Here is a 57,671-nt window from a genome sequence, read left to right as displayed (position 1 = left end):
AGGTTCACCAGCGCCATCGTATGGAATTGGCTCTGACGCGACACGGCTTCGCGGGCCGACGACACGTCCAGCACCGCCAGCAGCTCACCCTGCGGATCGAACACCGGGCTGGCCGAACAGGTCAGCCCGGTATGGCGACCGCGAAAATGCTCGTCACGGTGAATAGTCAGGGATTGACGCTCCACCAGGCAGGTGCCGATGCCGTTGGTGCCTTCGCAGGCTTCACTCCAGTCGGCGCCCAGCCACAGCCCGGCGCGTTCGAAAATCTTGCGCTCGGACGGCGCGGTGACACAGTTGAGAATCACCCCGCGAGCATCGGTAAGCAGCACCGCGTGACCGGCCCCCGAGAGTTGCTGGTGCAGGCTGTTCATTTCGTTGCCGGCAATGTGCAGCACCTGGCGCAGGCGTTCGCGGCTTTCCAGCAGGCGACCATGCTCAAGCACCGTGGGCGCAATGGTAAGCGCAGGATCGAGGTGGTAGTCCTCAACGCAACGCAGCCAGGAACGGGCGATGGAAGGGTCGCTGCCCGGCCCCTGGAGCGGCTCTTGCCCCCGGGTGACGGTGAGCACCTGTTGCGCATGGCGACTGAAATGATCGTTGTGCATGTTCTTATTATTCTCCCTGCGTGAGAACGCCCAGCATCCACCAGCCATCCGGCCATTGCAATCCCGGTCCGACCCACCGGTCACAGGCTGTACCGTTTATGGCACAAACTGTCACCCCACCTGTATCTCCCCTGTCACAGTCATGCCTTGTAAACAAAACCAAACCCTTGATTTACCGGGCCCGCACACAGTGGCCCGACCTTTGCTCTACGCTTTATAACGCGCTCGCAGCGCTGTACTCCGATAAACATAAAAGCAGGAGATGCCCACCATGCGTTACGCACACCCCGGTACCGAAGGCGCCATCGTTTCGTTCAAGGCCAAATACGGCAACTACATCGGCGGCGAATTCGTTGCGCCGGTCGATGGCAACTACTTCTCCAACACCTCGCCGGTCAACGGCAAACCGATCGCCGACTTCCCGCGCTCCACTGCCAAAGACATCGACAAAGCACTGGACGCCGCCCACGCAGCCGCAGACGCCTGGGGCAAAACCAGCGCCCAGGACCGTTCGCTGGTACTGCTGAAAATCGCCGACCGTATCGAGCAGAACCTCGAACTGCTGGCCATCACCGAAACCTGGGACAACGGCAAGGCCGTGCGTGAAACCCTCAACGCCGATATCCCGCTGGCCGCCGACCATTTCCGCTACTTCGCAGGCTGCATCCGCGCCCAGGAAGGCAGCAGCGCCGAAATCAACGAACTCACGGCCGCCTATCACTTCCACGAACCGCTGGGTGTGGTCGGCCAGATCATCCCGTGGAACTTCCCGCTGCTGATGGCCGCCTGGAAACTCGCCCCGGCCCTGGCCGCCGGTAACTGCGTGGTGCTCAAGCCCGCCGAGCAAACCCCACTGGGCATCAGCGTGCTGATGGAACTGATCGGCGACCTGCTGCCGCCAGGCGTGCTGAACGTGGTGCACGGTTTCGGCAAGGAAGCCGGCGAAGCCCTGGCGACCAGCAAGCGCATCGCCAAGATCGCCTTTACCGGTTCCACCCCGGTGGGCTCGCACATCATGCATGCGGCGGCCGAGAACATCATTCCGTCCACGGTTGAACTGGGCGGCAAGTCGCCGAACATCTTCTTCGCCGACATCATGAAAGCCGAACCTGCATTTATCGAAAAAGCCGCCGAAGGCCTGGTGCTGGCGTTCTTCAACCAGGGCGAAGTGTGCACCTGCCCATCCCGTGCACTGGTGGAAGAGTCGATCTACGACGACTTCATGAAAGTGGTGATGAAAAAGGTCGAGTCGATCAAGCGTGGCGACCCGCTGGACACCGACACCATGGTCGGCGCCCAGGCGTCCGAGCAGCAGTTCGACAAGATCCTGTCTTACCTGGAAATTGCCAAGGGCGAAGGCGCGCAACTGCTGACCGGCGGCAAGGTTGAAAAGCTCACCGGCGATCTGGCCACCGGCTATTACATCCAGCCGACCCTGCTCAAGGGCACCAACGACATGCGTGTGTTCCAGGAAGAAATCTTCGGCCCGGTGGTGAGCATCACCACCTTCAAGGACGAAGCCGAAGCCCTGGCGATTGCCAACGACACCGAGTTCGGCCTGGGGGCCGGCCTGTGGACCCGCGACATCAACCGCGCCTACCGCATGGGCCGGGCGATCAAGGCTGGCCGCGTGTGGACCAACTGCTACCACCTGTACCCGGCGCATGCCGCGTTTGGCGGTTACAAGAAGTCCGGCGTAGGGCGCGAAACCCACAAGATGATGTTGGATCACTACCAGCAGACCAAGAACTTGCTGGTGAGCTACGACATTAATCCGTTGGGCTTTTTCTAACTTAGCCTTGTAGCAAGCAACCCGCTCCCAACTTGAAATGCAATCAAGTGTGGGAGCTGGCTTGCCTGCGATAACGGTGTATCAGCCAAATAACGGGTAGCTGACAGGCTGCTATCGCAGGCAAGCCAGCTCCCACATTTGATATCACAAGCAATTGCTACCTCGTTCGGCACAAAGACGCCGAGTCAAAAACAATAAGAATGGAAGGTACTTCCCATGCCTAGCGAACCCACTGGTTCTTCTGTCGACTTTGAAAAAGTCGGCACCGATTACTTTCAACAACGCGAATTGAAAAAAGGCGCCGCCGGCTGGGTGTTGCTGGTTGGCCTTGGCGTCGCCTACGTGATCTCCGGCGACTATGCCGGCTGGAACTTCGGCCTGGCCCAGGGTGGCTGGGGCGGCATGTTCCTCGCCACCTTGCTGATGGCCACCATGTACCTGTGCATGTGCTTTTCCCTGGCCGAGTTGTCGTCCATGATCCCCACCGCTGGCGGTGGCTACGGTTTTGCCCGCAGCGCCTTTGGCCCCTGGGGCGGCTTCCTCACCGGCACCGCGATCCTGATCGAATACGCCATCGCCCCCGCTGCCATTGCGGTGTTTATCGGTGCTTATTGCGAGTCGCTGTTCGGCATTGGCGGCTGGATGATTTACCTGGCGTTCTACATCATCTTTATCGGCATCCACATCTTTGGTGTCGGCGAAGCTCTGAAGCTGATGTTCGTGATCACCGCCGTCGCCGCAATCGCCCTGGGCGTGTTCCTGGTGTCGATGGTGCCGCACTTCAACATTGCCAACCTGCTGGATATTCCGGTGACCGAAGCCAAGGGCGCCAGCAGCTTCCTGCCGTTCGGCTACGTCGGTGTGTGGGCGGCAATCCCCTATGCAATCTGGTTTTTCCTCGCGGTCGAAGGCGTGCCCCTGGCCGCTGAAGAAACCAAGAACCCCAAGCGCGACCTGCCCCGCGGGCTGATCGGTGCGATTGTGGTGCTGACCAGTTTTGCCCTGTTGATCCTGGTGATCGCGCCGGGCGGTGCGGGCACGTATGCGCTGATCAAATCCGGTAACCCCTTGGTGGAAGCCCTGGCGCTGTCTTACGGCGGCTCGACCTGGATGGGCAGCTTCGTCAACCTGGTCGGCCTGGCTGGCTTGATCGCAAGCTTTTTCTCGATTATCTACGCCTATTCGCGGCAGATCTTTGCTTTGTCCCGCGCCGGCTACCTGCCGCGCAAATTGTCCGAGACCAACAAGAGCAAGGCGCCGGTACTGGCGTTGGTCATCCCCGGCATCATCGGTTTTGGCCTGTCGCTGACCGGCCAGGGTGATCTGTTGATTCTGGTGGCGGTGTTTGGCGCGACGATTTCCTACGTGCTGATGATGGCCGCGCACATCACCCTGCGCATCCGTCGCCCTAAAATGGAGCGCCCATACCGCACGCCGGGTGGCATTTTTACCTCGGGCGTGGCGCTGATACTGGCCTGCGTGGCCGTGGTGGCAGGCTTTTTGGTCGACCCGCGGGTGGTGATTGGCGCGGCGGTCATCTATGGAGTATTAATTGCTTACTTTGCTTTCTACAGCCGGCATCACTTGGTAGCAGGCACGCCGGAAGAAGAATTCGCGGCGATCCAGGCCGCAGAGGCCGCCCTGCACTAAGTGCCGTAAACCTCGACGCGGGCGCCTGCTCGCGTCGCCAAGGAGACACTGTATGGCAAGTTTTTCCCACGCGGTGGGTGCACACACCTACCGCTTCGACAGCCTCAAGGATCTGATGGCCAAAGCCAGCCCGGCGCGCTCCGGCGACTTCCTGGCTGGCGTCGCGGCGCAGAATGACGGCGAACGGGTCGCCGCCCAAATGGCGCTGGCCAATACACCGCTCAAGCACTTCCTCGAAGAAGTGCTGATTCCCTATGAAAGCGACGAAGTCACCCGGCTGATCATCGACACCCACGACAAACAGGCCTTTGCCACGGTGAGCCACCTCACCGTCGGTGGCCTGCGCGACTGGCTGCTCAGTGATGCGGCGGATGAACAATCCCTACGCGCACTGGCGCCGGGGCTGACACCGGAAATGGCGGCGGCCGTGTCCAAGATCATGCGCGTGCAGGACCTGGTGCTGGTGGCGCAAAAGATCCGCGTGGTCACCCAGTTTCGCGGCACCATGGGCTTGCGCGGGCGTTTGTCCACACGCTTGCAGCCCAACCACCCCACCGACGAACCGGCGGGCATTGCCGCGAGCATTCTCGACGGCCTGCTCTACGGCAACGGCGACGCCATGATCGGCATCAACCCGGCCACCGACAGCATCGCCTCGATCTGCGCCATGCTGGAGATGCTCGATGCGATCATCCAGCGCTACGAAATCCCGACCCAGGCCTGCGTGCTCACCCACGTCACCACCTCTATCGAGGCGATCAACCGTGGCGTGCCGCTGGACCTGGTGTTCCAGTCGATCGCCGGCACCGAGGCCGCCAACGCCAGTTTCGGCATCAACCTGAACGTGCTGCAGGAAGGTTACGACGCCGGGTTGAGCCTCAATCGCGGCACCCTGGGCCAGAACCTGATGTACTTCGAAACTGGCCAGGGCAGTGCCCTGTCGGCCAATGCGCACTTTGGCGTCGACCAGCAAACCTGTGAAACCCGTGCCTACGCCGTGGCTCGGCACTTCAAGCCGTTCCTGGTCAATACCGTGGTCGGTTTTATCGGCCCGGAGTACCTGTACAACGGCAAGCAGATCATCCGCGCGGGCCTGGAAGACCACTTCTGCGGCAAGCTGCTCGGCGTGCCCATGGGCTGTGATATCTGCTACACCAACCACGCCGAAGCCGATCAGGACGACATGGACACCCTGCTGACCCTGCTCGGCGTGGCCGGCATCAATTTCATCATGGGTATCCCCGGCTCCGACGACATCATGCTCAACTACCAGACCACCTCGTTCCACGACGCCTTGTACGCCCGGCAAACATTGGGTTTAAAACCGGCGCCGGAGTTTGAACAGTGGCTGGCGAAAATGGGCATCTTCACGCAGGCAGACGGCAAGGTGCATTTTGGCAACAGCCTGCCACCGGCGTTTCGCCACGCTCTGGCGCAATTGGGATGAAGGAGCCGACCGTGCAACCAGAATTGCCTGACAACCCGTGGCTGGAACTGCGCCGCCTGACCCCGGCGCGCATTGCCCTGGGCCGCACCGGCACCAGTATTCCAACCAGCGCCCAGCTGGACTTTCAGTTTGCCCACGCCCAGGCGCGGGATGCGGTGCACCTGCCCTTCGACCATGCCGGGCTCAGCAGCCAATTGGCCGAACGTGGCCGAGACAGCCTGTTGCTGCGCAGCGCCGCCACAGACCGGCATATGTACCTGCAACGCCCGGACCTTGGGCGACGCTTGAGCGATGAGTCGGCCCAAACCCTGCGCGACTACGCGTTGGCGCATCCGGGCGGCGTGGATTTGGCCATCGTGGTGGCCGATGGCCTTTCGGCGCTGGCAGTGCATAAACACACGGCGCCGTTTCTGACGCGCCTGGAAGAACAAACCCACGCCGAAGGCTGGTCCTTGTCACCGGTCATACTGGTGGAGCAAGGCCGCGTGGCGGTGGCCGATGAAATCGGGCAATTGCTCGGCGCCAAAATGGTGGTGATCCTGATCGGTGAACGGCCGGGGCTCAGCTCGCCGGACAGCCTGGGCCTGTATTTCACCTACAACCCCAAGGTCGGCCTCACCGATGCGTATCGCAACTGCATCTCCAATGTCCGGCTCGAAGGCTTGAGCTACGGCATGGCGGCCCATCGCCTGCTGTACTTGATGCGCGAGGCGTGTCGTCGGCAACTGTCGGGGGTCAACCTCAAGGATGAGGCACAGATTCAGACCCTTGAATCCGACGACCCGGACCTGATGAAGGGCAATTTCCTGCTCAGCCCACCGAGTGACCGATAGCGGCACGATTGCGCTTTTTTGCCGCATTAGGCAGCATCAAGTCACGGCCGCTCGCGTGGTCATACCCCATTTGGAAGTTGAGGCCTGGCATGCGGATTACTCAAGCGACCCTGGAACACCTGGACCTGTTGACCCCGTTGTTCGTCAAATACCGCGAGTTCTACGGGGCCCTGCCATTCCCGGATTCATCCCGGGCCTTCCTGGAAAAGCGCCTGCGACGCAAGGAATCGGTGATTTACCTGGCCCTGGCCGACGATGATGACAAGCGGCTGCTGGGGTTTTGCCAGTTGTATCCGAGCTTTTCTTCGTTGTCGCTCAAACGCGTGTGGATCCTCAACGACATCTACGTGGCCGAGGACGCCCGCCGGCAGCTGGTGGCCGACAACCTGATGCGCACGGCGAAGAAGATGGCCAAGGAAACCCACGCCGTACGACTGCGGGTGTCCACCAGCAGCGACAACGAGGTGGCGCAGAAGACCTATGAATCGATTGGGTTTCGCGAAGACACCGAATTCAAAAACTACGTGCTGCCGATCAACGAAGACTGAAAACCAGTCAGCCAGACACCGCAATATCCTTGTGGGAGCTGGCTTGCCTGCGATGGCGGAGTGTCAGCGAGCATTTCTCATACTGACCCACCGCTATCGCAGGCAAGCCAGCTCCCACATTGGATCCGACGACTGGCTTGAAGCCCAACCCCTTCACAATTTCGCGACACTCCCCGCTACAAAAGCCACACGCTTTTCACCTCTCAATCCGTATAATGCCGACCTTTCAGGGTTGTAAGAACCGCGACAATTACTTGTAGCCTTATTGCCTGAGCTTCCGCACAAGCCCGCTGAGCCGGGCCATTCACACAGGTGCCATCCATGGATTTCAACCCGCTTGACCTTATCCTGCATCTCGACGTTTACCTCGATATGCTGGTAACCAACTACGGTCCGTGGATCTACGCCATTCTGTTCCTGGTGATTTTTTGCGAGACCGGCCTGGTGGTCATGCCCTTCCTGCCGGGTGATTCGTTGCTGTTTATCGCCGGCGCCGTAGCGGCCGGTGGCGGTATGGACCCGGTGCTGCTGGCCGGCCTGCTGATGCTGGCGGCGATCCTCGGCGACAGCACCAACTACGTCATAGGGCGCACGGCCGGTGAGCGCTTGTTCAGCAACCCGAACTCGAAGATCTTCCGCCGCGACTACCTGCAAAAGACCCACGATTTCTACGACAAGCACGGTGGCAAGACCGTCACCCTGGCGCGTTTTCTGCCGATCCTGCGCACTTTTGCGCCGTTCGTCGCCGGCGTGGCCAAGATGCCCTACCCGCGCTTTTTCGGGTTCAGTGTGCTCGGCACCATCCTTTGGGTCGGTGGCCTGGTGACCCTGGGCTACTTCTTCGGCAACGTGCCCTTCATCAAGAAAAACCTGTCGCTGCTGGTGGTGTTCATCATCCTGCTGTCCCTGGTGCCGATGATCATTGGCGTGGTGCGCAGCCGCTTTGGCCGCACGTCCTCCGAAGCCAACCCGCACTGATTGCCCGTGTGGTCCCTCAGCGCCTGGCGTCGCCGGCGCCTGCTGGCCAAGCACCCGATTGCCGATGACACCTGGCAACGGGTGCGCCACCACCTGACCTTCCTCGACGGCATCACGCCGGAGCAAGACCAGTGGCTGCGCGAAGCCTGCGTGGTGTTCCTCAGTGAAAAACACCTCACCGCCCTGCCCGGCGTCGACCTGCACCAGGAACAACGCCTGCTGCTCGCCGCCCAGGCGCAATTGCCGTTGATGAACCTGGGCGACCTTGACTGGTATCAGGGCTTCCACGAAATCGTGCTGTACCCCGACGACTTCCTCAGCCCCCAGCGCCATCGCGATGCCAGCGGCGTCGAACACGAGTGGGACGGTGAACACAGCGGCGAAGCCTGGCAACAGGGCCCGGTGATCCTCGCCTGGCCCGGCGTGCTCGCCAGCGGCCAATGGGAAGGCTACAACCTGGTCATCCATGAACTGGCGCACAAGCTCGACATGCTCAACGGCGACGCCAACGGCCTGCCACCGCTGCACCACGACATGCGCGTGCAGGACTGGGCCAGCGTCATGCAAGGCGCCTTCGATGACCTCAATCGCCAGTTGGACGCCAACCCGGACGCCGAGACCGAGATAGACCCCTACGCCGCGGAAAACCCGGCGGAGTTCTTTGCCGTCACCAGCGAGTATTTCTTCAGCGCCCCGGATTTACTGGTCAACAGTTATCCACAGGTGTACGCCCAACTCAGCCGCTTTTATCGCCAGGATCCCCTGGCCCGCCTGACTCAACTGCAAGCCAGCGACCCGCGCTACTCGCCACAGGGCGAATGACCGTACGACGCTTGGCGCATGGCATCGGCGTCAGAATATGCCTATAATCGCCGCCACTTTTAGGCCAATCCGGCCATGTCATATGGCCAACTAACGGGGGCAACGCCCAATGAGCTACAGCAAGATTCCGGCTGGCAAAGACCTGCCGAACGACATCTACGTCGCCATCGAAATTCCGGCCAACCACGCGCCGATCAAATACGAAATCGACAAAGACAGCGACTGCCTGTTCGTTGACCGTTTCATGGCCACCCCGATGTTCTACCCGGCCAACTACGGTTTCATCCCCAACACTCTGGCTGACGACGGTGACCCCCTCGACGTGCTGGTCGTGACCCCTTACCCGGTTACCCCAGGCTCGGTTATCCGCGCCCGTCCAGTCGGCATCCTGAACATGACCGACGACGGCGGCGGCGATGCCAAAGTCATCGCAGTGCCACACGACAAGCTGTCCCAGCTGTACGTGGACGTGAAGGAATACACCGACCTGCCGCCACTGCTGCTGGAACAGATCAAGCACTTCTTCGAGAACTACAAAGACCTCGAAAAAGGCAAATGGGTGAAGATCGACGGTTGGGGCAACGCAGACGCCGCCCGCGCCGAGATCATGAAGTCGGTGGCCGCCTACAAAGGCTGATACCCGCGCCTCATTGCTTCGGTAAATAAAAAAGCCCCGTTAGTTCGGGGCTTTTTTATGAGCAAGATTAAACATCAAGTTCAACGTTTATTTTATGAAGTTTATATAAGCTGCGCACCTGAAAGATCAAGCCACAACTAAGCCAAATCCTACATATGCGATTCAACGCATGGTTTATTTGATTAGTTTTTCCGGCCAGTAAACTCTGCGTTTATGAATACATCAGGTGATCGTTTAAAAGCGCTACTACGGGAAGTTAATCTTTCCGCCTCCGACTTCGCCAAGAACCGCGGCGTCACGCCTCAACACGTGAACAACTGGTTCAAACGCGGCGTTCCCATGGGCCGACTCAACGAGATCGCAGAGTTGCTGTGCGTCTCAAGTCGCTGGTTAAGCGACGGCCGAGGCCCCAAACACCCGCCCGCCAACTACCTGTTGGAAGGCCCCGACACCAGGAAACTACTGCCCACTCGCGAAGACACCGGCAAATACCTCACAGGCCCCGCCTGCCGCCCGGAAACAACCGACGTGGAGATCCCCCTCCACCCCACATTCACCTCAAGCGAACGCATCCGCGTCTCCCGGCACAACCTGCAAACCCTCAACGTCCACCCCGACCGCGCGATAGGCGCCTACATGGTCGACAACAGCATGATCGACATCATCCAACAAGGCGCCACCCTCGCCATCGACCGAGGCCGCACCCAAATCATCGACGGCGAAATCTACGCCGTCGAACACGACGGCATGCTGCGCATCAAATACCTCTACAACCGCCCCGGCGGCGGCCTGCGCCTGCGCAGCCACAACGCCAGCGAACACCCGGACGAATACCTCAACCACGAAGAACGCTTTGAACAAAGCTTCAAGATCGTCGGCTGGGTATTCTGGTGGTCCACCCTCAACAACCGCCGCCCACCGGTGCCGCTGGATGAACACCTGCTGGGCTGGGAAGGCTCTAAATCGGAACCGGAGGTGGGCAACTGAAGTGAATGTGGGTATCATGCGCCGCACATTTGGCAGGGGAATGGCTTAGCGATTTGCCCTGTCAGGCGAAGCGGAGGAGTTCCCGCGGATGCCCCTACTATTCAGCCAGACGCGATGTTGGCTGAGCGATTTGAAGGCTGCTGAGGTTTGTCAAAAACAAGCTGAGGCAGTCAGCGAGAAGCCGGCCACAAGCCGGCTTTTTAATGTCTGTAAGAATGCAGTTCAATTGTCCAACAGCCGCTGGACAATTGAACCGTCAACGAAGGCAGGCAGGTATCCTACCCCCTTTCAATAAGCGTCATTTAGGCTGCAAACACTCCACAGCCCGATCCGCCACCATCTTCGCCATCTCCACCAAATGCATCACCGCCCTCTGCGGCGCAGCCACTGACTCGCCGATCACCTGGGACGTAGCCAGCGCACAATGCAGCAGCTCAGCCACCTGCACCCAGGCATCCTCAAAGCTCAGATCTTCATTGACCGTGAATGGGTTGGTCGTGTGTGACGACAGCGAATCTGAACGAACGTTATCCATAGCAAAACTCCTAGCAGTAAGTGGATACCACCATCATTTCGCGACTAAACGAGCAGAGGTGGCGGCTGTACGCAGGTTAGTCGACCGGCCGCTAGGCACCGGCGCACCCGAAGGTGCCCTGCGCACAGCCACCATAAAGTGCAGGCGAGAAGACACCTGTCTTTGGGGTGGCGCGTGCGCCTAGCGAGGTCCGGGCGACTAAACCCGATCACTGAATCAGCAGTGACGGTCAGCAGCCTAGTCACCCAATTCCGCTGGCGCAAGCGGTTGGGATTCTCTAGGAAACGTCCTGCAAATGAAAGGGATCGGACCTGCTGGCTACTCAAAATCAGGCAATTCACTCCTGTTCTGCACAGCAATCCGGAGGCCTGAAATCGGGCGCCACCAATTGTCCACTTTAAGTTGACAGTAAGACTCCTTTCGCCCGATTTATCCCTCATCAACCACCCATTAATCTGTGCCCATGTTGAACGCAACGCCCAACCAACCTAAACAAAAAAGGATTCAACCATGAGCGCTCCCACCTACAACCGCTTGAACAAAGACGACGCCATCGTTCTGCTGGTCGACCACCAAACCGGCCTGATCTCCCTGGTGCAGGACTTCTCGCCCAACGAGTTCAAGAACAACGTGCTGGCCCTCGCTGACCTGGCCAAGTTCTTCAACCTGCCGACCATCCTCACTACCAGCTTCGAGCAAGGCCCCAACGGCCCGCTGGTGCCGGAGTTGAAGGAGATGTTCCCGGATGCGCCGTATATCGCTCGCCCTGGTCAGATCAACGCTTGGGACAACGAGGATTTCGTCAAGGCGATCAAGGCCACCGGGCGCAAACAGATCATCATTGCCGGCGTGGTAACGGATGTGTGCGTGGCGTTCCCGACCTTGTCGGCACTGGCGGAAGGGTTTGAGGTGTTTGTGGTGACCGATGCTTCCGGCACGTTCAATACCACGGTGCAGCAAGCGGCGTGGAGCCGGATGACGCAGGCCGGTGCGCAATTGATGAACTGGTTCTCGGTGGCGTGTGAGTTGCACCGCGACTGGCGCAACGATATTGAAGGCCTGGGTAATCTGTTGTCCCAGCGGATTCCCAACTATCGTAACTTGATGAACGGGTATGCGGCGCTGACGGCCCAGCAGAAATAAGCAAACCCAGCGTAATGATAAGCCTGCCCTGAAAAGCAGGCTTTTTCCGTTGCTTGACCGCGCCTAGCCCGCCAACTCCCGTTCGATCTGCTCAATACTCGGCAAACTGGTTTGCAATTCTGCGGGCAAAGATTCCACCAATTGATATTCCGCCACGCCGATAGGTCGGTTGTTATCGCGCAGTGCATATTCAGCCACCACCTCATTTTTACCTTTGCACAACAACAGACCAATCGTCGGGCCATCCTGTGGGTGCTTTAGCTCGGCATCCACAGCTGCGAGGTAGAAGCTCAGTTTGCCCAGGTGTTCGGGTTTGAACTTGCCAGCCTTGAGTTCGATCACCACGTAGCAACGCAGCTTCAAATGATAGAACAGCAGGTCGACGAAGAATTCGTCACCGCCCACATTCAGCAGCACTTGCCGGCCTACGAAGGCAAAGCCTGCGCCCAATTCCAATAAGAAGTCGGTGACATGCTTGATCAGGGCGTTTTCGATATCACGTTCTTGCGCGTTCAGGCCCAGGCTGAGGAAGTCAAAGCGGTAAGGGTCCTTGAGGGATTCGCGAGCCAGGTCGGATTGAGCCTTGGGCAGATGACTTTCGAAGTTGCTGACAGCCTTGCCACTGCGTTCCAGCAAGCGGTTTTCAATGTGCATCATCAGCGTGTTGCGCGACCAGCTGTGTTTAACGGCCTGGAGAATGTACCAACGACGTGTTTCGGGGCCCGGAAGCTTATCGAGCAACACTAGGTTGTGACCCCAGGGCAATTGTGCAGCAGCTTGTTGCACAAATTCAGAATCCGGCCACGCCTCGGCAAAAGCACGCATGTACTTCAGATTGCGCGGCGAAAAACCCTTGATGTCTGGAAAGGCCGCCCGCAGATCCTGCGCAAGGCGATCGATCACTTTGCTACCCCAGCCTTGATCGTTCTGACGGGTCAAAATATCGCGGCCGATCTGCCAGTAGAGCAGCACCAGTTCACGATTGACCGCGATTGACGCACGCTGCTGTGCGTTATGGATACGGCCCTTGAGGTCTGTCAGCCAATCACTGTAGCCCTCTGGAGGTGCCGTCAACCCGATGGAGGTCTCGCTCATGCCTTTTTACTCTTGTGTTTTCAGCAGGCTAGTTAGCCCGCTGTGCCGTCACAAGCGCTCATGAGTACTCTCGGACGCGTCCTGCGTACCTTGCAGAAAGGTCCTGCTGGCACTGGCTGTGGCCCTTGACTCTCCCCTATACGGCACCCCCTACCCTGAACGCCCATTTCAGGAGCCTTCAGCATGAGTCAGCGCATCCTGGTCATTCTCGGCCATCCGTCCACCGATAGTTTTTGTTCAGCCATGGCGCAGACCTATATCCACGCAGCGAAAACGGCAGGTCACAAAGTACGCGTCCTGCAGTTGGGCAACCTCAGATTCGACCCGATTCTTCACCACGGTTATACCCAGGCCCAAACACTGGAACCCGACTTGCTCAGCGCCCAAGCTGACATCCTTTGGGCCGAGCACCTCACATGGGTTTTCCCTGTTTGGTGGGGTGGTATCCCGGCATTGATGAAAGGCTTTATCGACCGAGTTTTCCTACCCGGCTTCGCCTTCAAATACCGCGCAGGCAAGGCATTCCCTGACAAGCTACTCAAGGGCCGAAGCGCGCACTTGTTAGTGACCCTGGACACGCCGGCGTGGTATTACCGTTGGGTCTACCGCATGCCGGCCATCCACCAGATGCGTCGCACCACGCTGGCGCTGTGCGGCATCACACCGAGCAAGACGCTGCTGTTTGGCCCCGTGCTGGGCTCTACGTTGACGCAGCGGGCCCGGTGGCTGAAACAGGCCGGCGCATTATTTGAGAAAGGGAATTTTCATGTACATCGGCAAAGCCGCGCAGTTCGCCGGCACGACCATCAAGGCGATTCGTCACTATGAGGCGATTGGATTGATGCCCGAGCCGCAACGCCTTGGTGGCTATCGGGTTTATACGGCGCAGAGCGTAGAGCGACTGACCTTTATCAAATGCGCCCAGCAGCTCGGGTTCAAACTCAAGGAGCTGCAGGAGATTTTGCTGGGGTACGACAGTGACGCCTTTCCCTGGGACAGGGCGGACCAAGCCATCGCCAACAAGAAGCACGCGCTGGCCGCGCAAATCGCCGTGTTGCAACGGATGCAGGCGGGCTTGATTGAGTTTGAAACCCAACTGAAGGACGCCCAAGGGCACTGCTCGTCAATCAGTAGTGTCGCCATTTGAAGTAGCCCTTACGCATGAGGTGCCGCTGACTTTTGCGAGCCCCGTGTAAGGGCAATCTGATTTTCCAAACCGTTCATCCAACCGCTTTTCGCTGCGGCAGACTCCGACGCCTTGCCTTCTGTCGAGACGTCATGGATGACCCACGCTGCCCACATTGCCGCTATCGAACATGAGCTGGATGGCTTCCATCAGAGCCTGGTGGAGTACCGCCAGCAGATGGGCGCCTGGTATTCCCGTGCACTGGATTCGGTCAGCCATGCAGCGGATATGCCGTCGTTGCTGGGCATGGACAGGGTGTTGCGGGTTGGGGATTCGCAGCGTTCGGTGAGCATTACCGATGCAGATTTCTCCACCGTGGCCCGTTGCCCGGTGGGTGGCGTGCTGGAGATCGAGAGCAAATTCGAATCAGCGTATGACGTACCAATTGGCGATATCCCGGTTGAGGTGATCGGCCTGGATGACGGCAGCTCCACGCGGGTGATGCTTGATAAGCACGGCAAGGGCTCGCACTACTGCGCTGCTGGCGGGCGCTATGAGGTGCGGGTTCAGGGCGGCGTTTCGGCGGAGCAAGTGGAGGCCTTGTTTGCCTCCTATGCAGGGCTGACGGCGGACTTGGAACAGTGGCTTCGGTCACAGTGGAAAGACTTCAAACCCCACTGGGAACGCTCTACTGTCAGCGCGATTGGCAGCGGCGTGCTGGCGGGCAGTTGGGCGGCGATCACGGATGTGTGGGACAGCATCAAGCTGGTGCAGGCGATGCTTGAAGATCCGCTGAATTACGTCGAGCAACTGGGTAGCGAGGCGGCCAAGTTGGCGCAGATCGCCACCGATGCGCCCAAGGTCATGGAACAGGCGATGTTGCTCGCCACTGATGAAGCGGCGCTGTACCTGTTACTGCGCATCGCCATGATCTGGCTGGACGCGTTACCGCCCAATGAAGTTGCGCAAGCGGCCGCAGGTTTTATGGTGTCGTTGCTGATTGACCTGGTGATTGGCGCGGTGTTGACCATCGCGTTGCCGGCGGCGGGCGTGGCGTATTTGAGCGTTCGCCTGGTCAAGCATGGCGCACAAATTCTTAAGGCTGCCGTGGGCTTCGTGAAGGGGGTGCTGGCGATTCTCACCAAGTTCATGCAGGCGGTCGACCGTTATAAAGCGGTGGCGGTTCGCGGTGTGGTCGGCTGGGTGAAACAAGGCACAATGCAGATGCGCTGGCGGGCGCGGCAGAACGCGGTGCTGACGCAGAAAGAGCGTGTGGACGATGTGCGTGCCGTGGCTTCGAACCCGAAAGGGGATGCGGCGGCGCCAGCGGATAAAACGGTCACTCACGGCTGCCCGGTGTCGATGGTCACCGGCGAGGAATTGCTCACCCTTACCGACGGCGCGCTGGACGGGGTTTTGCCGTTTGAGTGGACGCGGCTTTATCGCACCAGTGCGGTGGAACTTGATTGTGGGTTGGGGTTTGGCTGGACTCATGGGCTGGCCCACCGGCTTGCGGTGTCGGGCGATTCGGTGGTGTGGACCGACCATGAGAACCGCTCGACTACCCTGCCCTTGCCCACAGTTGCTCGACCGGCGATTACCAATAGCCTGGCCGAAGCGGCGATCTATTTAGGCTCGGCTCCTGATGAACTGGTGCTGGCCCAGGCGTCGCGGTTTTATCACTTTCGCGACGGTGTCTTGGTTTCCATCAGCGATGCGTATGACAACCGCCTGCGCATTTTCCGTGATCGTTCCGGACGGATTGAGCGGCTGGATAACGGCGCTGGCCGTTCATTGCTGCTGCGCTATGAGCGGGATCGCATCGTCGCGGTGGACTACCAGGTTCATCGCGCCAAAGGGCGTGAGCCCTACGTTTGGGAAACCGAGCAGAACATCGTTTCCTACGCCTATGACGAAGCTGGACGACTGGTGTGTGCGACCAATGCCGTCGGTGAAAGCGAGCGTTATCGGTACGACGATCAGCACGTCATTGTCGAGCGGCAGTTAGCCGGTGGGGCGAGTTTCTTTTGGGAGTGGGAGCGTTCTGGCAAGGCGGCGCGTTGCGTGCGGCATTGGGCGAGTTTTTCGCAGATGGACACGCGCTATACCTGGGGCAATGACGGCCACGTCACCGTGCATAACGTCGATGGCAGCCAGGAGGTGTATGTCCACGACGACCGGGCGCGCTTGGTGCAGCGCATCGATCCGGACGGCGCGCAGCATTTCAAATCCTACGATGCCAAAGGCCGGCTGACCGTCGAGCAAGACCCGATGGGCGCGGTGACGGCCTATCAGTACGACGAAGCTGGACGCTTGGTGGCGTTGTTTCCCGGGGATGATGAGCCTACTTCCTACGAACATGACAACGGTTTTGTTCGGGTTATAAGGCGTGGGGAGGCGGTCTGGAAATACGAGCGTAATGAGCAAGGCGATGTCATCCGCAAAACTGATCCGGATGGTCATTCGACTGACTACAGCTACAACAAACACGGGCAACTGACCGGGGTTTGGTACCCGGACCACAGTTGCCATCGGCTGGTGTGGAATGAGCGTGGGCAGTTGCTGGAGGAGCAATTGCCCAATGGCGGCATCCAGCGTTATCGCTATGACGACCTGGGGTGGCAAGTTGCCCGCGAGGATGAGCACGGCGCGCAGACCATTTATGAATGGGACAGCGTCGGTAGGCTAATTCGCATCGTGTTGCCAGGCGGCGCCACTCGGGAATTCAGCTACAACCCCTACGGCAAAATCATCGCCGAACGCGATGAACTCGGCCACGTCACCCGCTACGAATACGCCGACGGCCTGCACCTGATCAGCCGCCGCATCAACGCCGACGGCACCCAGGTCAAATACCGCTACGACAACGCCCGGCTGCTGCTGACAGAAATCGAAAACGAAGTCGGCGAAACCTACCAACTCGACTACCACCCCAACGGCCTGATCCAACAGGAAACCGGCTTCGACGGCCAACGCACCGCCTACGCCTACGACCTCAACGGCAACCTGCTGGAGAAGACCGAATACGGCGACGATAACAGTCAGCTAATCACCCGCTACGAGCGCGACCACGCCGGACGCCTCGTACGAAAAACCCTGCCCGATGACAGCGTTATTGCTTATGCCTACGACCGCCAGGGCAATCTCCTGAGCGTCGATGACGGCCACTGGGCGCTGGCCTACGAGTACGATCGCCAAAACCGCCTCACCGCCGAACACCAGGGCTGGGGGACCCTGCGCTACGGCTACGACGCCTGCGGCCAGCTTCAACACCTGCGCCTGCCGGACAACAACCGCCTCACCTTCAACCACGACAAGGGCGGCCACCTCGCTACCGTCGAACTCAACGGCGAAGTGCTCACCTCACACCTATTCAAGAGCGGCCGCGAGCACCAGCGCCAACAAGGCCAACTGCTCAGCCACTATCACTACGACGACCAAAACCGCCTGCACGCCCACGCCGTTACACAGCAGCAAAACTATCTCTACCAACGCCAGTACGACTACGACAAAAGCGGCACCCTCACCCGCCTGCTCGACACCCGCAAAGGCGAACACCTTTACCGCTACGACCCACTGAATCGTCTGACCCGCGCCGATCATTCCCAGGACGTGCAGGAACGCTTCGCCCACGACCCGGCGGGCAACCTGCTGATGCAAGACCGCCCCGGCCCGGACATCGTTGCCGGCAACCGCCTGATGATCCAGGGCGACCGCCATTACGACTACGACGCCTTCGGCAACCTCCTCCGCGAACGGCGTGGCAAGGGTCATCAACTCGTCACCGAATACCGCTACGACTGCCAGCATCGGCTCATCAGCGTCACCCAACCCAACGGCCAGACCGCCAGCTATCGCTACGATCCATTTGGGCGGCGCATCAGCAAAACCGTGGACGACAAAACCATCGAGTTTTTCTGGCAAGGCGACAAGCTGATAGCCGAACACCATGCAGAGTGCCATCGCAGCTACCTCTACGAACCCGACAGCTTCCGCCCACTGGCAATGTTGGAAGGTTTCGGCCCAGAAGAAACCCAGCCCTACCACTACCAGCTGGACCACCTCGGCACGCCGCAAGAACTGACCGACACCGAAGGCGAAATCGTCTGGTCCGCCCACTACCGCGCCTACGGCCAGATCGCCCGGCTCGACGCAGGCAAAATCGACAATCCGTTGCGTTTTCAAGGGCAGTATTTCGATCAAGAAAGCGGCCTGCACTACAACCGCCATCGCTACTACAATCCGGATATTGGACGTTACCTGACGCCGGATCCGGTGAAGTTGGCGGGTGGGATCAACGGGTACCGTTATGTGCCCAATCCGACGGGATGGGTCGACCCGCTAGGCTTGAATACATGCCCAGGTGCTGACGGGTGTAAACCCAGCACCAGTGCTCCAAATCCTGCGGAGAGTGTTAACCACGGAGAGCCTGCCTTACCGCAACTGACCCGCGCGCAGCGGCAGGCGAGAATTGACGAGCTAGCCGAGGCAAACGCCTACAGACGTTTGAAAGAAATCGAACAAGCATTCCCAAGAGCACATTTTTTGGAGAAGCACGGCGCGCAGACAACCCCCGACTCCCAACTCGAAAGAGTAAGATCAGGTAAAAACCCAACAACAGAAGAAATCGAAAGATACATTGGTGGAAGAAAAGATGGCGAACCCAAAATACCTACTGCAGCCACTAGATATTTCAGCCACCGGGACCAACTCAACGCCATTTATCGCGCACAACTTATATTTAAATATACAAATCTACAAACATCTCGCAGACCAATGCACATGGGAAAAATAATTGGAGAAGGATACAAAAAAAATAATTTTGAATACGGAAGACAAAGCAAAGCTATTGTAATACTTGACAATGATGGCAATCCGATTACTGCGTACACGGAATTCTAAACATGAAGCTCAGACCAGAACTATCAACACTCAGAAGCCTACTATTCACCTACAGCATTGAAAACTACGACGACCCTGAAAGAGAGCGCTTCATCGCTTCAAAAAATATTAACAACGAAACAGAACTCGCCGAGCTTTTTGAAAGATTGACTAAACCAGAATTTCTATCATATAAGCCTGAAATCCAACAGTGGCATATCGACACACTTCACTACTATTTAAATACAGATGAAAACTTTGATTCTGTTTTTTATCTTTTCGACACCTATTTTGATGACGAAATAATTGATCACCGGCAATTCATGGCTGTGCTGTTACGCTGCTTACAGCACTACAAGATAGAGTCCGATGCGAGCTAACGTCCCTAAACAAATAAACACCTCCAACAAAAGGAAAAATCCTATGCAGTTAAGCACACAGTTTAAAAGTCATCGAGCGCAATTCGCTGTACTAAATGAGGTAACCACAAGAGCAGAACGCAATCTACCGCCTTTTACCGGGGAAGATTACTACGGCAACCCAATTGTCCGAATCGAAATGCAGGGTTGCGGAAGAGGATATATACCAAACCCTACTGATCGGAATAATCCAATACTTGATGAAAATATGGATGCAGCGATCGCGAAATTCGATCGCGAAACCAAAGAACTTTATACCGTATTTCCTGTGAGTAATGACCAATGCTGAAACACCCATTTCTAGATATCCCTTACGCACCGAAACTTCGCCATTTACTCAGCCCGTTCGATATTTATGATCGCGAAGAGACTGTAGGTGAAGAGCTTGCATGTTACGACATCAACCTTGACACAGACAGAGAGCGGCTGATCAAAAAATACATAATTGAGAAATCTTCAGATCTAAGCTATCGACATCGCAAGGTCTTATGCGACAAATTGGGGGCTGCACTTAGCGACGAAACCTATAACTTTTCGCACTTATTGAGACAGGCTCCCGGCTATTACTGCACCCTGCCGTGGGGATGGAGTGACATGGACAATCCAAAAGGTTTTTTCGAAGAAATTTATAGATTAGCTAATGAGTGGTGGAAAGAAGACCTCCAAAAAGCCAGCCTCGAAGACCCTGCCACATGGTAACCCGCGGTATTGGACACACTGAGTATCCAATGTGGGAGAAGGCCTGCCCGAATGCCAGGCTTTTGTAGGAGCGAGCTTGCTCGCGAGAAACGCATAGACGCCACGTTTATTCAGGAAACAGGCGTTCTCGTTGACGTTTTTCGCGAGCAAGCTCGCTCCTACAAAGGGTGATGGCGGCCCTCCCACATTTGAACCGCCTCAGTGCTGCAATCCGTGGTGCTGATCAGCGCTTGGACAACTCCATAATCATCCGACTCAACAAATAAACCCGTGGCACCACGCTCTCCACCTCGGCATATTCCTCCGCCGTGTGGATATTGCCCCCCACAATCCCAAACCCATCCAACGTCGGCGTCCCTACCCCGGCCGACAAGCTGGCATCTGCGGCGCCGCCGCTGCCTTCGATGGTCAACTTGCGTCCCAGTTCGCCATAAATCCCTTGGGCCATCGCCACCAACTTATCTGACTCGGCGGTTTGCGGCATTGGTGGCAAACCGCGTTGCAGGCTGGTTTTCACTTCAGTTTCGGGGATCAATTTGTTGGCTGAAACCCGCGCCAAGTCCTTCTCGATTCGATCGAACTCTTCCGGCAATGCCGCACGTACGTCGGCCTTGGCAGTGGCCTGGTCGGGGATCACGTTGGTACGGTCACCGGATTTGAGCACGGTGAAGTTGATGGTGGTTTTCTTGTCTTCATCACCGAGCTTGCCCAGTTGCAGGATCTGGTGCGCGGCTTCCATGGCGGCGTTGCGTCCCAGTTCCGGGGCGACGCCGGCGTGGGCGGCCTTGCCTTTGACTTCGACCACGGCGGTGGCGCTGCCTTTGCGCCATACCACCAGGCCGTCCGCTGGGCGGCCTGGTTCCAGGTTGAGGGTCACATCGTGGCCCTTGGCAGTTTTACGGATCAGTTCGGAGGCAGCCTCGGAGCCGGTTTCTTCACTGGCGTCGAGCAGGAAAGTGATTTGTGCGTAGTCCTTGAAGCCCTGATTCTTGAGGACTTTCAACGCGTAGATACCGGCGACGATGCCGCCCTTGTCATCCATCACGCCGGGGCCATAGGCACGGCCGTCCTTGATATGAAACGGGCGCTCGGCGGCCGAGCCTTCCTTGAAGACGGTGTCCATGTGCGCCATCAGCAGGATCCTGGCCTTGCCGGTGCCCTTGAGGGTGGCAACCACATGGCTGTTGTTGGCCGCCTGGTCCGGTACCAGTTCGATGCTGAACCCCAATTGCTTCAACTCATCCACGGCGATGTCGCGCACTTGGGTCAGGCCCGGCTCGTAACCGGACCCCGAGTCGATATTCACCAGGCGCTCCAACAACTTCAGGGCCTGGGCCTTGTACTGCTCGGCATCCGCCTGGATCTGCTTGTGGGGTTCGGCGCTGTGGGCCGGCATGACGAAGGACAACGCCAGGGTGGCGGCCAGTAGGGTACGCGGGAAAGTGAAGAGCATGGAGCGATCCTTTTTTGTTGGAATAGGCTCCCCACACCCTATCTCACTAGACCGACCGCAACCAACCCTCCTGCACAGCGTTCACCCGGTTGCGCCCGCTGCTCTTGGCTTCGTACAACGCCTGGTCGGCATCGTTGAGCCAACCGATGGAGTCGGCGTGAGTCGGCTGGTACGGCGCCAAACCGATACTCAAACTGACACGCAGTGCCGGGTCCTGGGCATAGGCCAAGGCGTTGAAGCGATCGCGCAACGCCTCCATCACTTCGGTGGCGCGGTTGAGGGGCATGTCCGGCAGGATCACGCAGAACTCATCGCCGCCATAACGCCCGGCAAGATCTGTGGCGCGCAGGTTCTGGCGCAGCACTTTGCTCAATTGGCGCAGGACAATATCGCCGGTCACATGGCCGTAGGTGTCGTTGATGGTCTTGAAATGGTCGATATCGATCAGCGCGATGGCGGCGCCCGCCTGGTTTCGGCGGCAGCGTTGAAACTCGATGTCCAGGTGGTCTTTCCAGGCGCCGTGGTTAAGCAGACCGGACAGGCTGTCGGTGCGGCTCAGGGCCAGCAGCTCACGTTTGTGCCGAGCCAGGGTCACGGCCTGGCGATAGCAAATCCAGCCCAGCGCCAGGGGATACAGCGTCAGAATCGGCAAGCAGGCGTACAACTGCGCCTGGGTGGTTACGGCGATAAACCCAGGCGCGACGATCAGCAGCGCCGTGCCAAGCCCCAGTGCCTGCGCCGCCCACCCCGCAAACATAAAGCGCGTCCCACCGATGGCCACGTTGTTCATGGTCATCATCGACAGCGTGGTGACGCTGGGCAGTGGGTTGAAGTGCATCGCGCCAACCCAAAACCCGCCGCAAAAAGAATCGAACAACAGGTTACGACGCTCACTGCGCAGGGTATGGGCTCCACGCAAAGACAATTGAAAAGCCACATGCGGCCACACAAACGCGTTGATCAGCATCCAGGCCCACACCCAAAGCGCAGGACTGAGCGGATACATGGCAAACACCACGCAGATGAAGCCGAGAATCAGCCCCAGAAGACGGGATTTGTACAGGCGCGAAGCAAGCGGAAGTCCCTTTCCTCCGACGGCTGGCATAGTGGGGTGCGATCCTGGGTGAGTGCCTGGAGTCTAACAGGGCAACGTCAAATCGCCACTACTGCTTACACGCTAATGCTTCAGTGTGAAAAGCCACGCGCCAGCATCAATGCAACGCCCAACAGCAACACTGCGGTGACCCGCTGCAGCAACACCCGCCGCTTGGGGTTTTCCAGCACATGCTTGATGCGCTGGCCGAAATAGCAATACAGGCACCCGCTGGCAAATTGCAGCAACAGGAAGGTCGCCCCGAGGATGGCGATGTCGGCCGCCGAACTGTGTTCCCCTGCGCCTGCAAACTGCGGGAACACTGCGCTGAACATGATGATGGTCTTGGGGTTGGAAAACCCGGTCAACAGCCCCTTGCCAAACAGGCTGCGCGAGCCCTCCACGGCACCCGAGTTGTTGATCGACACGCCGCTGCTGGTCCACTGCTTGTAGGCCAGGTAAAGAATATAGGCCACACCGACAAACTGGATGGTCTGGGTAATGGCAAGGTTGCCCTTGATCAGTTCGGAAAAGCCGACGGCAAAAATCAGGATGGAAATCAGGTACGACACACTGGCGCCGATCTGCGCCGGGATCGAACTGCGCAGGCCGTCCTTCAGGCCCAGGCTGAGCAACAACAGGGTCATGGGGCCGGGGCTGAAGGTCATGGTGGCGCAAAACAGCAAAAAGTAGAGAAACGACGACAGGGTTAACGCACTTGTCATGGCCAGGGACCTTGAATTAAGAGAACAACAGCAACGGGGCGAGCGCCTCAAGCGCACGCCCCAGGCCGGTCAGGCAACGGCGATTTCGGTCGTCAGGGACTCGCGGTACATCACCGCCAGGTCAGCCAGCGCGGCCTTGGCGGTCTGGTTACGGGTTTCGAACGCCACCAGGCCCTTCCAGTTGGTCTCGACGATGGCCTGCACCACATCGGCGTAATCGCAGTTACCGTCATGGATGCCAAAGTGCTGGTCTTGCACACCGTTGTTGTTGCTGAAGGAAATACCCTTGATCAGGTGGTGATACTTGCGCACCACTTCTGCCGGCAAACCGTTCTCGATATTGGCGTGGCCGGCATCGAGGAAGAAGTACACGTTGCTGTGGGCTTGCAGGCGCTCGAACACGTAGGCGTATTCGGCTTCATGGGTAAAGATGTAATGAAACGGCCGATAGTTGACGTAGTTGGACAGGTTTTCCAGATAGATATCCGTGCCCTTGGCTTCGGCGTACAGCGCCAGTTCCTGCACGGACTTGAGGTAATGCTCCAGGGCCACCTTCTTGGCCATCAGCACCATTTTCGGCTCGACGATGCAACCACCGTGGATGATCAACGGCGCGCCCAGGCGGCTGGCGATATCGATTTCTTTCTTTACATACTCCACGGCAGCGCTGCGGAAGGCTTCCACATCACTGCCCAGCGGCGCCTTGAAGTTGCCATGGAAGATCGGCTTGGCGCCGGTGAGCGCGATTTGCGCTTGCAGGGCTTCGATACGTGCATCGGTCCAGTCGTCGACCATTTCGCCAAACAGGCTGCCGTCGATATACCAGTGGGTGCACTCACCTTCGATGGCGGTTTGCAGGCCCTTCTCGGCGCCGAGGTATTTCTGATGAGCCACGCCGGTACAGAACGGTACGGTGGCGTTGATCAGTTTGCTGTCCATGGAGCGATTCCTTTCGTTGATGGCGTGTCAGGCTTCTAGCAGTTCAGAGAGTTCGATGGCCATGAAATCGGCCTTGGTCATCCCGCAATCCGGGCATGTCCAGTGTTCAGGCACCTCTTCCCAAGGGGTGCCGGCGGGAATTCCGTCTTCCGGAATGCCCAATTCTTCTACGTACATGAAACCGCAGGGTGCGCACATATAAGTCTTCATGGAAATGCAAAATCCATTGCTTGCGTGTAGGAAACTTCGCCAGTTCCGGGCGAGATGGCGCGCAGTCTAGGGGAGCGGCATTGCACAAGGCAGGTAAAGTGATGCCTAATCCGGCCTAACTTCACCGGTAAAAGCACCGGCAAACACAAGGACGCGTCATGTTTGTATCCGCCATCGCTTTTGTGGAAGGCACTCCCAAGGTTCAGCAGATCGTCGAGGCGTTCAGCCAGGCCATCGAGAACGGCGAATGGGCGCCTGGCAGCAAGTTGCCGTCTGTACGGGAATTGACCCAGGTGCTGGGCGTGAGCAAGTTCACCCTTAATGAGGCACTGGACCGCCTGCGCGGGCGTCATCTGCTCACCTCCAGCCAGGGCCGTGGCTACTTCGTGGCAATGGACAGCGCCCGTCCGGCAACAGCGACCTGGGTCGACCTGTTGCCCCAGGACCTGCTCAGCGTATTGCGCCGCCCCCTGGTCACCGCCAGTGGTGAACTGCGCCCCGGCGGCGGGCACTTGCCCGAGGAATGGCTCAATGGCGAAGCGATCCGCCAGGCCATGCGCAGCGTGGTGCGTGCGCCGTCGCTGCGCATCGCAGGCTTGGGCACGCCGGCCGGATTATTGCCGTTGCGCCAGGCGTTGCAACAGAAACTGCACGGTGAAGGCTTGTCGGTGCCCGTGGAACAAATCATCACCACGCCCAATACCGTGCAGGGCCTGGACATGCTGATGCGTCTGCTCGCCCGACCTGGCGACACGGTGTTGCTCGACGCGCCGTGCTATTTCAACTTTCACGCCAACCTGGCGCTGCATGGCGTCAAGGTCGTTACCATTGAGCGCCGCCCCGACGGGTTCGATTTCGCCGCCCTCGAACAGTTGTTGGCCGAACACCGCCCCAGCCTTTACCTGACCACCAGCGTTTTGCATAACCCCACCGGGCATTCCTTCAGCCCCGGCCAGGCGTTTCGCCTGCTGCAACTGACCCAGCAATACCACTGCCATATCGTCGAGGATGATCTGTATGGCGACCTGCACCCCAACCCTCCCCCGCGCCTGGCTGCCGTCGCCGGGCTCGACCAGGTCACCTACTTGTCAGGGTTCTCCAAGATCCTCAGCGCCAACACCCGGGTCAGCTACGTCGTGGCCGCGCCGCAACTGGCCGCCAACCTCACCAATATGAAATTGATGAGCGGCGGCGTGACCTCCGAACTGTTCGAACAGATCGTGTACCGTATGCTCACCGAAGGCAGCTATGCCAAGCATCGCAAGCGCATGGTGCAGCGCCTGATGGAGGCCGGAGGGCGCGTTGAACAATGGCTCAAGCGCTGCGGCTGCGAACTGCCGATGGCCTTTGAAGGCGGGATGTTTATCTGGGCACGCCTGCCGAAGGGGGTAAACGGCGAACTTCTGGCCCAGGAGGCGTTAAAACGCAGCATGGTGCTGGCGCCCGGTGCACTGTTCGGCTACGACCCGGCCCATCGCGATTCGATGCGATTCAACGTGGCCCACAGTGATGATCCACGAGTGCAGCGGGTGTTTGAGGCGCTGTTGTTGCATGGAGTGGCGCAGAGCAACCCCCATGCCCGGCGCTAATCTCTGTAGAAGCGGGGTTGCCCGCGAAGGTCATCAACGATGACGCGGGCTCACAGCCTAAGCGCGGCGCTCTCAGGTTTTTCGCGAGCAAGCTCGCTCCTACGGAGAAGCGCATTGAGGTCCTTCAGCCCGGCAACGGAATCACCCGCAACGGCCGCACCGACTTGTACGAAAAGCTCGAATAGATTTCCTTGACGCAGGGCAAGGTCTGCAAGACTTCGCGGGCAAACTCGCCGAACGATTCCAGGTCCCTGGCCACCACTTCCAGCAAAAAGTCATAGCGCCCCGACACGTTATGGCATGCCACGATTTCAGGAATCTCCAACAGCCGCTGCTCGAATGCCCGGGCGATTTCCTGGGTGTGGCTGTCCATCATGATGCTGACAAACGCGGTCACCCCGTAGCCCAGCGCCTTGGGCGAGAGGATCGCCTGGTAGCCGCTGATCACTCCGCTTTCCTCCAGGGTGCGTACCCGGCGCCAGCACGGTGAAGTCGTCAGCGCCACCCGCTCGGCCAGTTCGGCCACCGTCAGGCGGGCGTTGGCCTGCAATGCGTTTAAAAGGGCTTTGTCGGTGCGGTCCAGCTTGATGGGCATAACGTGCCTCTAATCATTATTTTTATCGGTGTTTGATCCACAAACGCGGGTTTTTACAGGCGTTTTTGCAAGGTTCGTCCGTGATTATGAGCATAGCATTGTAGGAAATAAGGAGTGCCCGACATGAACAATAAACACAGCACTTGCGGCTTTTCTACTCGCGCCATTCACCACGGCTATGACCCCAAGGACCACCACGGCGCCCTCGTACCGCCGATCTACCTGTCGGCCACCTTCGCCTTTCCCACAGTTGAATACGGCGCCGCGTGCTTTGCCGGCGAAGCCAGCGGCCACTTCTACACGCGCATTTCCAACCCCACCCTGGCGTTGCTGGAATCACGCATGGCAACCCTGGAAAACGGTGAAGCGGCGGTGGCCTTCAGCTCCGGCATGGGCGCGATTGCCGCGACGTTCTGGACGCTGCTGCGCCCGGGCGACGAGGTGATCGTCAGCCAGACCCTGTATGGCTGCACCTTCGCCCTGCTGCACCACGGCATCGGCGAATTCGGCATCAAGGTGCGGCATGTGGACCTGACCGACCTGGCCGCCCTGCAAGCGGCCCTGTCCCCGGCGACCCGCATGATCTACTGCGAAACCCCGGCCAACCCCAACCTGCGCCTGATCGACATCGCCGCCGTGGCAAGGCTTGCCCATCAACAGCCGAATGTCACCGTAGTCGTCGACAACACTTACTGCACGCCCTACCTGCAACGGCCTCTGGAACTGGGCGCCGATGTGGTGGTGCACTCGGCCACCAAATACCTCAGCGGCCATGGCGACATCACCGCAGGTATTGCAGTGAGCAACCAGGCAATGGCGCAGCGCATTCGCCTGCAAGGGCTCAAGGACCTGACCGGTGCCGTGATGTCGCCCCAGGATGCGTCGTTGCTGATGCGCGGCCTCAAGACCCTGGCCCTGCGCATGGACCGCCATTGCAGCAATGCCCAGGCACTGGCCGAAGCCTTGCAGGTGCACCCGGCCGTGGAGAGTGTGATCTACCCAGGGCTGCGTTCCTTCCCGCAGTACGAACTGGCGACGCGGCAAATGAAGCTGCCCGGCGGCATGATTGCCTTTGAACTCAAAGGCGGGATCGAGACCGGCCGACGCTTTATGAACGCACTGCAACTATTCACCCGTGCGGTCAGCCTGGGGGATGCCGAATCACTGGCGCAACATCCGGCGAGCATGACCCACTCCACCTACACCCCCGAGCAACTTGCGCAGCACGGTATCAGCGAGGGCCTGGTGCGTTTGTCGGTGGGGCTTGAAGACGTCGCCGACCTGCTGGCGGATGTGGATCAAGCCCTGGCCAAGTGCGCCCGTGCATCGGTGCGTAAAGCCGCGATGGCGCCCTCTGCGGTGAGGTAGCGGGCGCCTGTGGCGTTGTTTTTGCTCTGGCGGTGGTCGGACGGATCCGACTACCGTTATGCGTTTTTAATCTGACTTTTGTCGATTGGATCCCCCTCCCTTCGCCAGCCTGTACTAGCATGGTGGCGGCGGGAAGGATTATCAGTGCAGGTTGTGCATACCGGTTACCTTGTTGACTCCCGCCGCTGTAACGCCGAATACCTGCACGCGAAACTCATGGACGAATTGATGAACTCACACCTGTTCCCACATATAGGCAAGGTCATCGCCAGCACCGGCAGCCGCCATTTTCCACGTATGCTGCATGACCTCATCCTCACCCAACTGGCGGTGGATGCTACCCATATCACCCAGCTGCAGGTCAACAGCGAAGGCCACAGCCGCCGCAAGATCAGCCCGGTCTACACCGACTCGGTGGCAGCTCTGGGGGCCGAACAACCCGCCGCACAATTGCACCTCACACGGCGCAAGGACGATGTGCGCTACGTATTGTCAGTGTACCGTTCGCACCCATCGCAGAGTTTTTCCGCCCAAGAGCGCAGCATGTTGCAGGACTTCTCCACGCTGCTGCTGCCCATGGTGGAAAAACACATCACCGCGATCCAGCCTGGCCGTCAGGACAGCCCGCCGGCAGTGCCGCAGCACCAGGGCATCGAAACCCTGCGCCGACGCATCCAGGAGCGCCTGGTGCAATCGGGGCTGACTTTATCCAACCGTGAACTGCAAGTGTGCGTGGGCCTGCTGGCCGGGCGCACCGCACCGGAGCTGGCCGAGCAACTGGCGTTGAAGGTCAACACTATCGAAAGCTACCTCAAGCGCGCGGCGATCAAGCTGGGCATCAGCGGGCGGCATTCGTTGTTGCGGTGGATGTATTCGACCGAGTCTGACACTGCCCTGTAAGCCAAGCAAAAATTCCACAGATCAGTCCCGGGCCAGCGCCTCGATCGGGTCCAGGCGCGCCGCGTTCCTCGCTGGTACAAACCCGAACACAATGCCAATCAACGTCGAGCAGGCAAACGCGGTAATGATCGAGCCCACCGAAAACACCATTTCCCACTCTTTCACAAACAGCGAAAACAGATAGCCGATGGCGTAGGACAACGAAATCCCGATGATCCCGCCGATCAAACACACCATCACCGCCTCCACCAGAAACTGCTGACGAATATCCGACTGGCGCGCCCCCACCGCCATGCGGATACCAATCTCGCGGGTGCGCTCGGTGACCGACACCAGCATGATGTTCATCACGCCAATGCCTCCCACCAGCAATGAAATCACCGCAATCAACGACAACAGCAGCGCCAGGGAACGGCTGGTTTTCTGCACCGTTTGCATGATGCTGTCGAGGTTGTTGGTGAAGAAGTCCTTGGTGCCGTGACGCTGCAGCATCAGCTTGTTGACGTTGTCTTCCACCACCTTGCTCGGCTGGCCGTCCTTGATGCGCACGGTGATGCTGTCCAGATGACGCTGGCCCAACAGGCGCCCCGCCGCTGTCTCATACGGCACCCATACGTTCAGCGCCTTGCTGGCGGCGAACATGTTCTTGTTGTCCGCCGTCACGCCGATCACCGTGCACGGCAGGTTACCCACCAATATCACCTGGCCCAGGGGGTCGATGTTCGGCCCGAACAGGCGCTGGCGGGTATTGTGGTCGATCACCACCACCTGGGCCTGGCGGCGTGCATCGCTTTCACTGAAGGCAATGCCGGCTTCAAGCTTGAGGCTTTTGACCTTGAAGTAGCGGTCACTGACGCCGTTGACCTGGGCATCCACATCGATATTGCCAAAGCGCAGCAACAGGTTGCGGCCCACCACCGGCGTGGCGCTGTCGACGTAATAGAGCTGGTTCAGCGCGTCCACATCCGAGGGCATCAGCGTCTGGATCGCCGAGGCACGACTGTCGCCGAAACTGGTGCCGGAAAAAATATCGATGGTGTTGCTGCCGATCGCTTGAATGTCCTTGAGCACATACCGCTTGGCGCCTTCACCGATGGCCGAGATCGACACCACCGAGGTGATACCGATGACGATGCCGAGCATGGTCAGCAAGGTGCGCATGCGGTGCGAAATCAGCGCCACCCAGGCCATGTTGAAGGCTTCCTTGAACAGCCCCAGGCTCGCTACCAGGCGCCGTGCACCGCTGCGCCTGGGCTCGATCGGTGCTTCGCCGGGCAGCAGCGGGCCGACGCTGTCATTGACCTTGTCGCTGACGATCTCGCCGTCACACACCTCGACAATGCGCTGGGCATTCGCCGCGACCTTGGGGTCGTGGGTAACGATGATGACCGTGTGCCCAACCGCGTGCAGTTCGGCGAGGATGCGCATCACCTCCTTGCCGCTGTGGGTGTCGAGGGCGCCGGTGGGCTCGTCGGCGAGGATCACTTCGCCGCCGTTCATCAAGGCCCGCGCAATACTCACGCGCTGCTGCTGCCCGCCGGACAGCTGGCTGGGCCGGTGGGTGACATGACTCGCCAGGCCCAACCGCTGGAGTAACTCCCGCGCACGGCTGTGACGCTGGCTTTCAGGAGTACCGGCATAAATCGCCGGCATTTCCACGTTGTGCAAGGCGCTCAGGTGAGCAAGCAGATGGTAGCGCTGGAAGATAAAGCCGAAGTAATCACGGCGCAGCTCCGCCAGTTGCTCATCGCCCAGGGAGCGGGTTTCGATGCCATTGATTTTGTAGCTGCCGGCGGTGGCGTAATCCAGGCCACCGAGAATGTTCATCAGGGTCGATTTACCCGACCCGGACGCGCCGATGATCGCCAGCATTTCCCCGGCATGAATCGTCAGGTCGATGCCCTTGAGCGCGATGAATTCACGCTCGCCGGCCATGAAACTGCGGGTGATGCCCTTGAGTTCCAACAGAGGCTGGGTCATGGCTTAGCTCCCTGCCACAGCAGGAATGGCGTCACCGATCACCACCGTGTCGCCCTCGGCCAGACCATCAAGGATCTGTACCTTGACGTTGTTATTGATGCCGGTCTTGACGTTGCGCGCTACCGCTTTGCCCTTGGCATCCAGCACCCGAACCGGGTAACTGCCATCGGCATTGCGCGCCCCCAGCGCCGCCACCGGCACCATCAACGTAGCCTCAGCGGTATCAAGCACGATTCGCACCTGGGCGGTCATGGCGATGCGCAGGCGGTGGTCGGGGTTGGGCACGTCGAACAGCGCGTTATAAAACACCGCGGTGTTCTGCTTGGGCGTGCCGGCGGTCTGGGTTTCGAGGAAGTTCTGCGGGGCGGGTTCAGTGCCGCGTAGCTTGGCGTAATAGCGTTTGTCCGCCTCGCCGAGGATGGTGAAGTACACCTGCTGGCCGGGGCTGATATGAATCACATCCGCCTCCGAGACCTGGGCCTTGACGGTCATGGTGTCCAGGTCCGCCAGTTTGAGCAGTACCGGTGCGAGCTGGCTGGCGATCACGGTCTGGCCTTCCTGGGTGACGATGCCTACTACATCGCCGTCGATGGGCGCGTTGATGCGGGTGTAGGCCAGGTTGACCTTGGCGGTGTCGATCTGGATGTGCGCGCTTTTGATTTGCGCGTCCAGGGACAGCAGGTTGGCCTGCTGCACCTGGAAGCTCGACTCGGCGTCTTCGAAATCCTGGCGGGACACCGATTCGTCGGCCTGCAGGCCCTTGTAGCGTTCATACACTGACTTGGCCTGCTTGAGCTGCGCGGCGGTGGCGCGGCGTTGGGCCTGGAGGTTTTCTTCGTCGACCTGGGCTTTGCGCAGGGTGTTCTGCAGGATCAGCGGGTCGATTTCGGCCAGCCATTGGCCCTTTTTGACCTTGTCGCCGACTTTGACTTTCAGCGATTTGAGCTGGCCGGAGACTTGGGCGCCGACGTCGACTTGTTTAACGCCTTCGAGCAGGCCGGTGGCCAATACGGCGTTTTCGATATCGCCGCGTTCGGTGGTGGCGATGAGGTATTGGGGGGCGTCGGCGGGGGCCTTTACGGTGTAGATGATCAGGCCGACTGCGACGGCCAATACTGCCAGGAGGCCGATTTTGCGGAATTTAGACGTTTGCATAGGTGGCTTCTTGATTGAGTACAGATCCGTTATTCGGGTAGAGGCGGCATGGGGTTGCAAAAGCAGAGTGAGGTTTCATTGACTTGCACAGCTTAAAAATGTGGGAGGGGGCTTGCTCCCGATGGCGGCCTGATAGCCGACCAGGATGTTGGATCGGATCGAGTACATATCCGTTATTTGGGTAACGGCTGCTATGGGTTCCGCCCTTACGGCGGCTCACTTTTGAAAAGCGCAAAAGTAAGCAAAACGCTCTTGCCCCACCACTCGGCACCTCGCCTAGGCTCGGTGTGCCCGTAATCCGCCAGTGATTTGGGGGGCCGCCGCCACGCGCCATCCATGGCGCGGGGCGGCTAAACCGGCATCCCTGCCGGTTTACCCCCCAAATCCCTGTCGAATTCCGGCCAGCGTGGTTTGACGGGGCGCCTAAGATCAAAATCAAAAGCAGATCAAGATCAAGAGCAAGAGCGGCTCGCTTCGCATCGTGGTTACCAGGGGCAAGCCCCCTCCCACACGCTTGCCATTTCTGACCCACCGCAACAGCCAAAACCGGTCGGCTATAAGGCCGCCGCGCTGTGCTTTTGATCCGGGATCGCCCCGTTAAACCACGCTGGCCGAACGCGGGCTTTGGAGCGTGGGTAACCCGGCAGGACGCCGGGTTAGCCGCGCTGGGCCATGGATGGCCAATCGCGGCGGCCCACGCTCCAAAGTTCGCGTTCGGGCACACCGAGCCTGGGCGAGGTGCCGAGTGGTGGGGCGAAGGCCTTTTGGTTACTTTTGGGCCTTTCCAAAAGTGACCCGCTGTAAGAGCGGAACCATAAGTGGCCGTTACCAAAGAAATGGATATGTACTCCGACAGACCGCAATCGGAAGCAAGCCCCCATTTGGATCGGTGTACAAGCATCAAGACACCACCTCCCCAACCCCAACCCCTTCCAACCACCACTGGGCCAAACCCGAAACATTCGGCACCTTGAGCAAGGTGAAGTGATTACCCCCGCCATACCAAACCTGCAACCCAGTCCCCTGCCCCTTCCACCCCTCAACCATCAACCCCTGCTCACGCTGGTTCCCCGCTGCATCCAAGGCCGGATCCTGCGCCAACACCAGGCGCACCACCCCGTCATACCGAGCCTGCGGCCGATAAACCGTACGCAACGCCGCCGCGTAAGTACGCGCAGGCCCCTCCATTGCATCCACGGCAGCACGCGCCGGCAGCAACCCGACACCGACCATCCCCGTATGCAGCCACTGCCGCTGCGCCATCTCATCGCGCCCGGCGAAGTCCACCGGATCAATCCCCAGCGACTTCCCGGCCGCCAACTGCATCGCCTCGATCAACCGCAACAGCGCCGCCGTCGAGGTGTAGGATTTGCCGACACGCCCCGGCGCCTCGCTGTCGATCACGGTCAACGAGCCCACCTCACGCCCCATCGCCTGCAAGCGCAGGGCCATTTCCAGCGCGACCCAGCCACCAAACGAATGCCCGACCAGATGCACCGGCCCGTCCGGGCACTCCTGCTCCAGCGCCGTGAGATAACACTGCGCGGCCGCTTCCACTTGACTGTGGGGCACCGCCGCGCCATCCAAACCGCGGGGCTGCAAGCCATACAACGGCCAATCACGCCCCAGGGCTTCGCTCAAGCCAACGAAACCGGTCACGCTGTCACCGGCTCCCGGCACGCAGAACACCGGAGCATGGCCGGCGCGCCCAGTCTGGATGCGCAACAGCGGCTGATGCGCCGCGCAACTCACCGGCGTACTCGCCGCCAGTGCCTGGCTCATCGCCCGGCCCAGGCCCTGGATATGCGGCGCCTGCATCATGCTCTGGTGGTCGCCCGGCACTGGCACCTGGCGCAGTTGCCCGGGTGCCAAAGCCGTGTCCCAGCCCAACGCCATGCTGCGTTGCGACAGCTCGGTGGGCCGTTGCTCGGCGCTGAACAGGTGCACCGGAATCGGCAGCGGGAACAGGCTGTAGTGAGCCAGGGCATGTCCATGCCCGACTTCGCGCTGAAGAAAACTCAACAGGTCCGCGTCCGACGCCGCCGCCATTTGCGCGTACAGCAAACCTTGATCGCGACAGCGTTGCAGCAGATCCGCAAAGTCCAGCTGTCCAATCCGCGCCTCCAGTTGTTCAAGACTTGCCAGCTCATTGACACCTCCCTGTGCTTTCCAATAGGCCGTGCACTGCAGCAACAGGTGCCGCTTGAATGCATCCGGCCCGCTCCAGCGCGCTTTGCCCTGGTCGGTCATGCGCGGCACATAGCTGTCGATCAAGCCGAGGAAGGCCACGCTTTCATCCAACCCCAGCAGTTGCATGGCGACTTCATAGGCCAGCACGCCACCGAATGACCAGCCCGCTACCCGGTAGGGGCCGTGGGGCTGAATCTCGCGGATCAGCCCGACCATGCGCGCCGCCAGGCCTTCCATGCTGTCCAGGTGCGCCTCACCGAGCGCCAGGCCCGGCAGGCCATAGATCGGGTAATCGCCGGGCAGATGCTGGCCCAGCGCCGGGAAATACACGTCCATGCCGCTGAACTCATGCACCAGAAACAGCGGTGCCTGCGACCCGCTGCTGCGCACGGTAATCACGCGGGTGTCGGGCAGTACGTCATCCCCGCGCTGACGCAGCATCGCCGCGACGCTGGCCACGCTGGCATGTTGGAACAGCTCGGCCAACGACACCGGCAAACCGGCCTCGTCCAGCAGGTTGACCAGGCGAATCGCCAACAGCGAATGCCCACCCAGTTCAAAGAAGCTGTCATGTCGCCCCACTTGGTCGAGTTTCAACACCTCGGCCCAGCGTTGCGCCAACGCCTGTTCCAGGGCATCGGCCGGCGCTTCGAACGTGCGGTTCGCCAAAGTGTCCCAGGTCGGCGCCGGCAAGGCTTTGCGGTCGACCTTGCCGTTGGCCGTCAACGGCAATTGCTCCAGCGCGACGTAGGCGGACGGCACCATGTACTCGGGCAAGTGCGCGTGCAGGTAAGCCCGCACCGGCTCGATGCCAACAGGTTCGCCCGCCCAGGTGAAATAGGCCACCAGGCGCTTGTCCCCCGGAGCCTCTTCACGGGCCAGCACCACGGCATCCTGGATGCCCGCGAATGTCGCCAGCCGCGCCTGGATTTCACCGGGTTCAATACGAAATCCTCGGATCTTCACCTGGTCGTCATTACGCCCGACGCACTCCAGCAGGCCGTCGGCCGTCCAGCGCCCGAGATCGCCCGTGCGGTAAAGCAAGGCGCCTGGGTTGAACGGGTCCTGGACGAACTTTTCAGCCGTCAGCTCGGGGCGATTCAAATAGCCCTTGGCGACACCCTCCCCGCCGATACAGATTTCACCGACGGTACCCAGCGGCACCGGTTGCTGCTGCGCATCAAGCACATACACCTGGGTGTTGGAGATGGGACGGCCCACCGGCACGCTGTCGGCATCATCGGCAATTGTGTGCACTTCGTAGGTGGTGGCGTAAGTGGTAGTTTCAGTTGGGCCGTAGCAATGCACCAGACGCAACGCCGGTGCCTGCGCCAACAGCGTGCGGAACGCCGCCGGATCGGCCCGTTCACCGCCGCACAACAGGATGCGCAAGCCGGCCAGGGCCTGAGGGATCAGTTGCACATACTGATTGAACAGCGCGGTAGTGACGAAGAGCACCGTCACCCCTTCCAACGCCACACCGAACGCGGTTGGATCAAGCAAGGTGGCGTGGTCGATCACCTGCACCTGGCCGCCGTTGAGCAGTGGCCCCCACACGTCCATGGTGCTGGCATCGAACGCCGGGTTCGAGGCGAAGGCCACGCGGTCGGCGGCATTGAAATCGGCATAGCCGTTGTTGAGCACCAGGCGCGTGATGCCGCGATGGGGCACCAGCACACCCTTGGGCTGGCCGGTGGAGCCGGAGGTGTACATGATGTAGGCCACGCTGTCCGAAGCTTGCGACAGGTCCGGGTTGTGGCAAGGTTGTGGCTCAAAGGCCAGGGTATCCAGGTCCAGACGACGCGCCCCGCTCTCAATGACGCAATCGCTGCGGGTCAGCAACCAGACCGCGCCACAATCCTGCAGCATGAACCCTTGGCGCTCAGCCGGTGCATTAACGTCCAACGGCACATAAGCGGCAGCGCATTTGAGGATGGCCAATTGGCTGACCAGCAACTCCAGCGAACGCGGCAGCAGGATCGCCAGGTGATCGCCCGGGCGCACGCCCAGGCCGAGCAAGTGATGGGCCAGGCGGTTGGCGCGGGTATTGAGTTCGCCGTAGCTCACCCGCTGCTGGTTGTGCACCAGCGCCACGGCGTCGGGACGCGCCAGGGCCTGGGCTTCGAACAAGCGCTGCACCGTGTGTTCACGCGGGAAGGTACGGGTAGTGGCGTTGAAGTGCTCAAGCAGGTGTTGGCGTTCGGCCTGCGGCAGGATCGGCAAACGGTTGATGGCGATGTCGCGATGACCTTCCAGGGCCTGCACCACCTGCGCCAGGGCGATTTGCAGGTAGTCGCACAAGCGCCGGGCGCCCTGCCCCATGACGGTCAGACTGAACCCTTCACCGAGGTCATCCACACTGACCGCCACGCCGTAGTGCGTGTGCTCCTGGGCCTTGAACAGCTCGATCCCCTGCCACGCCTCGGCCACGCCACCGGCCTGGGGGGCGCTGTGACGATAGTTGAACAATACGCTGAACAACGGCGTCGCCACCGGCACGCCACTGCAACGCTGGGCCAACGCCAGGGGCGCATGTTCATGACCGAGCAGTTGGGTCAGGCGCCCATGGGTGGTACGCAGTGCCGTCAGCACCGAGTGTTCCCCCAGGTCGACCCGCAGCGGCAAGGTATTGATAAATACGCCCATGGCCCGCTCGGCGCCTTCGCCGCCCTGCAAGCGGCCGAGCATCACCGTACCGAACACCACCTGCTCGCGCGCGCAGACCTTGCCCAGTACGTGGGCCCAGGCCAAATGCATCACGCTGGCCGCACTGACGCCCGCCTGGCGGGCCTGGCTGCGCAAACGCCGGCTCAACGACAGGTCAAGACCCACGCGCACGTTTTCCTCGGCGCCCAGGTTGGGCACATCGGTGGGCTCGTCGACCTCACCGAGCATCTCGCGAAAAAATGTCTCGTGATCCTCGCCGCCCAACCGAGTCTGGGCCACGTAATTGCGATACGGCACGGACGCGGCCAGCGTGTCTTGAGTGCCCAGCAGAAACGCCTGCATTTCGTGCTGCAGGATGTCCAGGGCAACGTGGTCCATCACCAGGTGATGAAACAGCAACGTCGCGACCACCCGCTGCGGTTGCTCGGCGTACACCAGCCGCATCAGCGGCGCCTGGCCAAGGTCCAGGCGTGACGGCAGCGGCCCGCTCTCAACGTTTAGCCGGGCGTGGCGCCACACCACCTGCACCGGTTCCTCCAGGCCCTCCCAATGCACGGATGAGCGCAGGATGTCATGGCGCTGAATCACCGCCTGCAACGCACTGGCGAAGGCGTCCAGGCGCACGCGAGTGTCGAAAGCAAACTGCGCCCGTAACACATAGGCGTCATCACCCTGCACGGCGCGATGCTGATACAGAATGCCGGCCTGCAACGGCGCCAGCGGGTAGATATCCTGCACATTGGCAGCGCCGCCGGGGATCCTGGCGACAATGCGGTCGATGGCCGCTTGATCCAGGCTCACCAGCGCCAGCATGTCGGGAGTGATCCGCACACAATCGGCCGCAATGCCATTGGCCGGCACCGCCACTTCACGTCCGCCGCCCAAAGCCGCCGCCAGGGCAGACAAGGTAGGTTGACCAAACAGCACTTTCACGTCCGTCGACAACCCCAGGCCGCGCATACGCCCCATCAGGCTGACCGCCAGCAACGAGTGGCCGCCCAGTTCGAAGAAGTTGTCGTGCCGGCCCACGCGCTCCACGTTGAGCAACTCGGCCCACAGCGCGGCCAAGGTGATTTCCGTGTCGCCCAGAGGCGCCTCGTACCCGCGCGCCACCAATGCCTCCAGACCCGGTGCCGGCAATGCCTTGCGGTCGAGCTTGCCATTGGGGCTCAGCGGCAGCGCCTCCAGATGCACGAAGCTGGCCGGCATCATGAACTCCGGCAGGTGCAACAGCAGATGAACGCGCAGGTTTTCAATCTCGCTCGGCACGCCGGTGTAGTAAGCGATCAGGCGCTGCTCGCGCGCAATCACCGCGGCTTCCTGCACCGCCGGATGCTCGGTCAGACGTGCCTGGATTTCCCCCAGTTCGATACGCAGGCCGCGGATCTTGACCTGGTCATCATTACGCCCCAGGTATTCGAGATTGCCGTTAGGCAAGTAGCGCCCGACGTCACCGGTGCGGTACATGCGCCCGGGGGTAAACGGGTCATCAAGGAAACGCTCGGCGGTCAGTTCGGCACGGTTGAGGTAACCCCGTGCCACCTGCACCCCAGCGATAAACAATTCGCCCACCACGCCCAACGGCACCGGCTGCAACTGCCCGTCCAGCACATACATACGGGTGTTGGCGATCGGCTTGCCGATGGGAGTATTGTCCGGCACGTCGGGGCCTGCGCAGTTCCAGGCGGTGACGTCCACCGCGGCCTCAGTGGGGCCGTACAGATTATGCAGCTGGCTGCCCGGCAACTGTTGCTTGAAGCGGCGCACCAGGCTGCCCGGCAAGGCTTCGCCGCTGCACATCACGCGCACCAGCCCGGCCGCCTGGCTGACGTCACCGTGGGCGAGGAATACATCAAGCATCGACGGCACGAAGTGCAGGGTCGTGACGCATTCGGCCGCGATCACCTGGCACAGGTACTCGGGGTCTTTATGCCCATCCGGGCGCGCCATTACCAGACGCGCGCCGGTGAACAACGGCCAGAAGAATTCCCACACCGACACATCGAAGCTGAACGGGGTTTTCTGCAATACCGTATCAGCGGCAGTGAGCCGGTATTCGTCCTGCATCCACAGCAAGCGGTTGACCACACCGGGGTGTTCGTTGATCACGCCCTTGGGCTGGCCGGTGGAACCGGAGGTGTAGATCACATAGGCGGCCACCCCGGCCACCGCCGGGTTGGTGATGGGCTGGTGCTGCCAGGTGGGTTGGTCCAGATCGACCACCGGCAGCTCGCCCAACAGCCCGAGGGTGCTGCCCTGAGCGAGCACCACCGTTGGCGCGCTGTCGTGCAGCATGTAGGCGATACGCTCCAGTGGGTACGCCGGGTCCAGCGGCACATAAGCGGCGCCGGCCTTGAGGATCGCGTACAGGCCGATGACCATCTCCAGGCCCCGCTCCACGCAAATCGCCACTCGCGCCTGCGGCTGCACGCCGAGGGCTAGCAGGTGGTGGGCCAACTGGTTGGCGCGGGCGTTCAGTTCGGCGTAGGTCAGTTGCTGAGCGCCGGCTTTTATCGCCACGGCCTGCGGCGTGCGCAGCACCTGAGCTTCGAACATACCGTGCAAGGTCTGGTCGAGCGCATAGCCCACAGCGGTCGCGTTGAAATCCACCAGCAATTGCTTGCGCTCGCGTTCATCCACCAGCGGCACATGCGCCAGCACGGCCTGGTCGTTAGCGACCATGGCCTGCAACACGCGTGTGAAGTAGCCAAGGTAACGTCGCATCGTCGACTCATCGAACAGCGCCACCGCATATTCCAGCGCGCCGAGGATGCTGCCCTGCACTTCCCCCAGGTTCAGCGACAGGTCGAACTTGGCGAAGTGGCTGTTTTCGACGATGCCTTCCAGGGCCAGGTCGCCCAGCGCCAGGGTCGGCGCGCTGCTGTCCTGCCAGCTCAGCAGGGTCTGGAACAGCGGGCTATGGGCCAGGCTGCGCGGCGGTCGGGTGATTTCCACTACTTGTTCGAAGGGCAAATCCTGATGAGCCTGGGCCGCCAATGTCAGCGCCTTGACCCGAGCCAGCAAGGCCTCGGTGCTCAACTCGCCGCCGGTGTCGATGCGCAGTGCCAGGGTGTTGACGAACAAGCCAATCAGCCCTTCCACCTCGGTGCGCGTGCGGTTGGCCACCGGCGTGCCGATCACCAGCTCCGGCTGCCCGGACAAGCGCGCCAGCAACGAAGCCCAGGCGCTCATCAAGGTCATATAGAGGGTGGTGCCATGGCGCTGGCTCAAGGCCTTGAGCCCGGCAGTAAGGCGTTCATCCAGGCGCACTTCGACGCTGCTGCCGGCGTAGTCCTGCTGCGCCGGGCGCGGCCGATCGGTGGGCAGGGTCAGCAATGCCGGCGCGCCGGCCAGGGTTTGCTGCCAATAGCTGCTTTGGCGGTGCAGTACTTCGCCGCTCAGCCACAGGCGTTGCCACACGGCAAAGTCGGCGTACTGGATCGGCAAGGGCGGCAGCGGGTCGGACTGGCCGTGGCTGAAGGCTTGGTACAGCGCCATCAGTTCACGGGTCAACACGCCCATGGACCAGCCATCGGAGACGATATGGTGCAGGGTCAGCAGCAGCACATGGTGATCGTCGGCCATCACCACCAGGCGGCCGCGCAGCAACGGGCCACGCTCCAGGTCGAACGGGGCCGAGGCCTCGCCGTGGATCAGCGCGTCCAGCGCCTGTTGCGGTTGCGGGTGGCGACGCAAGTCTTGCACCTGCAGCGGTAACACCTCCTCGGCCGGCACGATCAGCACCTGGGCCTGGTCGCCGTGTTGGGCAAAGCGGCTGCGCAGGGTTTCATGCCGCGCCACGATCCGCGCCAGCGCCCGTTGCAGTGCCTGTACATGCAGCTGCCCACGCAAACGCAGGCCGATCGGAATGTTATAGGCGGTGTTGGCGCCTTCCATCAGCGCCAGGAACCACAGGCGCTGCTGGGCAAACGACAGCGGCATCTGTTCATCACGATTGGCCGGCAGGATATCCGGCAGGGTGCTGCGCCCGGCCTGGGCCAGCAGCTCGGCGACCGCCGCCAGTTCGGCGTTGGCAAACAGGTCGCCCAGCGCCAACTCCACCCCCAGCCGCTGGCGGACCTGGGAGACCATGCGCATCGCCAGCAGCGAGTGCCCGCCCAACTCAAAGAAATGGTCACGCCGCCCGATCCGTTGCACTTGCAACACCTCGGCCCAGATCTGCGCCAGCACCGTTTCGAGCTCGCCCTGGGGCGCGGCGTATTCGCGGGTAAACACTGCGGCCATGTCCGGCACCGGCAAGGCCTTGCGATCGAGCTTGCCGTTGGTGGTCAGCGGCAGCGCGTCGAGCTTCATGAAGGCAACCGGGACCATGTAGTCCGGCAACTGCGTCACCAGGTGAGCGCGGATATCGCCGACCGTCAGCGCGTCAAATTGCGGGTTTTCGGTGAAGTAGGCCACCAGCCGCTCTTCACGCACCAGCACCACCGCTTCCAGGATGCCGGGCAACTGGTTGAGCCGGGTTTCGATTTCGCCCAGTTCGATACGCACGCCACGGATTTTGACCTGGTCATCGTTGCGCCCCAGGTAGTCCAGCGTGCCATCCGGCAACCAGCGCACCAGGTCGCCGGTGCGGTACATGCGCCCGGAGTTGAACGGGTCGCGCAGGAAGCGCTCGGCGGTCAACTCCGGGCGGTTCAGATAACCTCGCGCCACGCCCTTGCCGCCCACGTACAACTCCCCCGCCACGCCCAGCGGCACCGGGCGCTGGTGTTCGTCGAGCACGTAGACCGTGACATTGGCGATGGGCTTGCCGATATGCAACGGCTGGCCTGCCTCGACCTTGCCGGAAGTGGCCACCACCGTGCCTTCGGTGGGGCCATAGTTGTTGATCAGTTCAAAGCGCTGCGCTCGGCCGAACTGGCGCAGGCGATCGCCACCGACCAGCAAGGTGCGCAAGGTCGGGTGCTCGATATTCTGGCTGAACGCGTACTCGGCTACCGGCGTGGGCAGAAAGCTCACGTCCAGGGGCTGTGCGCACCACCAGGCCAGCAGCGCGTCGATGTCTTCGGCGCCGTCATGGGCGGGCGGCAGGTGCAATGTGGCGCCCACACACAGCGCCGGCCAGACTTCCCAGGCCATCGCATCAAAGCCGAAACCGGCGACGCTGGCGGTATGCCGACCGGCGCGCAGGTCGAAGGCGCTGCAATGCCAGTCCACCAGGTTGGCAACGGTGTGGTGTTCCACCATCACGCCTTTGGGCAAGCCGGTGGAGCCCGAGGTGTAGATCACATACGCCAGGTTCGTCGGGCCGACAGCGACCTTGGGGTTGCTCGCCGAGTGATGCTGCCAGGTGAAGCGATCAAGGTTGATCACCGGCACGTCAAGCTCGGGCAGGCGGGCCAGCAAGGCGTGTTGAGTGAGCACCGCCACCGGGGCGCTGTCGCTGAGCAAGTAGCTCAAGCGCTCGGCCGGGTGGGACGGGTCCACCGGCACATAACCGGCACCCGCCTTGAGGATCGCCAGCAACCCGGCGAGGGTGTCGAGCCCGCGCCGAGCCACAATGGCCACGCGATCATCCGGCCGAACCCCCAGCGCCAGCAGATGATGGGCCAGCAGGTTGGCTTGCTGGTTGAGTTCGGCGTAGGTCAGTTGCCGCCCTTCGTGCACGGCGGCGATGGTGTCCGGCGTGAGCGCAGCCTGGGCTTCGACGCGCCCGTGCAAGGTGGTGCCTTGGGGAAACACGGCCTGGGTGGCATTGAACTGTTGCAGCAGCAGGCGCTGTTCGGCGACAGGCACTACCGAGAGTTGGTCAAGCGCGGTGTGTGGCGCCTGCTCCAGCGCGGTGACGAGGTTTTCCAGCGCAGTGTGCAGGTAGGCGCAGACGCGGTGGGGGTCGACCTGGGTGCCGGCCAGCAAACTCAGGCCGAAGCCTTCGCCCAGGTCGTCCACACTCAGGGTCAGCGGGTAGTTGGTGCGTTCCTCGGCGCGCAGTGCGGTAATGCCGTGCCAGGCCGACACTGCCTCGGCACTGGCGGCGGGAGCGCTGTGGCGATAATTGAGCAGCGCACTGAACAGCGGCGTCGGGGCGATCACGCCGCTGCAACGCTGGGCCAATGCCAGGGCCGCGTGCTCATGGCGCAGCAGCGTGGTCAAACGTGCGTGGGTGGCCTTGACCCCGCTGCGGACATCCTGGGCGTCGACATCCACACGAAACGGCAAGGTGTTGATGAAGATCCCCAAGGCGCGGTCAGTCGCATGGCTGCCTTGCATACGCCCCATCAACACGGTGCCGAACACCACCTGCGCCTTGCCGGCCAACACCGCCAGTACCTGGGCCCAGCCCAGATGGAACAGGCTGGCGGCGCTCACCCCCAGTTGCCGGGACTGCACGCGTATACGCTGCGCCAGCTGCGGCGCCAATGGCAGGCTGACCTCAGCAATGGCGCGAGCATCGCCCTGAACATCCTGCAGCCCGAACGGCAAGGTCGGCTCGACGATATCGCCGAGCATCTGCCGGAAGAAACTTTCATGCTCCTGCTCGCTGATGCCCAGCCGCGCCTGTGCCACGTAGTTGCGAAACGGTACGGCCTGGCCAAGGGCCGCGCCCTGCCCCAACAGACACGCCTGCATTTCATGGCATACCACTTCCAGGGCGCTGTGATCCATCGCCATATGGTGGAACAGCAAGGTAGCGACGATGCGCTGGTGGGTCGAATCTTCAGCTCGCACCAGGCGCAGCAACGGCGCCTGGGTGACATCAAGACGATAATGACGGGCATCGAACAAGTCATGCAGTTGCGCGGCAATATCGCCGTCGGCCGGGTCGAGCATCAAGGCTTGCACCGGCAGGCGCGCCTGGCGCCACACCACTTGCGAAGGTTGTGCCAGGCCATCCCAGACCACCCCGGTACGTAAAATGTCATGACGGTCCATCACGCTTTGCAGCGCCTGGGCAAACGCATCGAAGCGCTCCAGGCTGTCAAAAGCAAACTGCGACTGCATCACGTAGGGGTCGCCCTGCTCGGCGCTGACATGGTGAAACAGGATGCCTTCCTGCAACGGCGCCAACGGATAGATGTCCTGAATATTCGCCACACCGCCCGGCACCGTAGCGATGATGCGCTCGATCTCATCCTGGCTCAGGGTCGAGAGGGTCAGCATGTCGGGGGTGATGCGCTCGGCATTGGCGGGAATGCGATTGACCGGCACCGCCACTTCCCCGGCCTTGGCAGACGAGTATTCACCGGCCTTGATCAGCGCGATCAGCGCCGGTTTGTGTTCACGCAAGGCAGCCAATATCGCCGGGTCGCTCAAGGCTTGCTTGTTGCCGTTCACCGCCAACTGTTCGCCCTTGAGCGCCAGTTGCACGTCCTTGGTTTTCAGGGTTGCCAATAGCTCAAGGATGTTCACAGGACGATCTCCATTCGTTCGGTCATTGCGGCGTAGCCGGCCAGGGTCGGTTGTTCGAACAACGCCCGTACATCGGCTTCCATGCCTTCCTGGCGCAGACGCCCGATCAAGCTCACAGCGAGCAGCGAGTGCCCGCCCAGTTCAAAGAAATTGTCACGCCGGCCTACCCGCTCCACCTTGAGCAGCTCGGCCCACAACTGAGCCATGAGGATTTCGGTATCGCCTTCCGGTGCTTCGTACTCACGCGCCGTCAATGCGTCCATGCCCGGTGCGGGCAGCGCTTTGCGGTCGAGCTTGCCGTTGGGGCTCAGGGGCATGGCGGGCAGGTGTACGAACAGCGCAGGCACCATGAAGTCCGGCAAGTGCTGCAACAGCTGAGCGCGCAGGCCGTCGATGTCGCTTGGCAGGCCGGTGTAATAGGCGACCAGGCGCTCTTCACGGGCCACCACTACCGCGTCCTTGACCGCCGGATGCTCAAGCAGCCGCGCCTGGATTTCCCCCAGCTCGATGCGCAGGCCACGGATCTTGACCTGGTCATCGTTGCGCCCCAGATACTCGATATTGCCGTCCGGCAGGTAGCGGCCCACGTCACCGGTGCGGTACATCCGGCCTGGCGCAAAGGGATCGTCGAGGAAGCGTTCGGCCGTCAACTGCGCACGGTTCAGATAACCCCGCGCCACTTGTACGCCAGCAATGAACAGCTCACCGACCACGCCCAGCGGCACCGGCTGCAACTGCCCGTCCAGCACGTACAGGCGCGTGTTGGCAATCGGCTTGCCAATCGGGGTGTTGTCCGGCACATCCGGGCGTGCGCAGTTCCAGGCCGTCACGTCCACCGCCGCTTCCGTGGGGCCATACAGGTTGTACAAACCAATGCCCGGTAACTGCTGCTTGAAGCGGCGCACCAAGCTGCCCGGCAGCGCCTCGCCGCTGCACATCACACGCACCAGCCCGGCCGCCTGGCTCACATCGCCATGGGCCAGAAACACATCGAGCATCGACGGCACAAAATGCAGGGTGGTGATGTTTTCTGCTTCGATCACTTCACACAGGTACGCAGGGTCCTTGTGCCCACCAGGCCGCGCCATCACCAGGCGTGCACCGGTGAACAGCGGCCAGAAGAACTCCCATACCGACACGTCGAAGCTGAACGGGGTTTTCTGCAACACCGCGTCGTGGGCCTTGAGGCCATAGGCGTCCTGCATCCACAACAGACGGTTGACCACCCCGGCGTGTTCATTGATCACGCCCTTGGGCTGGCCGGTGGAACCGGAGGTGTAGATCACGTAGGCCGTGTGCCGCGCAGTGAGGCCCGCGACCTGCGGGTTGACGCACGACTGCTGGTGCCAGGTGCAGTGGTCGAGGTCGATCACGGCCACGTCGCCCAGCAAGGCACGAGTGGCGGCTTGGGCCAGCACCACCACCGGCGCGCTGTCTTGCAGCATGTAGGCGATGCGTTCTTGCGGGTAGGCCGGGTCCAGCGGCACATAACCGCTACCGGCCTTGAGGATGGCGAACAGGCCGATCACCATATCCAGGCCACGCTCCAGGCAAATGCCAACCCGTGAGTCCGGCTGCACGCCCCTTTCACGCAGGTGATGGGCCAGGCGGTTGGCGTGCTCGTTGAGCTGCTGGTAGGTCAGCTGTTGCTCGCCCGCCTTTACCGCCACGGCGTGCGGCGTGCGCAGAACCTGGGCCTCGAACATCCCGTGCAGGGTCTGGTCGAGGTTGTAGTTGACCTCGGTGGCATTGAATCGCACCAGCAGCTGTTGCCGCTCTTCTGGTCCCAGGATCGACAGGCGATTGATCGCCTGGTGGGGTGCCTGCTCAAGGGCTTCGACCAGTGCGGACAAGGCGTTGTGCATATAACCGCAGAGCCGTTGCGCATCCACTTGGGCCAAGGCAGTGAACGCATAACCATCACCCAGGTCATCCACGTTCAGGGTCAACGGGTAATTGGTGCGCCCGTCATTGACCAGGGTCTGCATACCTTCCCACGCCAAGTGCGCATCCGCCGAACGGGTGGCGGCGCCGCGATGGCGATAGTTGAGCATCGAGCTGAACAACGGCGCCGGTGCCGCCACGCCGCTGCAACGCTGGGCCAGGGCCAGGGAAGCGTGCTCATGGCCGAGCAACTCGGTGAGGCGCGCATGGGTGGCCCGCACGGCGGCGTGGGCGCCCTGGTCATTGATGTCCAGGCGCAGCGGCAAGGTATTGATAAACACCCCCAAGGCCCGGTCAGCGCCCTCGCCACCTTGCAGGCGGCCAACCAGTACGGTGCCGAATACCACCGTGTGGCGCGCCGATACCGCGGCCAGCACCTGTGCCCAGGCCAGATGAAACAGGCTGGCGCCGCTGACGCCCAACAGCCGCGCCTGGCTGCGCAGGCGCCGGTTCAGGTGGTTGTCCAGTTGCAGGGTATGTTCTTCAATCGCACTGCCGTCGCCGCGCACATCCTGCCAACCGAACGGCAGCGTCGGTTCATCCACATCGCCAAGCATCTGGCGGAAGAAGGCTTCGTGCTCCTGCTCGCTGACACCCAGGCGCGCCTGAGCCACGTAGTTGCGATACGGCATCGGAGCGTGGGTGGGCGCAGGGTGGCCGAGCAGGTAACCCTGCATTTCCCGCAGCACCACATCGAACGCTGTGTGGTCCAGGGCGATATGGTGGTAAAGCAGCACCGCCACCACGCGCTGGTTGGCCGGGTCCTGGGCGTACATCAGGCGGATCAGCGGCGCCTGCCTGATATCCAGGCGATGATGCCGCGCATCGAAACGCTCATGCAGGCCGGCAAGTACATCGCCGTGCAAATGCAGTTCCTGAACGCTCAGCGCCGCCTTGCGCCACACCACTTGCAGCGGTTGCGCCAGCCCCTCCCACACCACCCCGGTGCGCAGGATGTCATGGCGGTCGATCACCTGTTGCAGCGCCTGGGCGAAGGTATGCAGACGCTCGACACGGTCAAACGCCAGGTGCGATTGCAGCAGGTACGGGTCGCCCTGCTCGGCCGTGAGGTAATGGTAGAAAATGCCTTCCTGCAAAGGCGCCAGTGGGTAGATGTCCTGTACGTTGGCAGCACCGCCGGGTACCTGGGCGACTACCTGATCAATCGCGCACTGATCAAGGGTCACCAGCGTCAGCATGTCCGGGGTGATACGTTGGCACTCGGCACTGATGCGGTTGGCCGGCACTTGCACCTCGCGACCACTGCCGACAGCAGCGGCCAGCGCGGCCAGGGTCAGTTGACTGAACAGCACGCGCACGTCGGCGCTGAGGCCGACCTGGCGCATACGCTCGATCAGGCTGACGGCCAACAACGAATGGCCGCCCAGTTCGAAGAAGTGGTCATGGCGCCCCACCTGCTCCACCTGCAACACCTCGGCCCAGATACGCGCCAGGGTGGTTTCAACCTCGCCCTGGGGGGCCTGGTACTCGCGGCTCAGCACAGCGGCCTGATCGGGATCGGGCAACGCCTTGCGGTCCAGCTTGCCGTTGGCGGTCAGCGGCAACACATCAAGGCGCATGTAGGCGACCGGCACCAGCGCATCGGGAAGCTGGGCCTGCAATTGCGTGCGCAAAGTTTCGATGCTCAGCGCTTGTTGCTCGGTGAACCAGGCCAACAATCGACCCTCACGCACCAGCACCACCGCCTCGCGAATGCCGTCCAGCGCCGCCAGGCGGCTTTCGATTTCGCCCAGTTCAACTCGCACGCCACGCAGTTTGACCTGGTCATCGTTGCGGCCCAGGTACTCCAGGTTGCCATCGGGCAACCAGCGCACCAGGTCGCCGGTGCGGTACATGCGCCCGGGGTTGAACGGGTCTTGCAGGAAGCGTTCAGCAGTCAAGTCCGGGCGATTCAAGTAACCCCGTGCGACGCCGCTGCCGCCTACATACAACTCACCGGCCACACCCACCGGCACCGGGCGTAACTGCGCATCCAGCACATAGCTGCACGCATTGGCGATGGGCCGACCGATATGCAATGCCTGCCCGGCCCGCACGCGGCCGGAGGTGGCAACTACCGTGGCTTCGGTGGGGCCATAGTTGTTGATCACGGCAAAACGCCGTTCCTGGGTGAACTGACGCAAGCGATCGCCGCCGATCAGCAGGATGCGCAAGGTGGGGTGTTGCAGGTTTTGGCTGAACGCGTACTCGGCTACCGGCGTGGGCAAAAAGCTTACGTCCAACGGCTGCGCCAGCCACCAGGCCAGCAGTTCATCAATGGTTTCATTGCCGACTTCGGCGGGCGGCAGGTGCAAAGTCGCACCGACGCACAAGGCTGGCCAGACTTCCCAGGCCATCGCATCAAAACCAAACCCGGCCACGCTGCTGGTGTGACTCGCAGCGGCCAAACCAAAGGCTTCGCAGTGCCAATGCACCAGGTTTTCCACGTTGTGGTGTTCGACCATCACGCCCTTGGGCTGGCCGGTGGAGCCGGAGGTGTAGATGACGTAGGCCAGGTGCGCAGGCGTCAGCACGGGCAGCTGTGGATTGTTGATGGGCAGGTGCTGCCAGGCCGGGTCATGCAAGTCGACCAACGTGACCGCCCCCAGCAGGTCACGGGTGCTGGCCTCAGCCAGTACCGCCACCGGGGCGCTGTCCTGCAATAAATAAGCGACACGTTCGGCGGGATACGCCGGGTCAATCGGCACATAGCCGGCGCCGGCCTTGAGAATGCCCAACAGCCCCACCAGCATCTGCGGGCCGCGACGGCAGCACAGCGCCACGCGATCATCCGGCTGCACGCCGAGTGCCAGCAGGTGATGAGCCAACTGGTTGGCACGCTGATTGAGCTGCTGATAGGTCAGCGCCTCACCGCCCTGCTGCACGGCAATGGCGTGGGGTTGGCGCTCGGCCTGCACCTCAAAGGCACCCGGCACGGTGTGGCCACGGGGGAAGTCCTGGGCCGTGGCGTTGAACTCGCGCAGCAGGGTTTCACACTCCGTCGCGGGCAGGATCGGCAGGCGATTGAGGGCAGCGTCCGGCGTATCTTCCAAGGCTGTGAGCAACTGCGCCACAGCGTTGTGCATGTAGTCGCATAGACGCTGCGCGCCGATCTGCGGCACCGCCAGCACGCTCAGCCCGAAGCCGTCACCCAGGTCATCCACGCTCAGGGTCAACGGGTAATTACTGCGTTCCTCACCACCCAGCAGTTGCACGCCCTCCCAGATGCCATGGCCGTCGCGGGCCATTTCGCCGGGGTTGCTGTGACGGTAGTTGAGCAAGGCGCTGAACAAGGGCGTGCTGGTCGGCACACCGCTGCAACGCTGAGCCAGGGCCAGCGAGGCATGTTCATGCCCAAGCAAAGCACTCAGGCGCGCATGGGTGGCCTTGACCGCCGCTGACGCCCCGGCGGCAACATCGACCCGCAGCGGCAAGGTGTTGATAAACATCCCCAGCGCCCGGTCCGCGCCGTCGCCAGCTTGCATACGGCCCATCAGCACGGTGCCGAACACCACGTCATCGCGGCCGGACACCAGCCCCACCACCTGGGCCCAGGCCAGGTGCATCAGGCTCGCGGCGCTCACGCCCCGCTGTCGCGCCTGCTGGCGGACCCGCTGCGCCAGCGCGGCGTCCAGTGGCAGCGCGGCTTCCTCGATGGCGCGGCCGTCGCCCTGCACATCCTGCAAACCAAACGGCAAGGTTGGTTCGCCGACATCGGCGAGCATCTCGCGAAAGAACTGTTCATGCTCGGCCACACTGACACCCAGTCGCGCCTGGGCCACGTAGTTGCGAAACGGCGCGGCAGCGGGCAAGTCCTGGGCCTGGTTGAACATAAAGGCGTGCATTTCCTGGCCGACCACCTCCATGGCTGTGTGGTCCAGCGCCAGGTGGTGAAACAGCAGGATCGCCGCAACGCGGTTGTGCACCGGGTCCTGGGCATAGACCATGCGCAGCAACGGCGCCTGGGTGATGTCCAGGCGGTAGTGCCGGGCATCGAAGCGCTCATGCAGTTGTTCGAGGATGCCGCCGTCGGCCGGGTCCAGATGAACCTCCTGCACCACCAGCTGCGCCTCGCGCCGCACCACTTGCACCGGGTTGTCCAGGCCCTCCCAGACCACGCCCGTGCGCAGAATGTCGTGGCGGGCCACCACCTGTTGCAGCGCGCCCATGAACCCGTGCAAGCGCTCGATGCTGTCGAACGCCATGCGCGATTGCAGCAAGTACGGGTCGCCCTGTTCGGCGCTGAGGTGGTGGTAGAGAATCCCTTCCTGCAACGGCGCCAGCGGGTAAATATCCTGCACATTCGCCGCACCACCCGGCACGCTGGCGACGATTCGCTCGATGGCCTGCGCAGTCAGTTGCGCCAGGCTCAGCATCGACGGTGTGATCTGCGTGCAACCGGTCGGGATGCCATTGGCCGGCACCAGGATTTCGCGACCACTGCCCACCGCCACCGCCAACGCCAACGCCGCCAGGCTCGGCTGACTGAACAGCACGCGCACATCGGCACTCAGGCCCACTTGGCGCATGCGCTCGATCAGGCTCACCGCCAGCAGCGAATGGCCGCCCAACTCAAAGAAATGATCGTGGCGCCCAACGCGTTCGAGCTTGAGCACGTCCTGCCAGATCTGCGCCAACAAGGTTTCCACCTCGCCTTGCGGGGCTTCGTAGCCACGACTGAGCAGCGCATTCTGGTCCGGCGCCGGCAACCCCTTGCGGTCGAGCTTGCCGTTAGCGGTGAGCGGCAACTGCGCCAGCCACACATAAGCCGAAGGCACCATGTAGTCAGGCAACTGGCCCAGCAGATGAGCGCGCAGGCTTGCGATATCCAGCGTTGCGTCGGCGGTGTAATAGGCAACTAAACGTTTGTCGCCGGGCTCGTCTTCGCGAACCAGCACCACAACATCCCTGATCCCGGCACAGGTGCCCAGGCACGCTTCGATTTCACGAGGTTCGATACGAAAGCCGCGAATCTTCACTTGCAGGTCATTGCGCCCCTGGTACAGCAAGTTGCCGTCGGCGCGCCAGCAGGCCAGATCACCGCTGCGGTACAGGTGGCCATCGCCGAATGGGTTCGGGACAAACTTTTGCGCGCTCAGTTGGGGCTGGTTCAAGTAGCCCTTGGCAACGCCCGCTCCGCCGATATACAGCTCGCCGGTCACACCCACGGGCAGCGGTTGCTGGCGCGCATCCAGCACATAGACCTGGGCGTTGGCAATCGGTCGGCCAATCGGAATGGCACCCTCGCACAGCGTGGTGATCTCAAACGTGGTGGAGAACGTGGTGGCTTCGGTCGGGCCATACCCATTCAGCAGATGCTCGGGTTTGCCGAGCTTGAGCACCCGGCCAATCACCTGAGGGTCAAGCACGTCGCCGCCGACGATCAGGTAGCGCAATTGGCGGAACACCGGCATCAACGCATCGGCGTACTGATGGAACAGTCCTGCGGTCATCCATAACACGCTGACCGCCTGCGCCTGCAACAGCTCGGCGAACGCGGCCCGGGATAACAGCTGCGCCTGCTCGACCACCACCACACAACCGCCATTGAGCAACGGTGCCCACACGTCGAGGGTGCTGGCGTCAAATGCCGGGTTGGAAGCGAAAGCCACGCGGTCGTGGGCATTAAATTCGGCAAAGCCGTTGTTGAGCACCAGGCGTGAGATGGCGAGATGGGGCACTTGCACGCCCTTGGGTGCCCCGGTGGAGCCGGAGGTGTAGAGGATGTAGGCAACACTTTGCGCAGAGTGGGCCAGGTCGAGGTTAGCGGGCGACTGCGCGTCCAGATCCAACTGCGCCAGGTCGTCCAGCACATGGCGTGCGCCGCTGTCTTTGACGATGAAGGCCTGGCGTTCGACAGGCGCGTTGACGTCCAGCGGCACATACACCGCAGCGCACTTGAGGATCGCCAGTTGGCAGACCAGCAGATCCAGGCAACGCGGCAAGGCAATCGCCACGCTTTCGCCGGGCTGCACACCCTGGCTGATCAGATGATGGGCCAGGCGGTTGGCACGGCGATTGAGGTCACGGTAGCTCAGTGACAGCTCGCCCTGCACCGCCGCCGGCGCTTCAGGGCGGGCCAGCGCCTGGGCTTCAAACAGTTGCGAGACAGTAAGTTGCGAGGGGTATTGCCGGGCGGTGGCGTTGAAACCTACCAGCACTTGATGACGCTCGGCAGGGGGTAGAATCGACACTTCGTGCAAGGCGGTGGTCGGCGCGTGTTGCAGCGCGCTTACCACATGGCGCAACGCGGTGAGCATGTACTCGCCCACGCGTTGCACATCCAGGTGGGTGACGCCTTGCACCGTCAGGGCAAAGCCAATCCCCAGGTCATCGACGTTGAGCACCAGCGGGTAGTTGCTGCGTTCTTCGGAGCTGAGGATCTGGATACCGAATGCGCCAAAGGGGTTGTCCCCCGGCGCTTCCTCCGGCGCGCTGTGCCGGTAGTTGAGCAAGGTGCTGAACAACGGCAACGAACCCGGTACGCCGCTGCAACGCTGGGCCAGGGACAGCGCGGCGTGTTCATGCCCGAGCAACTGCGCCAGGCGCGCATGGGTGGCGCGTACGCCGGCTTGCACGCCGACGCTGCCGAGGCTGACCCGCAGCGGCAAGGTATTGATGAACATTCCCAGCGCTCGGTCGGCGCCCTCGCCGCCCTGCATACGGCCCAGCAACACAGTGCCGAACACCACGTCCTGCTGGCCGGACACCTGACCCAGCACCTGAGCCCAAGCCAGATGCACCAGGCTCGCCGTGCTGACACCCAGCTGCCGTGCCTGTTCGCGCAGGGCCAGGCTGAGGGTCGGTTCCAGCGGCAAATGGGCCTCATGAATGCCGCTGCCGTCGCCGTTCACGTCCTGCAAACCGAAGGCCAGGGTCGGTTCGTCGATATCGCCGAGCATCTGGCTGAAGAAGGATTCGTGCTGGGCCTGGCTCAGGCCCAGCCGCGCCTGAGCCACATAGTTGCGGTACTGCACCGCGTCAGGCAGTTGCGCGCGATTGCCATGCAGGCTGGCGCTCATTTCTTCAACCAGCACTTGCAGGGCTGTGTGATCAAGCAGGATATGGTGCAACAGCAGGATGCCGACAAAGCCGCCCACCTCTTCTGCATAGGCCAGGCGCATCAGCGAAGCGCGGGACAGGTCCAGGCGATAGTGGCGAGGGTCGAAGCGCTGTTGCAACTGCGCCAGGGCATCGGCGCCCTGGGTATCCAAGCGCTCAACGGCCAGCGGCGCCTGGCGCAACACCACTTGCACCGGCTCCTCCAGGCCCTCCCAGAGAATGGCTGTGCGCAGGATATCGTTGCGTTCGATGACGCTGTGCAGCGCCTGGATAAAGCCATCCACCGCGCACTGGTCGTTAAAGCGCAACTGCACCTGCAACACGTAGGGATCGCCTTCGGTGGTTGCCAGGTGGTGGTAGAGAATACCGGCCTGCAACGGCGCCAGACCGTAAATGTCCTGCACGTTGGCCACGCCACCGGGTACGGCCTGCAGGATGTGATCGATGGCGGCCTGGCCCAGTTCAACCAAGGGCAGCATGTCTGGCGTGATGCGCTCACTGTCTTCTTGAATCAGATTGGCCGGGACCTGCACCTCATGGTGCCCGCCCACCGCCGCCGCGAGGGCCGCCAGGGTCGGCTGGCCGAACAACACACGTACATCGGCGCTCAGCTCTACCTGGCGCATGCGTTCGATCAGCTTGACCGCCAGCAGCGAATGCCCACCCAACTCAAAGAAGTTATCGTCACGCCCCACCTGGTCGAGCTTGAGCAGGTCTTGCCAGATCATCGCAATGGTGTTTTCCACCGCACCTTGGGGCGCGGCATAACTGCGCCGAGCCAACGCGTCGGCATCGGGTACGGGCAAGGCTTTGCGGTCGAGCTTGCCGTTGGTGGTCAGGGGGAACGCCTGCAGACGCACGAAAGCGCTGGGCACCATATGTTCGGCCAGGCTCAGTAGCAAATGATCGCGCAAGGCAGCGACGCTGGGCTCACCCTCGGTGAGCACGTAGGCCACCAGGCGCTTGTCACCCGGTTCGTCTTCACGGGCGATCACCACCGCATCGCGCACGCCGCTGGCGGTGGCCAGGTGCGCCTGAATTTCGCCAAGCTCAATGCGGAAACCGCGAATCTTGACCTGGTCATCGTTACGCCCCAGGTACTCGACACTGCCGTCGGCCAGCAAGCGGCCGAGGTCGCCGGTCTTGTACATGCGCAGGCCGGTGGCCGGGTCGGCGAGGAAGCGTTCGGCGTTGAGCGCCTCGCGGTTCAGGTAACCGCGCGCCACCCCGGCGCCGCCCACGTACAGCTCGCCCACCACACCGTAGGGCAACGGCTCGCGGTGTTCATCCAGCACATACACCTGCAAGTCAGGGATGCGCACACCAATCGGGCTGACGCCGATCAGTTGGGCATCCGCCGCCTCCAGCGCACGATAGGTCACGTGCACGGTGGTTTCGGTAATACCGTACATGTTCACCAACTGGGTACCGGCATTCACTGCGCGGGCGTACCACGGCTTGAGCATGGCCGGTTCCAGGGCCTCCCCCCCAAAAATCACCTGACGCAACGAATGCGCCTGGGTGCTGTGGCTCTGGGCTGCGATCAACTGGCGGAACGCGCTCGGCGTCTGGTTGAGGATGCTCACTTGGGCTTCGCAGAGCAGCGTGTAGCACTCATCCGGCGAGCGGCTGACCAGTTGCGGCACGATCAGCAACTGGCCGCCGTGCATCAGCGCGCCCCAGATTTCCCACACGGAAAAATCGAACGCAAAGGAGTGGAACAGTGCCCACACATCGTGCCGGTTGAACCCGAACCAGTGCTGGGTGGCGCTGAACAGGCGCGCCACCTGGCGGTGTTCGATCATCACCCCCTTGGGTTGGCCGGTGGAGCCGGAGGTGTAAATCACATAGGCGAGATGGGCCGGGCTCAGGTGCAGCCGTGGATCGCTGACGGGCAGTTGGCCCAGGCTGTCAAGGTCGATTGGTAGGGTATTGCCGACCCTGTCCCGGGTATTGGCCTGCACCAGCACCACCACCGGTTGACTGTCGGCCAGGGTGTAGGCGATGCGTTCCTGTGGGTAAGCCGGGTCTATCGGCACGTAGCCGGCACCAGCCTTGAGGATACCGAGCAGGCCGATGATCATTTGCGGGCCGCGCTCCACACAGATCGCCACGCGGCTGTCGGGTTCCACGCCCTGGGCCAGCAGTGCATGGGCAACCTGGTTGGCGCGTTCGTTGAGTTGACGATAGCTGAGGCGCTGCTGCTCAAATCGCACGGCAATGGCTTCAGGCTGGGCGGCGGCGTGGGCTTGGACTTGCTGGTGGATCAGCGCGGTATCGGCGTAATGCGTGGGGCTGTGGTTCAAGGTGTGCAGCAAGGCGTGGCGTTCAGCGTCGGGCAGGATGTTCAGGCCGCAGAGCGGCCCATCCGGTCGATGCTCAAGGGCGTCGGCCAGGCTTTGCAGGGCGGTGTGCAGATAGCCGGCAACCCGCTGTGCACCGATAGCCCCATCGACCATCACCGTCAGGGCGAAATCTTGCCCCAGGTCGTCGACGTTAACCGTCAGCGGGTAGTTGGTGCGCTCTTCGGCGCCCAGTACGCGGATGCCGTTGGCCACCTCGATCACCGCGGCCATGTCGGTGGCGGCACTGTGGCGATAGTTGAGGATCGCGCTGAACAATGGCGTGGGCGCCGCTACCCCACTGCAACGCTGGGCCAGTGCCAGGGACGCATGTTCGTGATCGAGCAAGCGCGTAAGTCGTTCATGGGTGACTTGCACGGCGGCGCGCACGCCTTGCGCGCCAACATCAACCCGCAACGGCAAGGTGTTGATGAACATGCCCAAGGCCCGTTCACCACCCTCGCCTGCGCCCATGCGCCCGAGCATCACGGTGCCGAACACCACTGCCTCACGACCGGAAACCACGCCCAGCACGCGCGCCAACGCCAGGTGCATCAGGCTCGCCACGCTCACCCCCAGCGGCCGCGCCAAACTGCGCAGGCGAAGACCAAGGGCGCTATCGACGGGAATGCGCGCTTCATCAACGCCCTGACCATCGCCCTGCACATTTTGCAGGCCGAACGGCAAGGTCGGCTCATCAATATCGGCAAGCATGTCGCGAAAGAACGCCTCATGGGCCTGTTCGCTGACACCCTGGCGCACCTGGGCGATATAGCTGCGAAACGCCACTGGCGAGCCCGCTTGCGCTTGCTCACCGGCCAGGTACAGCTGAATTTCATGGCGCACTACGTCCAGGGCGGTGTGATCCAGAATAGTGTGGTGGAACAACAGCATCGCGACCACGCGCTGGTTGGCCGGGTCTTCAGCGAACACCAGGCGCAGCAGCGGCGCCTGGCCAAGGTCCATGCGGTAAGCACGGGCGTCATAGCGCGCAAGCAACTGGGCGAGACGGTCGCCGCCGTCCAACTGCGCCTCATCACACGCCAGCTGCGCCTTGCGCCACACCACTTGCAGCGGTTCATCGAGGCGCTCCCACACCATCGAGGTGCGCAGAATATCGTGGCGGTCGATCACCCATTGCAGCGCCTCGGCAAAGGCTTGCAGGCGTGCGCGGTTGTCGAACACAAACTGCGCGTGCAGCACATAGGGATCGCCCTGGGCGGCAGAAAGATGGTGGTAGAGCATGCCTTCCTGGAGCGGCGCCAGGGGGTAGATATCCTGCACATTCGCCGCGCCGCCGGGGATCGCCGCGACGATACGGTCGATGGCCGGCTGGTCGAGGTTGACCAATGGCAGCATGTCCGGGGTAATGCGATAGGCCGGGCTCAACCAGTCACCGCCATGCTCGGCGACCAGTACCAGCAACCGGGACTTATGCGCGATTAATTGATCCCAGAGCGCATCATCCAACGCCTCGTCATCGCCCAGGACGATCAGGTCGCCTTCTTCAGTTTGCAGACGGATCGCATAGGTGGAGATCGCTGCCAGTAAGTCGCTGAACTGCATTGGGGTAACCTGCCTGATAATTCACGGTTTAAGAGAAAGTCCGTATTCAGTTTTGCCGCTAGGCGCAGCGCCCTTGAAAAACAACGGGCGCAGCCGGGGGCCTGGAGAGGCTTCCGGCAGGCTTGGAAAATTAAGGGATTTGCACGGTGGGGGGTGACATGGGAAGCGGGGACAAGTGTCGGGTGGGAGGGTTCCCGTTTTTGCTCGAGAGTCTTCAACCTACCGGAGTTTCACCAGCAAGGCTGCAACTACTGACCAAGCGACCGAACCGATCAACATCATCATATTGATGGTCAACAGACGCTTTAGGTAAGGGGGGAAATTT

Annotated in this window: 33 protein-coding genes and 1 pseudogene (2 of these 34 only partly in view); 20 read left to right on the top strand and 14 right to left on the bottom strand. The window is 61.4% G+C overall.

What is annotated here, in order from left to right:
• Positions 1–605, bottom strand: partial view of a sigma-54-dependent Fis family transcriptional regulator gene (locus TX23_RS16975; protein WP_057703194.1) — the beginning only. It extends 1,306 nt beyond the left edge of the window; the window shows 605 of its 1,911 coding nt (coding positions 1–605); it begins with the start codon at positions 603–605; the stop codon falls past the left edge of the window.
• A 271-nt stretch (positions 606–876) separates the two neighbouring features.
• Here TX23_RS16975 and exaC point away from each other — a divergent pair, with 271 nt between their 5' ends.
• The 9 genes from exaC (at position 877) to TX23_RS16930 (ending at position 10,299) form a co-directional block, all read left to right on the top strand.
• Positions 877–2,397 carry an acetaldehyde dehydrogenase ExaC gene (gene exaC, locus TX23_RS16970; protein ID WP_005791797.1) on the top strand — a complete coding sequence of 507 codons (1,521 nt, stop codon included), beginning with the start codon at positions 877–879 and terminating at the stop codon, positions 2,395–2,397.
• 216 nt (positions 2,398–2,613) lie between these two features.
• Positions 2,614–4,047 carry an ethanolamine permease gene (eat, locus tag TX23_RS16965; RefSeq protein ID WP_057703193.1) on the top strand — a complete coding sequence of 478 codons (1,434 nt, stop codon included), beginning with the start codon at positions 2,614–2,616 and terminating at the stop codon, positions 4,045–4,047.
• Between the two features lie 52 nt (positions 4,048–4,099).
• Positions 4,100–5,494, top strand: a complete 1,395-nt coding sequence (locus TX23_RS16960; protein WP_057703192.1) for an ethanolamine ammonia-lyase subunit EutB — start codon at positions 4,100–4,102, stop codon at positions 5,492–5,494.
• Complete coding sequence (gene eutC, locus TX23_RS16955) at positions 5,491–6,327, top strand: ethanolamine ammonia-lyase subunit EutC (protein WP_057703191.1); 837 nt, start codon at positions 5,491–5,493, stop codon at positions 6,325–6,327. The genes TX23_RS16960 and eutC overlap by 4 nt, the downstream gene beginning before the upstream one ends.
• 89 nt (positions 6,328–6,416) lie before the next feature.
• Positions 6,417–6,875 (top strand): GNAT family N-acetyltransferase, encoded by a 459-nt coding sequence (locus TX23_RS16950; protein ID WP_057703190.1) that lies wholly within the window; start codon positions 6,417–6,419, stop codon positions 6,873–6,875.
• 321 nt (positions 6,876–7,196) lie between these two features.
• The gene (locus tag TX23_RS16945) at positions 7,197–7,853 is read left to right on the top strand and encodes a DedA family protein (RefSeq protein ID WP_003194521.1); all 657 of its coding nucleotides are present in this window, start codon (positions 7,197–7,199) and stop codon (positions 7,851–7,853) included.
• A 6-nt stretch (positions 7,854–7,859) separates the two neighbouring features.
• Positions 7,860–8,675: a M90 family metallopeptidase gene (locus tag TX23_RS16940; protein ID WP_057703189.1), complete on the top strand. Its 816-nt coding sequence runs from the start codon at positions 7,860–7,862 to the stop codon at positions 8,673–8,675.
• Between the two features lie 109 nt (positions 8,676–8,784).
• The gene (ppa, locus tag TX23_RS16935) at positions 8,785–9,312 is read left to right on the top strand and encodes an inorganic diphosphatase (RefSeq protein ID WP_003176323.1); all 528 of its coding nucleotides are present in this window, start codon (positions 8,785–8,787) and stop codon (positions 9,310–9,312) included.
• Positions 9,313–9,525: 213 nt separating this feature from the next.
• Positions 9,526–10,299, top strand: a complete 774-nt coding sequence (locus TX23_RS16930; protein WP_057703188.1) for a LexA family transcriptional regulator — start codon at positions 9,526–9,528, stop codon at positions 10,297–10,299.
• Positions 10,300–10,597: 298 nt separating this feature from the next.
• Here the strand turns inward: TX23_RS16930 and TX23_RS16925 are convergent, their stop codons facing one another.
• The gene (locus TX23_RS16925) at positions 10,598–10,834 is read right to left on the bottom strand and encodes a hypothetical protein (RefSeq protein ID WP_057703187.1); all 237 of its coding nucleotides are present in this window, start codon (positions 10,832–10,834) and stop codon (positions 10,598–10,600) included.
• A gap of 510 nt (positions 10,835–11,344) precedes the next feature.
• Between TX23_RS16925 and ycaC the strand changes: the two genes are divergently transcribed.
• A complete protein-coding gene (gene ycaC, locus TX23_RS16920; RefSeq protein ID WP_057703186.1) occupies positions 11,345–11,977 on the top strand; it encodes an isochorismate family cysteine hydrolase YcaC in 633 nt (210 codons plus the stop codon).
• Positions 11,978–12,040: 63 nt separating this feature from the next.
• On the opposite strand, the gene TX23_RS16915 is transcribed toward ycaC, so the two are convergent.
• The gene (locus TX23_RS16915; RefSeq protein ID WP_057703185.1) at positions 12,041–13,072 is read right to left on the bottom strand and encodes a PDDEXK nuclease domain-containing protein; all 1,032 of its coding nucleotides are present in this window, start codon (positions 13,070–13,072) and stop codon (positions 12,041–12,043) included.
• Positions 13,073–13,255: 183 nt separating this feature from the next.
• Here TX23_RS16915 and TX23_RS16910 point away from each other — a divergent pair, with 183 nt between their 5' ends.
• The 6 genes from TX23_RS16910 (at position 13,256) to TX23_RS16885 (ending at position 20,197) form a co-directional block, all read left to right on the top strand.
• A complete protein-coding gene (locus TX23_RS16910; protein WP_057703184.1) occupies positions 13,256–13,900 on the top strand; it encodes an NAD(P)H-dependent oxidoreductase in 645 nt (214 codons plus the stop codon).
• Positions 13,839–14,219 (top strand): MerR family transcriptional regulator, encoded by a 381-nt coding sequence (locus TX23_RS16905; protein WP_057703183.1) that lies wholly within the window; start codon positions 13,839–13,841, stop codon positions 14,217–14,219. Before TX23_RS16910 ends, TX23_RS16905 begins: the two co-directional genes overlap by 62 nt.
• A 135-nt stretch (positions 14,220–14,354) precedes the next feature.
• On the top strand, positions 14,355–19,100 hold the full coding sequence (locus TX23_RS16900) for an RHS repeat-associated core domain-containing protein (RefSeq protein ID WP_057703182.1): 4,746 nt from the start codon (positions 14,355–14,357) through the stop codon (positions 19,098–19,100).
• Between the two features lie 2 nt (positions 19,101–19,102).
• Positions 19,103–19,459, top strand: coding sequence for a hypothetical protein (locus tag TX23_RS16895; protein ID WP_057703181.1), 357 nt, complete (start codon positions 19,103–19,105; stop codon positions 19,457–19,459).
• Positions 19,460–19,502: 43 nt separating this feature from the next.
• Positions 19,503–19,787 (top strand): hypothetical protein, encoded by a 285-nt coding sequence (locus tag TX23_RS16890; RefSeq protein ID WP_057703180.1) that lies wholly within the window; start codon positions 19,503–19,505, stop codon positions 19,785–19,787.
• Positions 19,781–20,197: a hypothetical protein gene (locus tag TX23_RS16885; protein ID WP_057703179.1), complete on the top strand. Its 417-nt coding sequence runs from the start codon at positions 19,781–19,783 to the stop codon at positions 20,195–20,197. Before TX23_RS16890 ends, TX23_RS16885 begins: the two co-directional genes overlap by 7 nt.
• A gap of 223 nt (positions 20,198–20,420) precedes the next feature.
• On the opposite strand, the gene TX23_RS16880 is transcribed toward TX23_RS16885, so the two are convergent.
• The 5 genes from TX23_RS16880 to TX23_RS16860 all read right to left on the bottom strand — a co-directional run bounded on the left by TX23_RS16880 (position 20,421) and on the right by TX23_RS16860 (position 24,617).
• On the bottom strand, positions 20,421–21,650 hold the full coding sequence (locus TX23_RS16880) for a M20/M25/M40 family metallo-hydrolase (RefSeq protein ID WP_057703178.1): 1,230 nt from the start codon (positions 21,648–21,650) through the stop codon (positions 20,421–20,423).
• Positions 21,651–21,696: 46 nt separating this feature from the next.
• Positions 21,697–22,755 (bottom strand): diguanylate cyclase, encoded by a 1,059-nt coding sequence (locus TX23_RS16875; RefSeq protein ID WP_057703177.1) that lies wholly within the window; start codon positions 22,753–22,755, stop codon positions 21,697–21,699.
• A gap of 80 nt (positions 22,756–22,835) precedes the next feature.
• Complete coding sequence (locus TX23_RS16870) at positions 22,836–23,468, bottom strand: LysE family translocator (protein WP_057703176.1); 633 nt, start codon at positions 23,466–23,468, stop codon at positions 22,836–22,838.
• Between the two features lie 69 nt (positions 23,469–23,537).
• Positions 23,538–24,407, bottom strand: coding sequence for a sugar phosphate isomerase/epimerase family protein (locus tag TX23_RS16865; protein ID WP_057703175.1), 870 nt, complete (start codon positions 24,405–24,407; stop codon positions 23,538–23,540).
• 27 nt (positions 24,408–24,434) lie between these two features.
• The gene (locus tag TX23_RS16860; RefSeq protein ID WP_057703174.1) at positions 24,435–24,617 is read right to left on the bottom strand and encodes a rubredoxin; all 183 of its coding nucleotides are present in this window, start codon (positions 24,615–24,617) and stop codon (positions 24,435–24,437) included.
• A 158-nt stretch (positions 24,618–24,775) separates the two neighbouring features.
• Between TX23_RS16860 and TX23_RS16855 the strand changes: the two genes are divergently transcribed.
• Complete coding sequence (locus TX23_RS16855; RefSeq protein ID WP_057703173.1) at positions 24,776–26,206, top strand: aminotransferase-like domain-containing protein; 1,431 nt, start codon at positions 24,776–24,778, stop codon at positions 26,204–26,206.
• A 17-nt stretch (positions 26,207–26,223) separates the two neighbouring features.
• Positions 26,224–26,310: pseudogene (locus TX23_RS28710) on the top strand (outer membrane lipoprotein carrier protein LolA); the annotation flags it as partial.
• Positions 26,311–26,330: 20 nt separating this feature from the next.
• Here the strand turns inward: TX23_RS28710 and TX23_RS16850 are convergent.
• Positions 26,331–26,801 (bottom strand): Lrp/AsnC family transcriptional regulator, encoded by a 471-nt coding sequence (locus TX23_RS16850; protein ID WP_057703172.1) that lies wholly within the window; start codon positions 26,799–26,801, stop codon positions 26,331–26,333.
• Positions 26,802–26,924: 123 nt separating this feature from the next.
• Between TX23_RS16850 and TX23_RS16845 the strand changes: the two genes are divergently transcribed.
• A complete protein-coding gene (locus TX23_RS16845; protein WP_057703171.1) occupies positions 26,925–28,169 on the top strand; it encodes a methionine gamma-lyase in 1,245 nt (414 codons plus the stop codon).
• A 228-nt stretch (positions 28,170–28,397) separates the two neighbouring features.
• Positions 28,398–29,069, top strand: coding sequence for a helix-turn-helix transcriptional regulator (locus TX23_RS16840; RefSeq protein ID WP_186558953.1), 672 nt, complete (start codon positions 28,398–28,400; stop codon positions 29,067–29,069).
• Positions 29,070–29,090: 21 nt separating this feature from the next.
• On the opposite strand, the gene TX23_RS16835 is transcribed toward TX23_RS16840, so the two are convergent.
• The 5 genes from TX23_RS16835 to TX23_RS16815 all read right to left on the bottom strand — a co-directional run.
• Entirely contained in the window at positions 29,091–31,049 is a 1,959-nt protein-coding gene (locus TX23_RS16835) for a MacB family efflux pump subunit (protein WP_057703170.1), read from the bottom strand.
• Positions 31,050–31,052: 3 nt separating this feature from the next.
• Positions 31,053–32,204, bottom strand: a complete 1,152-nt coding sequence (macA, locus tag TX23_RS16830; RefSeq protein ID WP_057703169.1) for a macrolide transporter subunit MacA — start codon at positions 32,202–32,204, stop codon at positions 31,053–31,055.
• Between the two features lie 900 nt (positions 32,205–33,104).
• The gene (locus tag TX23_RS16825) at positions 33,105–44,432 is read right to left on the bottom strand and encodes a non-ribosomal peptide synthetase (protein ID WP_057703168.1); all 11,328 of its coding nucleotides are present in this window, start codon (positions 44,430–44,432) and stop codon (positions 33,105–33,107) included.
• Positions 44,429–57,346, bottom strand: a complete 12,918-nt coding sequence (locus tag TX23_RS16820; RefSeq protein WP_057703167.1) for a non-ribosomal peptide synthetase — start codon at positions 57,344–57,346, stop codon at positions 44,429–44,431. The genes TX23_RS16825 and TX23_RS16820 overlap by 4 nt, the downstream gene beginning before the upstream one ends.
• A 219-nt stretch (positions 57,347–57,565) precedes the next feature.
• Positions 57,566–57,671, bottom strand: the 3' end of a protein-coding gene (locus tag TX23_RS16815) for a hypothetical protein (RefSeq protein WP_057703166.1). It continues 284 nt past the right edge of the window; only the last 106 of its 390 coding nucleotides appear in the window; its start codon lies beyond the right edge, outside the window; its stop codon occupies positions 57,566–57,568.

It is taken from the genome of Pseudomonas paralactis (genome assembly GCF_001439735.1).
Classification (GTDB): Bacteria; Pseudomonadota; Gammaproteobacteria; order Pseudomonadales; family Pseudomonadaceae; genus Aquipseudomonas; species Aquipseudomonas paralactis.
The sequence above is the reverse complement of the archived record's forward strand: the minus strand, read 5'-3'. Positions and strand labels throughout refer to the sequence as shown.

Coding starts and splice junctions, on each gene's coding strand:
- ppa (WP_003176323.1), top strand. CDS start 8,785: ATGAGCTACAGCAAGATTCCGGCTGGCAAAGACCTGCCGAACGACATC.
- ycaC (WP_057703186.1), top strand. CDS start 11,345: ATGAGCGCTCCCACCTACAACCGCTTGAACAAAGACGACGCCATCGTT.
- TX23_RS16950 (WP_057703190.1), top strand. CDS start 6,417: ATGCGGATTACTCAAGCGACCCTGGAACACCTGGACCTGTTGACCCCG.
- TX23_RS16895 (WP_057703181.1), top strand. CDS start 19,103: ATGAAGCTCAGACCAGAACTATCAACACTCAGAAGCCTACTATTCACC.
- eat (WP_057703193.1), top strand. CDS start 2,614: ATGCCTAGCGAACCCACTGGTTCTTCTGTCGACTTTGAAAAAGTCGGC.
- TX23_RS16845 (WP_057703171.1), top strand. CDS start 26,925: ATGAACAATAAACACAGCACTTGCGGCTTTTCTACTCGCGCCATTCAC.
- TX23_RS16915 (WP_057703185.1), bottom strand. CDS start 13,072: ATGAGCGAGACCTCCATCGGGTTGACGGCACCTCCAGAGGGCTACAGT.
- TX23_RS16945 (WP_003194521.1), top strand. CDS start 7,197: ATGGATTTCAACCCGCTTGACCTTATCCTGCATCTCGACGTTTACCTC.
- TX23_RS16860 (WP_057703174.1), bottom strand. CDS start 24,617: ATGAAGACTTATATGTGCGCACCCTGCGGTTTCATGTACGTAGAAGAA.
- TX23_RS16875 (WP_057703177.1), bottom strand. CDS start 22,755: ATGCCAGCCGTCGGAGGAAAGGGACTTCCGCTTGCTTCGCGCCTGTAC.
- TX23_RS16840 (WP_186558953.1), top strand. CDS start 28,398: ATGAACTCACACCTGTTCCCACATATAGGCAAGGTCATCGCCAGCACC.
- TX23_RS16925 (WP_057703187.1), bottom strand. CDS start 10,834: ATGGATAACGTTCGTTCAGATTCGCTGTCGTCACACACGACCAACCCA.
- TX23_RS16880 (WP_057703178.1), bottom strand. CDS start 21,650: ATGCTCTTCACTTTCCCGCGTACCCTACTGGCCGCCACCCTGGCGTTG.
- TX23_RS16820 (WP_057703167.1), bottom strand. CDS start 57,346: ATGCAGTTCAGCGACTTACTGGCAGCGATCTCCACCTATGCGATCCGT.
- TX23_RS16865 (WP_057703175.1), bottom strand. CDS start 24,407: ATGGACAGCAAACTGATCAACGCCACCGTACCGTTCTGTACCGGCGTG.
- TX23_RS16910 (WP_057703184.1), top strand. CDS start 13,256: ATGAGTCAGCGCATCCTGGTCATTCTCGGCCATCCGTCCACCGATAGT.
- TX23_RS16835 (WP_057703170.1), bottom strand. CDS start 31,049: ATGACCCAGCCTCTGTTGGAACTCAAGGGCATCACCCGCAGTTTCATG.
- TX23_RS16900 (WP_057703182.1), top strand. CDS start 14,355: ATGACCCACGCTGCCCACATTGCCGCTATCGAACATGAGCTGGATGGC.
- TX23_RS16885 (WP_057703179.1), top strand. CDS start 19,781: ATGCTGAAACACCCATTTCTAGATATCCCTTACGCACCGAAACTTCGC.
- TX23_RS16855 (WP_057703173.1), top strand. CDS start 24,776: ATGTTTGTATCCGCCATCGCTTTTGTGGAAGGCACTCCCAAGGTTCAG.
- exaC (WP_005791797.1), top strand. CDS start 877: ATGCGTTACGCACACCCCGGTACCGAAGGCGCCATCGTTTCGTTCAAG.
- TX23_RS16890 (WP_057703180.1), top strand. CDS start 19,503: ATGCAGTTAAGCACACAGTTTAAAAGTCATCGAGCGCAATTCGCTGTA.
- TX23_RS16850 (WP_057703172.1), bottom strand. CDS start 26,801: ATGCCCATCAAGCTGGACCGCACCGACAAAGCCCTTTTAAACGCATTG.
- TX23_RS16870 (WP_057703176.1), bottom strand. CDS start 23,468: ATGACAAGTGCGTTAACCCTGTCGTCGTTTCTCTACTTTTTGCTGTTT.
- TX23_RS16960 (WP_057703192.1), top strand. CDS start 4,100: ATGGCAAGTTTTTCCCACGCGGTGGGTGCACACACCTACCGCTTCGAC.
- eutC (WP_057703191.1), top strand. CDS start 5,491: ATGAAGGAGCCGACCGTGCAACCAGAATTGCCTGACAACCCGTGGCTG.
- TX23_RS16905 (WP_057703183.1), top strand. CDS start 13,839: ATGTACATCGGCAAAGCCGCGCAGTTCGCCGGCACGACCATCAAGGCG.
- macA (WP_057703169.1), bottom strand. CDS start 32,204: ATGCAAACGTCTAAATTCCGCAAAATCGGCCTCCTGGCAGTATTGGCC.
- TX23_RS16930 (WP_057703188.1), top strand. CDS start 9,526: ATGAATACATCAGGTGATCGTTTAAAAGCGCTACTACGGGAAGTTAAT.